Source organism: Streptomyces sp. NPDC057697 (genome assembly GCF_042799335.1).
Classification (GTDB): domain Bacteria; phylum Actinomycetota; class Actinomycetes; order Streptomycetales; family Streptomycetaceae; genus Streptomyces.
Genome location: NZ_JBHVJA010000001.1, coordinates 720,470 through 777,904 on the forward strand (window position 1 = coordinate 720,470; position 57,435 = coordinate 777,904).

The window sequence follows — 57,435 nt, forward strand, 5'->3', positions numbered from 1 at the left end:
CTTCTGGCGACCGGTCAGGCGAAGAGCGGCGACACCGCGCTCGTCATCGGCTTCGGGGCGGGTCTCGTCTACGCCGCGACGGTCGTTACCCTCCCCTAGGCACACCGGGCCGTTTCGGCCCGCACGCCCCAACCTGCAGATAAACATCGAAGGAGCGCCAACATGGCCGCCACTCAGGAAGAGATCGTCAAGGGTCTCGCCGAGATCGTCAACGAGATCGCCGGTATCCCGGTCGAGGACGTCCAGCTGGACAAGTCCTTCACCGACGACCTGGACGTCGACTCGCTGTCCATGGTCGAGGTCGTCGTCGCCGCCGAGGAGCGCTTCGACGTGAAGATCCCCGACGAGGACGTCAAGAACCTCAAGACGGTCGGCGACGCTGCCGACTACATCCTCAAGCACCAGGCCTGATCAAGGCCGGCTCTGTGTCGCCACCCGGCGGTGGCGCCGCTGATTCACGACCCTCTACACGTGGAGAAGATTTTCCAGTGAACTCGACCAATCGCACCGTGGTCGTCACCGGTATCGGCGCAACCACTCCGCTGGGTGGCGACTCGGCGTCGACCTGGGAAGGTCTGATGGCCGGTCGTTCCGGCGTCAAGCCGCTCCAGGGCGAACGTTTCGCCGAACTGCCCGTCCGGATCGCCGCCCTCGCGGCTGTCGACCCGGGCGACGTCCTGCCCCGCCCGCTCGCCCGCAAGCTGGACCGCTCGGCGCAGTTCGCGCTGATCGCGGCCCGCGAGGCCTGGGCCGACGCCGGTTTCACCGGCAAGGCCGGCGAGGACGGCACGATCCAGCCCGACCGGCTGGGCACGGTCATCGCCTCCGGCATCGGCGGCGTGACCACCCTGCTCGACCAGTACGACGTGCTCAAGGAGAAGGGCGTACGCCGCGTCTCCCCGCACACCGTGCCCATGCTCATGCCGAACGGCCCGGCGGCCAACGTCGGCCTGGAGGTCAACGCCCAGGCCGGTGTGCACACGCCGGTCTCCGCCTGCGCCTCGGGCGCCGAGGCGATCGGGTACGCCGTCGAGATGATCCGCACCGGCCGTGCCGACGTGGTCCTCGCCGGTGGCACCGAGGCGGCGATCCACCCGCTGCCCATCGCCGCGTTCGCCAACATGATGGCGATGTCCAAGAACAACGAGGAGCCCGAGAAGGCCTCCCGTCCGTACGACACGGGCCGCGACGGCTTCGTCCTCGGCGAGGGCGCCGGCGTCGTCGTCCTGGAGTCCGCGGAGCACGCCGCCGCGCGCGGCGCCCGGGTCTACTGCGAGGTGCTGGGCCAGGGCCTGTCCGCCGACTCCCACCACATCGCGCAGCCCGAGCCGACCGGCCGGGGCATCGCCGCCGCGATGGAGAACCTGCTGGACCAGACGGACCTCAAGCCGTCCGAGGTCGTGCACCTCAACGCGCACGCCACGTCGACGCCGCAGGGCGACGTCGCGGAGCTGAAGGCGCTGCGCAAGGTCCTGGGCGACGATCTCGACCATGTCGCGATCTCCGCCACCAAGTCGATGACCGGTCACCTCCTCGGTGGCGCGGGCGGCATCGAGACCGTCGCGACGGTCCTGGCGCTGCACCACCGGATGGCTCCGCCGACGATCAACGTGGACCACCTCGACGAGGCGGTCGAGGCGGACATCGTGCGCGACGCGCCCCGGCCGCTGCCGGAGGGCCCGATCGCCGCGATCAACAACTCGTTCGGATTCGGCGGCCACAACGTGGTGCTGGCGTTCCGCAGCGTCTGATCCCGCTCCCGTACGACGAAGGCCCGCCTCCCCTCCGGGGAAGGCGGGCCTCGTCCGTTTCCGGGGGAGGTGGCTCAGACGACCTGGTGCAGCCAGCGGACCGGCGCGCCCTCGCCCGCGTGCCGGAAGGACTCCAGCTCGTCGTCCCACGGCTTGCCGAGCAGTTTGGCGATCTCGGCCGCCAGGTCGCTCTCGCCGCCCACCGACCGGGCCAGCGCGGCCCGCAGCCGGTCCTCGGGCACCAGGATGTCGCCGTGCATGCCGGTGACGGCGTGGAAGATGCCGAGGCCGGGCGTCGAGCTGTAGCGCTCGCCCTCGGAGGTGGGGCTCGGCTCGGCCGTCACCTCGAAACGCAGCAGGTCCCAGCCCCGCAGCGCGGAGGCGAGCTTGGACGCCGTGCCGGGGCGGGCCTGCCAGGAGAATTCGGACCGCCAGGTACCGGGCGCGGCGGGCTGTCTGATCCAGTCCAGTTGGACCCGCACACCGAGGACACCGCCCACCGCCCATTCGACATGGGGGCAGAGCGCGCGCGGTGCGGAGTGAACGTACAGAACTCCACGTGTCGTCACCGGGACCTCCAGTGTGGGACGAAGTTCGCCTTCCCCAGCGGCCTCGCGCCCGTACCGTCTCTTCTCGGCCGGATCCCGAGGTTGTCATCAGTAAACAGCATCGGGGTGAAACTCCTGAAAAGGGACAGTATGTGACGTGATGTGATTTCCGGAAAGCCACCCGAGTGGAGCCGAGTGGGGGACAGCGCCGCTGGTTCGACGAGGAAAAGCTACCGCGCGGCGAGCGTCCAGGTGTGACGTACGGTCGGTCCTGGGCCCCTCATTCGCTCAGCTTTCACCCGCCGGGGCGCCCGGACCTTCCGACCGGTGCCAGCAGGGGTTGCCGGGGGCATGACCGAGGGGACCAGAGGATGCAGGATCGTTCCGCCCGCCACCGTTCGCGTGCCTCGGCCGCCGTCCTGGCGGCGCTCGCACTGCTCGGCACGGCAGCCCTGACCGGTTGCGACTCCGGTCCCGAGGGGACGACGAAGGGGGCGGCCGCGCAGCCTTCGGCCAGGCCAGGGCCGGTCTGGGACCGTGAACCCGGCTCGGTGGCCGCGGTCGGCGACTCCATCACCCGCGGCTTCGACGCCTGTTCCGTGCTGGCGGACTGCCCGGAGGTGTCCTGGGCGACCGGCACGGACAGCCAGGTGCGCAGCCTGGCCGTGCGGCTGCTCGGCGCCTCGGGTGCCGCCTCGCGCAGCTGGAACCACGCCGAGACGGGGGCCAGGATCGCGCAGCTGCCCGAACAGATGGCGCGGGCGGCGAAGGAGAGACCCGATCTGGTGACGGTGATGATCGGTGCCAATGACGCCTGCCGGGACTCGGCGCGCTACATGACGCCGGTGGCCGATTTCCGTGCGTCGTTCGAGGCGTCGATGCGTCAGCTGCGCTCCGGCGCGCCCAAGGCACAGGTGTACGTGTCGAGCGTGCCGGACCTCAAGCGGCTCTGGTCGACGGGGCGCGGCAACGCGCTGGGCAAGCAGATCTGGAAGCTGGGGATCTGCCGGTCGATGCTGGGTGACGCGGACGACATGAGTGCGCGGGCGGCGGCCCGGCGGGCCTCGGTGCAGGAGCGGGTGGTGGCGTACAACGAGGTGCTTCGGGAGGTCTGCGCGAAGGACCCGCGCTGCCGCTACGACGGTGGTGCGGTCTTCGACTACCCGTTCACCGGCAAGCAGCTCAGCCAGTGGGACTGGTTCCATCCGGGGCGCGACGGGCAGGCGCGGCTGGCGGAGATCGCCTACCGCAACGTCACCGCCGCCCGGCCCCCGGCGTAAGGTCCGTGATCATGATCACTGGTTCGGGCACGGCGATACGCACGGAAGACTTCGGCACCCTCGCGGACGGCACCCCCGTGCACCGCTGGACGCTGGAACGGGACGGCACCCGCGTGCGGGTGCTGACGTACGGCGGCATCGTGCAGTCGGTCGAGGTGCCGGACCGGGACGGGGTGCGGGCGGGGGTCGCGCTCGGGCTGCCGGACCTCGCCGGGTACGAGACGTTCTCGGGTCCGTACTTCGGCGCGCTGGTCGGGCGGTACGCGAACCGGATCGGCGGGGCGCGTTTCGAGCTGGACGGGCGCACGCACCGGCTCACGCCCAACGAGGGGCGCAATCAGGTGCACGGCGGGGCCCGGGGCTTCGACAAGCGCGTGTGGCGGGCGCGGGAGGTGCCGGACGGCGTGGAGCTCTCGCTGGTCTCCGAGGACGGCGAGGAGGGCTTCCCGGGCCGTCTCGCGGTGTCGGCGGCCTACACCCTGGACGAGGGCGGGGCGCTGCGGATCACCTACCGGGCGACCACCGACGCCCCGACGGTGCTGAACCTGACGAACCACACGTACTGGAACCTCGCGGGCGACGGCAGCGGCAGCGCGCTCGGGCAGGTGCTGCGGATCGCGGCCGGGCGGATCACGCCGGTGGACGCCGAGTCGCTGCCCACGGGCGCGTTCCTGCCGGTGGAGGGGACCCGGTTCGACTTCCGTGAGCCGGTGCCGGTCGGCGCGGGCTACGACCACAACTTCGTGCTGGACGGCACCGGCCCGGCGGCCGAGCTCCACGACCCGGCCTCGGGGCGCGTGCTGACGGTGACCACGACGGAGCCGGGGCTCCAGCTGTACACGGCGGACCACTTCGACGGGCGGCCGTTCGGCCCGTGCGCGGGGATCGCGCTGGAGACCCAGCACTTCCCCGACTCACCGAACCGGCCCGCGTTCCCTAGCACGGTGCTGCGGCCGGGCGAGGAGTTCGTATCGACGACCGTGTACGGGTTCACGGTGCGCTGACGGCACGGCAGGGGACGGCACGGCAGGGGACGGGCCGGCCCCGCCCCCTGCCGTGCGGCCGCTACGGCTCGATGTCCACGGTCGCCGTCAGGCGTACGTCGGCGAGCGAGCGGGCCGCCTGCACCTCGTAGGCGCCGGGGACGAGGACCCAGTCGTACACCTGTTCGTCCCAGATCTGGTACGTACGCCGCTCCAGCGGGATCACCGCCTCGGCGCTCTCGCCGGGCGCCGCCTCGACCCGGGCGAAGCCGGCCAGCCAGCGGGCCGGGCGCTCGGCGGTGTCGCCGCGGGGCGCCAGGTAGACCTGGACGGTCTCGGCGCCCGGCCGGGTGCCGGTGTTGCGGACCCGGACGGTGACGGAGTCCGGGTCCGCCGTCAGGCCCTCGTACTCCCAGGTGGTGTAGCCGAGCCCGTGGCCGAAGGGGTACGCGGGCGCGGTGCCGGCCTTCTCCCAGGCGCGGTAGCCGACGAAGACGCCCTCGTCGTAGCGGAGTGCGCCGTCGGTGGGGACGGTGCCGGAGACCGGGACGTCGGCGAGGGCGGCCGGCCAGGTGGTGGGGAGGCGGCCGCCCGGTTCCGCGGCGCCGAACAGGACGTCGGCGAGGGCGTGTCCGGCCTCCTGGCCGGGGAACCAGGCGAGCAGCACGGCGGCGACCTCGTCGCGCCACGGAAGCTCCACCGGGGAGCCGGAGTTGACGATCACCACGGTGTTCGGGTTGGCGGCGGCGACGGCGGCGACCAGCTCGTCCTGATGGCCGGGGAGCCGCAGGTCGGTGCGGTCGAAGCCCTCGGACTCGACGCGTTCGGTGGTGCCGACGACGACGATCGCGGCGTCCGCGGCGCGGGCCGACTCGACGGCCTCCGCGATCAGTTCCGCGGGATCGCGGCGCGGGCCGAGGTGGCAGAGGGAGAACGAGACGCCGAGGACCGGCTGGTCGTCGCCCAGGGTCTCGGGGACCTGCCGCAGCGAGACCTCGACGGGTTCGCCCGCGGTGAGGGTGATCCGGCCGCGCTCCAGCGGGTTGCCGAAGAACGCCTCGCCGGGGTCGGCGGATCCGGTGACCCGGTGGATCCCGTCGTACAGGGTCTCGCCCGCGACGGTGAGGGTGAGCGCGCCGGTGCCCCGGGTGCCGAAGACGTGCTCGCCGCTGTCGCGCGGGACGAAGGTGCCGGTGATCTCGACGGTGTGCAGGGTGGCGCGGGTGACGCCGTCGGGGAGTTCGTCACCGATCCACTGCACGGTGCCGCCCCGCAGCGGTGCGGAGCCGATGACGGCGCCGGACGCGTCGTAGCAGACGGCCCGGACCTCGAAGCCCTTCTCGGCGGGGGTGAGTTCGGTGTTGGGGTCGGCGCCGACGCGGAAGTCGACGGTGCCCTCGGGGAGGGCGGCGACGAGTCCGTCCAGCGGGGTGACGACATGGGGCGGGAAGACCTGGGCGGAGCCGCCGCCGAGGACCCGGGCGTCCCGGGCCAGGGCCCCGCTGACCGCGATCCGGCGGACGGCCGCCGGGTCGAGGGGGAGGGCGGCGCGTTCGTTGCGCACGAGGACGAAGGAGCGGCGGGCCACCTCGCGGGCCAGGGCGTCGCCGTCGAGGGCCTCGGGGCGGTCGGCCTCGGCGACGACGGGCGGGGCGCCGTCCAGGATGCCGACGCGGGCGGCCAGCCGCAGCACATGGCGTACGGCGCCGTCGACGACGGACTCCTCGACCTCCCCGGCCCGCACGGCGTCGGCGAGCGCCTTGCCGTACACCGTCCTCGGGCCGGGCATCGCGACGTCGAGGCCGCCGTCGGCCGCGGCGACGGTGGAGCGGGCGGCCAGCCAGTCGGAGACGACGTAGCCGTCGAAGCCCCATTCGCCGCGCAGCACCGCGTTCTGGAGGTAGTGGTGCTCGGTCATGGTGGTGCCGTTGACCCGGTTGTAGGCGGACATGATGCCCCAGGGGTGGGCGTTCCTGACGATCCGCTCGAACGGGGCGAGGTAGATCTCACGCAGGGTGCGCGGGCCGACGATGTTGTCGACGGTGAAGCGGTCGGTCTCGGCGTCGTTGGCGACGAAGTGCTTGACCGTGGTGCCGACCCCGCCGTCCTGGACGCCGCGCACATAGCCGGTGCCGATCTCGCCGGTGAGGTACGGATCCTCGCTGTACGTCTCGAAGTGGCGCCCGCCGAGCGGGGAGCGGTGGAGGTTGACCGTCGGGGCGAGGAGGACGTGCACGCCCTTGCGGTGGGCCTCCTGGGCCAGCAGGCGGCCGGCCCGGCGGGCCAGGGCCGGGTCCCAGGTGGCGGCCAGCGCGGTCGGCGAGGGCAGCGCGACGGACGGGTCGTCGGCGCTCCAGGCGACGCCCCGGACCCCGATCGGGCCGTCGGACATCACCAGCGAGCGCAGCCCGACGGCGGGGAGCGCGGGCAGCGACCACATGTCCTGGCCGGCCAGCAGCCGCGCCTTGTCGTCGAGCCCCAGCGCGGCGAGCGCCGCGTCGACCACGGCCTCGCGGGCCGCATCGGGGTGGGTGGGTGTGGACGCGTCTGCCACGGCCGTGCCTCCTCGTCGGATTCTGGACTGAATGCCTCCATACTGACCCCGTCACAGGTAGGTCAGTAGGTTTCGTTATCCCTCTGTGATGTACGAGGATGGCGTACGGTCCCGGTGCGGGGTCGACGGAGCGCCGAAAGGGGCCGGGGCGGATGGTGCGGGCCAGGGGTACGGAGCGGCGGGCGGAGATCGTCCGGGCCGCACTCGAAGTGATCGCCGAGCGCGGCTACCGGGGCGCCTCGCTGAGCGCGGTCGCCGAGCGGGTCGGCCTCAGCCAGCAGGGGCTCCTGCACTACTTCCCGACCAAGGAGGCGCTGCTCGTCGCCGTGCTGAAGGAGCGCGACCAGTGGGACACCGGGGGCTCCGCCCGGAGCGACGGCGTCTGGCGGATCGAGCTGCTGGCCTCGCTGGTGGAGTACAACGCGATGCGGCCCGGCATCGTCCAGACGTTCTCGGCGCTGCTCGGCGAGAGCGTGACGGAGGGCCATCCCGCGCGGGAGTTCTTCACCAGCCGCTACACCCAGGTCCGGGCGAGCATGGCGGCGATACTGCGCGCGGAGTACGGCGAACGGCTGCCGGGCGGGCTGACCCCGGAGCGCGCGGCGCCGCTGCTCGTGGCGGTCCTGGACGGCCTCCAGTACCAGTGGCTGCTGGACCCGGACTCGGTGGACATGCCCGCGGCGTTCGGGGACTTCCTGGCGCTGTTGCGGCCGGCCGAGGCGGGGGCCGCGGAGAACCCGCAATCATGACACCGCCTGCGGCGACGCACGGCGGAACCTGATCAACTCGCGCCACCTGCGGGTGATTTCGGGATGGTCTACGCGCGTCCGGGCGCGGGGCACCCCGCGGGGCGCCCCAGTGTTGACCGCATGACCACCCAGCCCACCGGGCCCGCCGCCGGCCACCACGCCCAGCCCTCCGAGCCGTCCACCGGCCTGCCCTCCACCGGCCTGCCCTCCCGCCGCACACTCCTCACCGGCGCCACCGCCGGCGCGGCCTTAGCCGTCGCCGCCGCCACCGGCGGCGCACGCGCCGCCACGCCCGGCGCCACCGGCTCCCCCGCCGCGCCCGCACCCGCCGCCACCGGCACGGACTGGGCCGCCTGTCTGACCGTCGCCCGCGCCATCCTCGTACGCGACGGACAGGACCGGCCGCTGGTCCCCGGCTACCGCGACATCCTGCTCTCCAAGGGCCTGCCGGGCACCCGCAAGGCCCGCAAGAAGGTGCTGATCGTCGGGGCCGGGCCGGCCGGGCTCACCGCGGCCCATCTGCTGCGCGCGGCCGGGCACACCGTCACCGTCATCGAGGCCAACGGCAACCGCGTCGGCGGCCGGATCAAGACCTTCCGCCAGGGCGGCCACGAGAGGGCGAAGGCGCCGTTCGCCGACCCGAAGCTGAGCGCCGAGGCGGGCGCGATGCGCATCCCCGACAGCCATCCGCTGGTCACCGGCCTCATGGACAGCTTCGATCTGAAGCGCCGCCCCTTCCACCTGGTGGACGTCGACGCCGCGGGGAAGCCCGCCAACCGCACCTGGATCCACGTCAACGGCATCCGGATGCGCAAGGCCGACTACGCGGCGAAGCCCCGGGCGATCAACCGCTCGTTCGGGGTGCCCGCGGCATTCGAGGACAAGCCCGCCGCGTCGATCGTGCGGGACGCCTTCGCGCCCGTACGGCAGGAGTTCGAGGGCAAGGAGGGCCGGGCGCTCGTCGAGGGCTGGGCACGGGTCGTCCAGCGGTACGGGCACTGGTCGATGTTCCGCTTCCTGACCGAGGCGGCCAAGCTCGACGAGCGCACCATCGACCTCATCGGCACGGTCGAGAACCTCACCTCCCGGCTCCATCTCGCCTTTGTGCACAGCTTCATCGGCGCCTCCCTGATCAGCCCGGACACCGCGTTCTTCGAGCTGCCGGGCGGCACGGGCGTGCTCGCCGACGCGATGTACGAGCGGGTCAAGGATTTGGTGCGGCTGGACCGCCGGGCCACCCGGATCAGCCACGGCGCCGACGGCGTGGAGGTGGAGACGGTCTCCGAGGGCCGCGACGGCAAGCCGCTGGTGCGCCAGACCTTCCGCGGCGACCGGGCGATCATCACCGTGCCGTTCTCCGGGCTGCGCCACATCCCCGTCACGCCCGCGCTCTCCTACGGCAAGCGGCGCGCGATCACCGAGATGCACTACGACGCGGCGACCAAGGTGCTGCTCGAATTCAGCCGCCGCTGGTGGGAGTTCGAGGAGAAGGACTGGAAGCGGGAGCTGGAGCGGATCAAGCCCGGCCTCTACGACGCCTACCGGCTGGGCAAAGCCCCGGCCGACGGCTCACTGCTGGGCGCCCACTCCTCCGTACCGAAGGGCCATCTGCCGGCCGGCCAGCGCGTGCACTACGCGGCGCACCGGGCCGTCGCCCGCGACCAGCCCGAGGCGGCCCATGTCATCGGCGGCGGCTCCGTCACCGACAACGCCAACCGCTTCATGTACCAGCCCTCGCACCCGGTCGAAGGCAGCGCGGGCGGGGTGCTGCTCGCCTCGTACAGCTGGTCCGACGACGCGCTGAAGTGGGACTCGCTCGACGACGACGAGCGCTATCCGCTCACCCTGGCCGGGGTGCAGGACGTGTACGGGCAGCGCGTCGAGGTGTTCTACACGGGGGTGGGCGCCACCCAGTCGTGGATGCGCGACCCGTACGCGTACGGCGAGGCGTCGGTGCTGCTGCCGGGCCAGCACACCGAACTGCTCGCCGATGTGCGCTCGGTGGAGGGGCCGCTGCACTTCGCGGGCGACCACACCTCGGTCAAGCCGGCCTGGATCGAGGGGGCGCTGGAGTCGGCGGTCCGGTCGGCGCTGGAGGTGCACAACAGCTGAGCCGGGGCGCGGCGGGCGTCGTTCAGCGGGCCGGGCCCGGGGCGACGTCCGCGGCGCCCGGTCCCGCGTCCGCGTCCTCGCCGTCGTCGTCCTCGCTCTCCGGTGCCACCAGGTGGCGCGCCAGCAGGGTCGCCCCGGCGACGGCTCCCGGCATCAGGAACACGGCGACGAACGGGACCAGGAAGGCGAGGCCCAGCGGTACGCCGAAGCCGAGGACCAGCAGGCGGCGGCCGCGCAGCAGGGCGAGCCGCTCCTTCAGGACCATGCCGCGGCGCTGGAGCGCGACGGCGGTGAGCTCCTCGGCGAGGAAGTAGCCGGTGACGCAGAAGCCGAGCGCCGGGACGACGGTCTGGCCGAGGACCGGCACGAAGCCGAGGGCGAAGAGCAGCAGCGAGTAGAGCCCCACCCGCACCAGGACGCGCAGGCTGTCCCGGGCGGAGATCCACAGCTCCCGCCAGAGCGGCAGCCCGGACCCGGGGACGTCGCCGCCCTCGGTCCGGTCGACCTCCTCGGAGAGCGATTCGTAGAAGGGCTGGCCGACCAGCAGCGTGACGGCGGTGAACGTGATCACGGCGAGGAAGAGCCCGAAGCCGAAGACCAGCACGGTCAGGGTGGTGCGGAGCAGGCCGAGCCAGGGCGAGGACCAGTCGTCGGCGAACGGCGTCGCCCAGTCCACCAGGTCGTCGGCGCCGTAGCCGAGAGCGATGAGCGCCGCCGTGTACAGCACGAGGGTGATCAGTCCGGGCAGCAGCCCTATGCCGAACCACCGTCCGTGCCGGCCGACCCAGCGCTGTCCCTGTACCAAGTAGCCGAAGCCCGCCCCTAGATCACGCATGGCGTCAGCGTACTGGCGGGAACGGGCCCGTCCGGACGGTCCGTCGGCGCGGGGACGGCCGGGGGCCGCACCCCTTCGCGGGGTGCGGCCCCCGGTCCGCCGCGAGCGCGGGGGTCAGGCGACCGACAGCCCGACCTTGATGTTGCCCCGCGTGGCGTTCGAGTACGGGCAGACCTGGTGGGCCTTCTCGACGAGCGCCAGCGCGGTGGCGGCGTCGACGTTCGGGATGGTGGCGCTGATCGCCACCTCCAGGCCGAAACCGCCCTCGGCGGTCTTGCCGATGGAGACCTCGGCGGTCACCGTGGAGCCGGAGATGTCGGCCTTCTCCTGGCGGGCCACCACGCCCAGCGCGCCCTGGAAGCAGGCGCTGTAACCGGCCGCGAAGAGCTGCTCGGGGTTGGTGCCCGCACCGCTTCCGCCCATGGCCTTGGGCGGGTTGACGATGACGTCGAGGTTGCCGTCGTCGGACGAGACGCGGCCGTCACGGCCGTTCTCGGCGGTGGCGACGGCGGTGTAGGCAACGGTGATGTCCTGAATGGTCATGCTGAGGATTCCTCCTGCTGTGCGCCGCGACTCGCGCCCACGATCGCGACGGCCTGGGGATGAGCCTAACGGGTGTGCCGGGGCGGCTGTCAGGCGAGGGAGACGATCATCTTCCCGGTGTTCTCGCCGCGCAGCAGGCCGAGGAAGGCGTCGAAGCCGTTCTCGATGCCCTCGACGAAGGTCTCGCGGTACTTCAGCTCTCCCGAGGCCAGCCAGCCGGCGACGTCCTGGACGAACTGCGGCTGGAGCGCGGCGTGATCGCTGACGAGCATGCCCTGGATGCGCAGCCGCTTGCCGATGACGAGGGCGAGGTTGCGCGGGCCGGGGGTCGGCTCGGTCGCGTTGTACTGGGCGATCATTCCGCAGACGGTGACGCGGCCGTGCACGTTGAGCGAGGAGATGGCCGCTTCGAGGTGCTCGCCGCCGACGTTGTCGAAGTAGACGTCGATGCCGTCGGGGGCGGCCGCGTGCAGCTGCTCGGCGACCGGTCCGTCGTGGTAGTTGAAGGCGGCGTCGAAGCCGTACTCCTCGACGAGGAGCCTGACCTTCTCGTCGGATCCGGCCGAGCCGATGACGCGCGAGGCGCCCTTGATCCGGGCCATCTGGCCGACCTGGCTGCCGACCGCGCCGGCCGCGCCGGAGACGAAGACGGCGTCGCCCTCCTTGAAGGAGGCCACCTCGAAGAGGCCCGCGTAGGCGGTGAGCCCGGTCATGCCGAGCACCCCGAGGTAGGCGGAGAGCGGGGCGATCGAGGCGTCGACCTTCACGGCGTGCTCGGCCGGGACCTCGGCGTACTCGCGCCAGCCGAGGCCGTGCAGGACGTGGTCGCCGACCGCGATGCCCTCGGCGTTCGAGGCGATGACCTCGCCGACCGCTCCGCCGTCCATGGGGTGGTCGAGCCGGAAGGGCGGGGTGTACGACTTCACGTCGTTCATCCGGCCTCGCATGTACGGGTCGACCGAGAAGTGCAGGTTGCGGACGAGGACACGGCCCTCGCGGGGTGCGGCGACCGGGGCCTCACGCAGCGCGAAGTCCTCTGCCTTCGGCCAGCCGTGGGGGCGGGCGACGAGGTGCCATTCGCGGCCGGACGTGGGAAGTGCTGCTGACATGGGCTCGGGTTCTCCTCAATGTCCTACGGAGTGGGGGAGGCTCCGGCCGGGGCGGTCGCGGCCGCACCGGGGAACCGAAATGCTTCATGTAGTGAAACAACCATGCTCCTGAATATTTCACCTTGTCAAGCAACCGGCTATCCTGGGTGTCATGGCCACCCCCCGCACAGACCCTCTGACCCTCGAAGTCGTCGAGCTCATCGGTACCGTCGTGGCGCGCTACTACGAGGAGTACGACGAGGCGGCGGCAGCCCACTCGCTCACCGGCGCGCAGGCACGGGTGCTCGGGCTGCTCTCGCTGGAGCCGATGCCCATGCGCAGGATCGCCCAGAAGCTGAAGTGCGAGCCGTCCAACGTCACCGGCATCGTCGACCGGCTGGAGACGCGCGGGCTGGTGGAGCGCAGGCCGGACCCGGCCGACCGGCGGGTGAAGCTGGCCGCGCCGACGGAGCTGGGCGCCCGGACGGCACGGCAGCTGCGCGATTCCCTCACCTTCGCCCGGGAGCCGCTGGCCGAGCTGTCGGAGCAGGACCGGACGATGCTGAGGGACCTGCTGCGCCGGATGCTGGGCGAGCCGGGCCCGTCCGCCGGATAGGCCGCAGCCCCGGGGTGTGGAACCGTTGGCTCCATGACCGCGCCCGCGCCCTTCGGCCCCCGTGAGTTCCAGCTCGTCCTACTGCGCCGGATGGCCGACCACCAGCCCGGACTCGTCGAGGAGGCCCGGCGGGAGCTGGGCGCGTCGGCCGCCGAGATGCGGGAGGCCAACCGCCGCTGGCAGGCCATGGTGCGGGCGCCCGGCGGACGGGGCGCGCTGCGCCGCTACCGCTCGGTGCTCGGCGCGCCCGCTTCCTCCGTACGCCGCTCCGTCGGCGATCTGGAATGCGACGCGCTGCGGTGGCCGGTGCCGCTCTGGCCGGACCTCCGGTTCGAGGTGATGGTCGCGCCGGGCGGCGCGGTGTGGAACGAGTGGCTGGTCCGGGCCCCGGGGGCACCGGGCCCCGAGCTGCGCGCGGTCGAGGATCTGCGCCCCTGGTCGGGCACGGTCGAGGAGGTGGCGCGGGCCTTCCCGCCGGCCCGTCCCGCGGAGGGCGGCGCGCCGACCCGGTGGGCGCTGGCGATCACCGAGCCCGGCACGGGCACGCCGTACGTCGCCGAGTTCACCTGGGGGCTGTTCCAGCGGCTGCTGCCGGGCTGATTCCCGTACCCCGCCTTCTTCTGTCGGCCCGTCAGCTCGATTCCCCCCTACGGCTCATCCCAGCGCGCGCCACGACTCCGAACGGCGCACGATGCGAGAGAACCGGCTGCCGCCGGTGCCACCGTCCGCGCTCCCGGGAGACCCTGCCGTGACCGTCAGTCTTGAGCAGTTGCGCCGTTGCCATGTCGCCGTCGACCTCGGGGCTGCCCGGACCCGGGTCTATGTCAAGGGCCTCGGGCTCGTCGTCGACGAGCCGAGCGTCGCCGCGGTGAACACCCGTACCGGGTCGCTCATCGCCGTCGGCGCACTCGCCGAACAGATGACCGGCCGCACCCCCGGCTACATCCGGGTGGCCCGTCCGGTCACCGGCGGAACCGTCGTCGACATCGAGATGGCCCAGCGCATGCTCCGCCATCTGCTCGGCGAGAAGCTCCGCCGCCAGCTGCGCCGCAAGCCCCGGCTGCGGGCCGCCGCCTGCACCCCGCACGACAGCGATCCGCTCGCCCAGCGGGCCGCCGTCGAGACCATGGTCGGGCTCGGCGCCCGGCGGGTCGAGCTGGTCGACACCCTGATCGCGGCGGCCGTCGGCTGCGGGCTGCCGGTCGAGCAGCCGACCGCCACCATGATCATGGTGTGCGGGGCCGCGACCACCCAGATCGCGGTGCTCTCGCTCGGTTCGATCGTGAGCGCCGTACGCATCCCCGTCGGCGGCGACGCCATCGATCACGCGGTGATCCAGCATCTGCGCCAGCACCACGCGCTGATGCTGCCGAGCCAGTCCGTGCGTCCGCTGCAACTGGCACTGAGCGGCGGCGGCCTGACCACGCGGGGGCCCGCCACGACCGAGATCCACGGCCGTGACGTGGCGACCGGCCTGGCCCGCTCGGTGCAGGTGGACACCGCCGCCATGCGGCAGGCCATCCACGCCCCGCTCACCACGGTCCTGGACGGGCTCGGCACGATCCTGCGCGACTGCCCGCCCGATCTGGTGGCCGACCTCGCGGACTGCGGGATCATGATGGTCGGCGGCAGCGCGCTGCTGCCCGGCCTCGACCAGATGCTGCGGGACGCCACGGGCATGCCGGTGCACATCGCGGAGCGGCCGGACGTCTGCGCGGTGCTGGGGCTCGGTGCCATGCTGGACGGAAAGATCGAGCCGATGGTCCTCGACCCGCTCGCCTGCTGAGCACCATGGGGGTGCGGTGCATGACCGACGACACGGCGGACGCGACGGACGCGGGACCGCCCGGCGAGGCGGCCACCGCGGCCCCCGTGCCGGAGAAGCCCCCGCTGTCGCTGCTCCTGGAGGCGGTGCTCGGCATCGGCTCCGACCTCGAACTGCGGACCATGCTCCAGCAGATCGTGGACACCGCCACGGAGCTGGCCGGGGCCCGGTACGGCGCGCTCGGGGTCCTCGACCCGGAGCGCGGCACCATCGGCGAGCTGTACACCTCGGGGCTCGACGCCACCGAGGAACAGCGGAGCGACCCGCTCCCGTTCCCGCTCCCGTTCCCACTGCCGGACGGGTGCGCGGGGCCGCCCGGCGCACTCGCCGGGGAGCCGGAGCCGCCGACCGGCGAGGGTCCGGCCGACGCGTCGCCGTCCGGCCGCCCGGCGACGCGCCCCTTCCTCGGGGCGCCGATCCGGGTCCACGACCAGGACTTCGGCACGCTCTGCCTCACCGGGAAGCACACCGGCGGCTTCACCGACTCGGACGCGGCGGTGCTGGGGGCACTGGCCTCGCAGGCCGGCATCGCGATCGCCAACGCCCGGCTGTACGAGGCGGCCCGGCAGCGGGAACGCTGGATCGAGGGCGCGGCCGCCGTCACCACCGCGCTGCTGACCGGAGGGAGCGCGGCCGACGCGCTGATGACCGTCGCCGAGGGCGCCAGGGCACTCGCCGACGCCTCCGCCGGGGTCATCCTCCAGCCGAACGAGGCGGGCGGGATGGAGATCGTCACCGCGTCCACGCTCGACGACCCGGCCGGGATCGTCGGTACGGCCATCGAGCCCGGCTCCGCGGTGCTGGTCCAACTGCTCGGCGGGGAGCCGGTGTTCATCGAGGACTCGGCGACCGATCCGCGGATGACGACGCATGTGCGGTCGCGGTTCGGCCCCAGCATGATGCTGCCGTTGCAGAGCGGCGGACGGCTGATCGGCACCCTCGCCCTCCCCCGGCGGCGCGGCGACCGCCCGTACACGGCCGTGGACCGGCTGCTGGCCACGCAGTTCGCCTCCCAGGCCGCGCTCGCGCTGGTGCTGGCGGACGCCGGGCACGACCGGGAACAGCTCGCGGTCTACGAGGACCGGGACCGGATCGCCCGCGATCTGCACGATCTGGTGGTCCAGCGGCTCTTCGCGACCGAGATGATGCTGGAGTCGACCCGCCGCCGGGCCGCCGCCCCCGACACGGACCAGCTGCTGGGCCGGGCCGTGGACGAGCTGGACTCCACCATCCAGGAGGTGCGGACGGCGATCTTCGCCCTCCAGCAGCCGCCCGCCGAGGCCCCCGCCACCTTCCGCGGCCGGGTGCTGCGGGAGACCGGGGGCGCCGCCGCGCTGCTCGGCTTCCCGCCGTCGGTGCACTTCACCGGGGCGGTCGACGCACTGGTCCGGGACCCGGTGGACCGGCAGCTGCTCGCCGCGCTGCGCGGCGCCCTCGCGGCCGCGCACCGGCGGTCCGGGGTGTCGGCGATCGATGTGGAGGTGGACGCGACGGCCGAGCTGCCGGACGGGCGGGCCGCGGTCCGGCTCACGGTCGCCGACGACGGGCACGAGGAGGACGGTTCGCGCCCGTCGCCCGTCATCTGGCGGGCGCCGCTCTGAGCGCGACCCTGGTGTTGGAGTGGGCGACCCCGGCCTCCCGCTTGAGCCTGCGCAGCAGCCCGTCCAGGGCCGCGGTGTCGGCGACGGCGGCCCGTACGAGATAGTCGTGGCCGCCGGTCACATGGACCACTTCGGTGATGCCGGGCAGGGCGAGCACCGCCCGTTCGAACACCTCGTTGGTCGTATCGATCCGCAGCGTCACGTCGATGAAGACGACCAGGCCGGTACGGGTGTCGGCGGCCGGATCGATGATCACGGTGAAGCCGCGGATGACGCCGTCACGGCGCAGCCGACGCACCCGGTCGGCCGCCGCGTTGGCGCTGAGCCCGACCCGTACGCCCAGATCGCGGTACGAGATCCGGGCATCCTCCTGGAGGATGCCGAGGATTTCTCTGTCCAGACGGTCCATACCGCGATTGTCGCAGCTTTGTCCGGTTCGTGACCGGGCACATCGCCTCCGGCGATACCCCGCCCCCGTTCTCCCGCCCCGGCCCGGGGGTGACCCGCTTGGCGCATTCCGGCAGGCCGACGGTCCGCGCCCGCCCTTCACTGAGGAGGTGGATACCGCCGTCAAGCAGCCCCCCGCCACGGTCGACGCGCCGTCCTCGGCCGCCTACCGCAATCTTGTGATGGCCACGATCGGCTTCGGGCTCACCTTCTGGGCCTGGAATCTGATCGCGCCGCTGTCCGGGGACTACAAGGACCGGATGGGGCTGACCTCGTTCGAACAGTCGCTGCTGGTGGCGGTGCCGGTGCTGGTCGGCTCGCTGGGCCGGATCCCGGTGGGCGCGCTCACCGACAAGTACGGCGCGCGGCTGATGTTCCCCCTGGTCTCGGCGCTCACCATCGTGCCCGTGCTGCTGCTGATCCCGGCGCGGGACTCCTACGGAGCGATGATCGCGGTGGGCTTCCTGCTGGGCCTGGGCGGCACCACGTTCGCGATCGGCATCCCGCTGGTCAACTCGTGGTTCCCGCCCGCCAAGCGGGGCCTCGCGCTCGGGGTGTTCGGCATGGGCATGGGCGGGGTCGCCCTGTCCGGGTACTTCACCCCGAGGATCGCCGGACACGGCGACAGCCTGCCCAGCCTGGTGGTCGCGGCGGCGCTCGTGGTGTACGCGGCGCTGGCCGCCGTACTGATCACCGACCATCCGGGCCGACCGGTGCCCACCGATTCACTGGCCCACCGGCTGACCGACGCCGGACGGCTGCGGGTCACCTGGGAGCTGTCCGCGCTGTACGCGATCGGCTTCGGCGGGATCGTGGCGTTCGGCGTCTACCTCCCCACGTATCTGAAGACCTGGTACGGCCTGTCGCCCACCGACGCCGGTACGAAGGCCGCCGGGTTCGCCCTGGTCACGGTCGTCTTCCGGCCGATCGGCGGCTGGCTCTCGGACCGCCTCCACCCGGCCGTGGTCACGGCGGCGGCGCTGGGCCTCGCCGCGCTGACGGCGATCGTCCAGGCCTTCGACCCGCCGCTGGCCCCGGGCGGCACGATCGCGTTGCTCTGCATGGCGGCGGGCCTGGGCACGGCGAGCGGCAGCGTCTTCGCCCTGGTCTCGCAGGTGACGCCCCAGGCGAAGGTGGGCAGCGTGACCGGGATCGTCGGCGCGATGGGCGGGCTGGGCGGCTTCGTGCCCCCGCTGGTGATGGGAGCCATCTACAGCGCGAAGGGGTCGTACTCGATCGGCTTCATGCTGCTGTCGGACCTGGCGCTGGCGGGGTGCGTGTACGCGTACGGCCGTATGCGGGGACTCCGGCGGGACTGAGGGCTGTCCCGTAGGTCCTGGCGGGCGTGTAGGTCCTGGCGGTCCCGTAGTTGCTGGCGGTCCCGTAGTTCCTGGCGGGCGCGTAGTTCCTGGCGGGCGCGTAGGTCCTGGCGGTCCCGTAATTGCTGGCGGTCCCGTAATTGCTGGCGGGCGCGTAGTTCCTGGCGGGCGCGTAGGTCCTGGCGGTCCCGTAGTTGCTGGCGGGCGCGTAGTTCCTGGCGGGCGCGTAGTTCCTGGCGGGTGCGCGACGACGGCCACGGCACCTCGCCGCGTTGTCGGAGCGCCCGAATACATCCGGTTTTCGGGCGTCCCTCCGCCTCGCGGCGCATCGCGTCCGACGCCGCGCGCCGATCCACCAGGAATCGCGCCGATCCACCAGGAATGACGGGACAGCCCTGGAGGCGCGCATCGGAAGTCCCGTCCGCCCGCCGGTCGTCCGGACCGCGCCGGGCGGACGCCGGGCGTACGCCGGACCGGACGGAGGATTCCGGGGCCCGTCACCTGCGGCAGCCCTTAGGGTGCGGTGGGTGACTCCTCTTCTGTGTGCGCCGGATGACGGTTCGACCCGGGAAGCCACCCGGTTCGGCGACGACACCATGACCTACGAGCGGCTGGCCGCCGCCTCCACCGCGCTCGCCGCGCGCATCACCGGGGCCGGGCGGGTCGCCGTCTGGGCCACTCCCACACCCGCGACGGTGATCGCCGTGGTGGCCGCGCTGCGCGCCGGGGTACCGGCCGTTCCGCTCAACCCGAGAACGGGGACGCGCGAACTCGCCCACATCGTGGCCGACAGCGAGCCGACCGTGGTGCTGGCCGGGGCGGGCGACACGCTCCCGCCGGTGCTGGAGGCGCTGGAGCGCATCGACGCCGGCACCGGGGCGCAGGACCCCGGCGCCCCGCTGCCCGAGCCCTCCCCCGAGTCCCCCGCGCTGATCGTCTACACCTCCGGCACCACCGGCCCGCCCAAGGGCGCGGTCCTGCCGCGCCGGGCCATCGCCGCCTCGCTCGACGCGCTGGAGGACGCCTGGCAGTGGACCGGCGACGACGTGCTCGTCCACGCGCTGCCGCTCTTCCATGTGCACGGTCTGATCCTGGGCGTGCTCGGACCGCTGCGCCGGGGCGGATCGGTGCGGCACCTGGGCAGGTTCTCCACCGAGGGGGTCGCCCGGGAACTGTCGTCCGGCGGCACCATGCTCTTCGGCGTACCGACCATGTACCACCGGCTGGCCGAGGCCCTCGACGGTCCCGGGGCCGAAGAGCTCGCGAAGGCGCTGGCCGGGGCCCGGCTGCTGGTGTCCGGGTCGGCGGCGCTGCCGGTCCACGACCACGAGCGGATCGCGAGGACCACCGGCCGCCGGGTCATCGAGCGGTACGGCATGACGGAGACGCTGATGAACACGGGCGTCCGGGCCGACGGCGAACCCCGCCCCGGAACGGTCGGCGCGCCCCTGCGCGACGTGGCGCTCCGCCTGGTCGAGGAGGACGGCACCGTCCTCGCGGACGGCGACCCCGACGCCATCGGCGAGATCCAGGTGCGCGGCCCGAACCTCTTCACCGGCTATCTGAACCGCCCCGACGCCACGGCCGCCGCGTTCACCGGGGACGGCTGGTTCCGCACCGGCGACATGGCCACCCGGGACGCCGACGGCTATGTACGGATCGTCGGACGCAAGGCCACCGACCTGATCAAGAGCGGCGGTTACAAGATCGGCGCCGGGGAGATCGAGAACGCGCTGCTGGACCACCCCGGCGTCCGCGAGGCCGCCGTCACCGGGGAGCCGGACGCCGATCTGGGCGAGCGGATCGTCGCCTGGGTGGTGCCCGCCGACCCGGCCTCGCCGCCGTCCGGGGACGAGCTCGCGGACCATGTGGCCGCCCAGCTGTCCCCGCACAAGCGCCCGCGCACGGTCCGCTACCTGGAAGCGCTGCCCCGCAACGACCTGGGCAAGATCATGAAGCGGTCGCTCCATGTCTGACCGGCTGAGCGCGAGAGCGGCGATCGCGGCGGTCACCGCCGAGTTCGAGGAGCTGCCCGCGCCCGGCGCGGCGGACCGGGCCGCGGACGGGGACGGCCCGCTGTCCTGGGCCGGGTACGCGGACTCCCGGGCCCGCGCCACCGCCCGTACCGGCGAGGAGGAGTCCGTCGTGCACGGGATCGCCTCCGTCGGCGGCCGGCGCTGCGTGCTGGTCTCGTTCGAGTTCGGCTTCCTGGGCGGCTCGCTGGGGCGGCGCACCGGGGACCGGCTGGAGGCCGCGTACGACGCCGCCCGGACCCGGGCGCTGCCGCTGGTCTCGCTGATCGCGACGGGCGGCAGCCGGATGCAGGAGGGCATGGTCGCCCTGACCCAGCTCCAGCGGGTGGCCCGCGCCTCGGCGCGGCTGCGGGCGGCGGGCCCCGCGCAGCTCGCGGTCCTGCGCGACCCGACGACGGGCGGCGGCTGGGCCACGCTGGGGGCGGGCGCCGATGTGATCCTGGCGCTGCCGGGCGCCCAGGTCGGCTTCGCCGGTTCCCGGGTACGGCCCCCGGACGCGGACCCCGCGGCGTACACCGCCGAGGGCCAGCTGGCCGCGGGGCAGATCGACGCGGTCGTCCCGCCCGGGGAGCTCCCGAGGACGCTGGCGCACTGGCTGCGGGCGCTCCATGCCGACGGCTCCCCGGCGCTCCCCGCGCCCGTGCCGGACGCCCTGGCCGCCACCGGTCTCCCGGCGACCGGCTGGGACGCGGTCCGGCAGGCGCGCTCACCCGCCCGGCCGCGCGCACAGGCGTACCTGGACGCCTACTTCGACCACCGGCTCCCGCTCGGCGGCGACCGCTGCGGGGGGACGGACCCCGGGCTGCTCTGCGGCTTCGGCCGACGCGGCGACCGGTCGATCGCGTACGTGGCGCAGTGCGGCACCGCGACCCGCCCTGCGGGTTACCGCGCGGCGGCGCGGGTGATCCGGCTGGCCGACCGGCTCGGCGTCCCGGTGCTCACCCTGATCGACACCCCGGGCGCGGCGAACGACGCGGAGGCGGAACGGGCGGGCGCGGGCGCCGCCATCGCCGACGCCTTCGCGGCGGTGGCCGGGGCCCGGGTCCCCGTCACCACCCTGGTGGTGGGCGAGGGCGGTTCGGGCGGCGCGCTGGCCCTCGCGGCGCCGGGCAACACCCATGTCACCCGGGACAGCTACTTCTCGGTGATCGCCCCCGAAGCGGCGGCGGCGATCCTGAAGCGCGCCCCGGACGAGGCACCCGCCACGGCCGACCAGCTACGGCTGCGCCCGCAGGACCTGGTGGAGCTGGGCTTCGCCCGCTCGGTGGTGGGGCCGCCGGGGGCGTGAGGCGGGGCCGGGGCGATGCCGCGGGGGTGAGGCGGGCCGGTCATGGCCGGGGGTCCCGCAGGGATGAGGCGCGGGCGGACCGATCACGGCCCGGAGTCCCGCAGGGATGAGGCGCGGGCGGACCGATCACGGCCCGGAGTCCCGCAGGGATGAGGCGCGGGCGAGCCGATCACGGCCGGGGATCCCGCGCGTCGTACCGGGCGAAGCCGGGCCAGCGCAGCGCCAGCAGGCCCACGGCGACGACGCAGGCGATCCCGCCGCCGGTCACCGCCAGACCGGGCGAGGTCAGGTCGGCGACCGATCCGGCCACGAAGTCGCCGAGCCTCGGCCCACCCGCCACGACGACGATGAACACGCCCTGGAGCCGCCCCCGCATCTCGTCCGGCACGGCGGCCTGGAGCATGGTGTTGCGGAAGACCATCGAGGTGGTGTCCGCGCATCCGGCGAGCGCCAGGAAAAGCAGCCCCGGCCAGAGCTGCCGGGTCAGGCCGAAGAGCGCGATGGCGGTGCCCCAGCAGGCGACAGCGAGCAGCACGGCGAGCCCGTGCCGCCGCACCCGCCCCAGCCAGCCGGAGAACACCCCGCCGAGCAGCGCCCCGAACGCCGGAGCGGCGACCAGTAGTCCGGTGGTCTTCGCGTCCCCGCCGTACCAGAGGACGGCGACGACGGGGAACAGCGCCCGGGGGTGGGCGAGCAGCATGGCGCACAGGTCGGTGAAGAAGGTCATCCGGAGATTGGGCCTGGTGCCCAGGAAGCGCAGCCCGTCCGCGACGGAGGCCCGCTTGTCCCCCGCGCCCTCCTCGCGCTGCGGCAGCATGGACGGCAGCCGCCACATCGCGTAGAGCGCGGCGGTGAAGGTGAGGGCGTCGACGGTGTACGCGGCCCGGTAGCCCCACCAGCCGACGACGAGCCCGCCGAGCATCGGCCCGACCAGCGTTCCGGTGGTGCTGGTCATGGAGTTGAGCGCGTTGGCGGCGGGCAGCTGCTCAGGCGGCAGCAGGCGGGCGATCATCGAGCTGCGGGCCGGTGCGTTGACCGCGAAGCAGGCCGCCTGGAGGGCGACGATCGCGTAGAGCAGCCCCACCCACTGCACTCCGGCGACGGTGACGGCGACCAGCGCGACGGAGAGCGTGAACGACCCCGCGGAGCTGGCCAGGCCCAGTTTGCGCCGGTCGATGGTGTCGGCGACGGCCCCGCCGAACAGCCCGAAAACCACCATCGGCAGGAACGAGCAGAAGCCGATGAGCCCGACCGACAGGGCGGACCCGGTGATGTCGTAGACCTGGAGCGACACGGCGAGCGAGGTCATCCCCTGCCCGATCCAGGAGACCGTGTTCCCGAACCAGAGCCGCCGGTAGTCGGGGGAGCTCCGCAGGGGCGTCAAGTCGGCGAATATGCGGGTGCGAGGGGCGGGTTCTTCCGCTGTTTCGGTCACAGCGGATGGTAACGACCGGGTCGGAACCCGCCCCTCGCGCACCGTGCCGTCGGCCGGTCACCTCCAGTGGCTTCCCGGCGGCCGGGTGGCCTTGTACACGGTCCCGTTGTGCGGTGGGGGGCCGCCGCGTTCGAAGAGCGTGGCGTACAGGCCGCTCCTGCCGAGGAGTTGGGTGTGCGTGCCGGACTCCACCAGCCGCCCCTCGTCCAGGACGAGGATGCGGTCGGCGTCCGCGGCCAGGGCCAGGTCGTGGCTGATCACGATGGTGGTGCGGCCCTCGGCCAGCCGTCGCAGGGGTTCGAGGATGCGCTCCGCGGCGAGCCGGTCCAGTCCGGTGGTGGGCTCGTCGAGGATGAGGACCGGGGCGTCGCGCAGCATGGCGCGGGCGATGGCGATCCGCTGCAACTGCCCGCCGGAGAGCCGGGAAGTGCCGGTGGCAATGACTGTGTCATATCCCTCCGGAAGGGCGTCGATGAACGCCTCGGCGTCGGCGGCCCGCGCGGCCCGTACGATCTCGTCGTGGCTCGCGCCGGGGCGTCCGCAGCCGATGTTCTTCTCGATGGTGTCGTGCAGGACCAGCGTGTCCTGGGGCAGCAGCGTGACGTTCTGGCGGAGGTAGGTCAGCGGCAGCCGGTCCACGGCCTCGCCGTCCAGCCGTACGCTGCCGGTGTCCGGGTCGTAGAACCGCAGCAGCAGCGACGCCAGGGTCGACTTGCCCGCGCCGCTGGGCCCGGTGATGACCAGCAGTTCCCCGGGACTCGCGGTGAACGAGAGGTCCCTGAGCACCATCTCGCTGTTGCCAGGGTAGTGGAAGAACACCTTGTGCGCCTCCACCTCTCCGAGCGCCCGGCTCCGTGCCGGAACCGGCACGGAGTCGCCCGGGTCGGTGACGGCGGGCTCGGTGTCGAGGATCTCCAGCAGTCGTTCGGCGCCCGCGGTCGCGGCGGTGGCCGTCAGTCCGAGCTGGCCGAGCGAGCGGATCGGCGGGTAGAGGTAGCCGATGAAGGCGGCGAAGGCCAGGAGCTGCCCCAGGGTCATCCGGCCGGCCGAGATCTCCCAGGCGCCCAGGCCGATGATGGTCAGCACGCACACCGTTTCGAGGACCTCGATGAACTGCTCGTAGAACTCGGTGAGGCGGACGGCCCGCACCGCGGTCCGCAACCGGACCCGCGCCTTCCCCAGGAGCCGGTCCTCCTCGTCCTGCCGCCTGTTGTACGCCTGTGTCAGGACGACGTTGACCAGCGTCTCCTCGACCACGGCCGTGATGGCACCGTCCGCGGCGCGGCCGCGCCGGGACACGGCGCGCAGCGGCCCGGCGAACCCGCGGGTCGCGATCACGAGGATCGGCACCATGACGAAGGTGGCGAGGGCCAGGTCCCAGCGCAGCCAGATGGCGGCCGCTGCGTAGAAGAGGGTGCCGAACAGCGCGGACGCCGCCCCGACGATGCCGGAGACCACGAGTGCCTCGATGGCCTCCACGTCTCCGGTGAGCCGCTCCACCAGGTCACCGCGGCGATTGCGCTGGTAGAAGTGCGGCGGGAGCACCTGGAGGTGGCCGAAGACCCTCGCCCGCAGTCGCAGCACGAAGCGTTCGGCGGTCCAGGCGGCGAGCGAGCTGCCCAGATACCCCAGCACGGCACCGATGACCGCCACGGTGAGCCACTGGAAGGCGGGCTTCCAGAAGGCGCTGACATCGCCGCTCTGGAGCGCCTTGTCGGTGAGCTCGGCGAAGAGCAGGACCGTGATGGTCTCGGCGAGGGCGGCGAGGACCGCACAGGCGAAGATGATGACGAGCCATCGCCGGTCGCCTCTGGTCAGGGGCCAGAATCGCCGGAAGGACATCAGGATGCTGATGGGGTCGGTACGGATCGGAACGTCCGACACCGGGTCGTCGGGGGGCTCTTCGATGGGATCGGAACGCTTGAGCAAGCCGTGGAAGCGCATGGGCATCACATCACCGAGGTGCTCGGAACGAGGATCTGGCCATGGAAAGGGGCCCCATAAAAGCGAGGCGGACCCGCGCGTACTGCGCGAGCCTGCCTCGTGTTGGGGTCAGGGGTCGGGGGTGACTGGCGTCAGCAACCCCAGCGACCACGCCGGCCGTAGCCGTAGCCGTCGAAGTAGTCGCGGAATCCGCGTCCACGGCCGCCGAACCCACGGTCACCGTATCCACGGCCACCGAATCCACGTCCGCCGTATCCGCCACGGCCACCGCGTCCGCCGCGACCGCCCCTGTAGTCGAAGATGCTACGAACCTTCATCTTCGCCTCCTCTGAAGGAGTTCACTGTGCCGCTCCTTGCTCTTGCTGCGGCACTTTCGACACTACGTCCGGCCGCTGGGACCAACAAGTCGTAGAAGCCGTAATCAAGCATAAAAGTGGCGAAATACCATATTCCTTCGGAGCGTTGCCATAAGTGACTCTCCGGACATCCGCCGGGACGGCCGACGAGAGAGCTCTGGACGACCCACGCCCCACGCCTCCGCCAGGCCCACCCCCGACGCGCCACGACCTCCACGGCAGCCGCCCGGCAATCGGAGCCACGCGTACGGCCACTGACGCCCCGACGAGGAACGCCCCCGAACCCGGGGCGCGGCCACTCGATCTTGCCAAGGAGCGGCACGGCGAGGGCCGCACGGAATCCGCGAGGACCCTCGCACCTACGCACACGCGAGTCACTGCTACATACACGCAAGTCACTACGTTTCCGCCGGAACATCGACGGGGGGCGGGCGCCACTCGAACCAACTCCGACGACGCCCCCACCTGCGCTTCCACCGAACACCCGAACACCCGATTCATGCCCCCCACATCGGCACCCACGCCGGGACGACCAGCCCCTCCGACCAGCTCCCGCCAACGCGAGACACACAAGCCGTCACCGTCAGTAACGACGACTCCTCATCCCTGCACAGACACACGGCGCGCGGGACCACCCCCGCGAGCGCGGGGCCGACGTCACCACCGAGGCGGACAAATGGCAGGGCGACGGACCATCCCCGCGCTCGCGGGGCCGACGCCCGGTGCGTCGGGGTGACCCTAGTGAATTCCGGACCATCCCCGCGCTCGCGGGGCCGACCAGATGAAGGTGAGCCACTGGAACAGATCGCCCGGACCATCCCCGCACTCGCGGGGCCGACACGTGAACGGGTCCGAGTCCATCAAGCTCGCGCGGACCATCCCCGCGCTCGCGGGGCCGACGCCCGCGTGTAATCGACATCGAGCTTCATCCCCGGACCATCCCCGCGCTCGCGGGGCCGACACTTGTTGAGCTGGGGTTTTATCGGGCGGGGCGGCTGTTTTCGTTTAGTTGGTTCTTGGGGCGGGCCGAGAGAATCAGCCCGTCGAAGTCGACAGGCTGCCAGCGATCGCGGCCTGCTGTGCGGGTGGCCCACCCCTGTTCGTTGGCGGCGGGTTCGATGAGGATGGCCTGGCCGTCGCCGATGCGGGTAGCCAGGAGTTCCCAGAGGCGATCGCGGATGCGGCGGCTGGGGTTGCCGACGAATACACCGGCGCTGGCTTCGACCATCCAACGGGTGAGGTGTCCACGAAGACCCTCCGGGGCGGCGACGAGAATGATGACAGTCATGATGCCGCTTCGGGGTCGTCGATCTCGGGTCCGATGACAGCAATGTGATTGTCGGTCATGCCGTGTGCCGACATGTCACCGCGTCCTGCGTAGTTGGTACCGCCCGGCACGGACCCCAGGTGCTCGTCCCACAGTTGGTTGGCCTCGGGGTCGTCGAAGTCCGCCCCTTCGGGGGTGAGCAGATTCTTGACATCGGTGACGATACGGCCGAGGAGTTTGTCGCGAGCGATGAGGTCGCGAAGCCCGAGCCGCGCATCGCGCTCCTCTGTAAGGCCCTGTGCGGCCAGGTCGAAGGCAAGCGGGATGGTGTATTCGGCTTTGTAGAGGTCGGCGATGTCCAGGACGAAGGACGTGGCTTTGCCCGTGTGGACGAAGCCGAGCCCCGGACTGGCACCGAGTCCAATGATGACGGCATGACAGATGCCGTAGAGGGCGGCGTTGGCGGCGGAAAGCAGACGGTTGAGGTCGTCGCCTGCCGCGAATGCGTCTCCGGCTTTGTAGACCCGGCCGTTCCAGGCAACTCCTGTGCGGTCGGCCTGGGCTCGGTAGAACTTGCGGATACGTGTGCCTTCTCGGCCTCGGAGTTGCTGCATGGTGTGGGCGGATACGTCCTCACCGGGGAAGCGCATGCTGTACATGGCACGGGCGACGGCAAGGCGTTCCTTGGGTCGGGTGACGAGCCAGGCCTGGCGGTGCAGGAGGCCGGCGCCCCGGCTGGGGCCGAGGCCGGCCGCGTACATGCGGACACCTTGTTCACCGACCCAGCACACGGCGGTGCCGGAATCGGCGAGCAGACGGATGGCACCGTGCGTAACGCGTGTGCCGGGACCGAGGAGCATGACAGCGACCATGGCCGCGGGCACGCGGACGGTCTGCCGCTTGTTGATGACGACGACGGCGTTCTCGTCACGGTCCAGATGACTGCGCTCGACGTAGACGCTGGAGACGCGGTCGACGAGACGGTGCAGGTCCTGAGGCTCGGCCTTCCACCAGATGTCGGGCATGGCGGTTCACTCCCTCTCGGAGAGCGGAGCGAGGGTGAGCAGCCCGCACCCATATGCCTTGGACGGTCCGATGCCTCCGAGAAGCCGCTCGGCGAGGAGGGCCGGGTCGGTGATGCGCAGGTTTCCCTCGAAGGTCACGGAGTTCATCACGACATGGGCTTCCTTCGCCGTGACGGCTCGCTTCCTGAAGGAGCGGCGTTGGCGAGCGATGATGCGGATGTCCCGGGGCGGTTCCTTGCCCGAGTCGTACGTTCCGTCCAGGTGGGGGGCGGTGGGGATGTCGAAGCCCCAGCGCTCGGTCCGGCTGAGGAACCACTTGAGTTGCGCTTCGGCAGTGCGGTGGCCAAGACGGAAGCTGCGCCGGTCGCCCGCTTCGATACGTTCTTGCTGGCGGGTGGTGGGCTTGTCGGGGCGGTTGGTGTTCTGCACAGGGTTGGCAGTGAGGCGGAAGGCGAAACTGCGGCCGGGTGCGAGTTGGAGCAGAAGCGGGGCGTAGTCGCGTACGGCGTAGTGCTCACCGTCGGCGTCGGGCCATCCTGCCTGTTCGACCAGGTGGGACCAGTCCGGTTTTTCCGTAGTGAGGACGAACAGCTGTGGACGGTAGGGGTCGTCGGGGTCGAGCCGCCACAGCGTGCGCGACTGGTCGGGCGGGCCGGGGATGCCTCCCTGCACTGCGCCGTGCATGGCCCGTGGGCTGGCGAGGAGTCTGCGGCTCTCGGCGCGCAGGGGGTTGATACGGATGCGGGAGAGAAAGGGCATGTCGGTCACCAGCCGAGAAGAGCGAAGGGGTCGTGGCCACCTGTGGCCGGCGGTTGCGCAGGGTCGGGCGTGAGTCCGGTGGGGGCCGCGAGGTAGGTGTGCCGGATGCGACGAGTGGTGAAAGTCCGCTTCGTCGGCGCGAAAGACACTGGGACGTCGTCGCGGACTTCGTCTCCTGCCGGGTCGTCGAGGGTGGCAGGAAGGTCCACGTGCGCAGCGTTGCCGTTCCTGCGCCCCCACCGCTCGCGCACTGCCTTGCCCACCTGCCAGGGTTCTGCACGCAGTACGTCCTCCAGCGAGCCGGTGCGCCGACCCAGGACCAGCGGCTGGGCAGGCACACAGGATCGGCGGCCGAGCGCGAGCGGGAAAGCCGGTTGGCGTACAGCGCTTTCAAGGGTGGTGATGAGCCCCCGGGGGCCCTCCACCGCTGCGAGGAAAACGGCGTCCTGGAGATAGAAGCGCTGGGTGACGTGTGTCTGTTTGGCGGGGGAGGTGGGCTTCTGCACGCCCTTGGCCGTCACGGCGGCGGAGAGAAGCGGTCTCCCCCGGTAGTCGCTGACGATGTGGTAGTCACGCAGGAGACTGCCGGGCTGGTCGATCCGAATGCCAAGGCCGAGACCGGCGAGGTCGTCCAGGGCCGCGTGGCGAGAACGTCCGGCCGCTGCGGCGAGGAGCCCCACGATTCCTGACTTCGTGGGTTCGGGCCGGGTCTTCCGGCGGTTCAACATGCTGCGATCGCCCCACGATTGGAGTGGAGCGGCAAGTCGCAGCAGGAGGACGGAGGACTGCTCGGGCGGTGTCACTCCCCTTCTCCCAGGGTCGTGGCGATGCGAGTGCGCAGAGTGGCGCGCAGGTCGGCGAAGGAAACAGGCTCACCGAATGCCTGAGTGAGAGCCTCGGTCGTGTCCTTGGTGCCGGGTTCGCGGGCGGCGAAGGTGTGTGTGGCCGCTCCGTAGAGGGGCGTGTCGCCCCACATCTGCATGGCGGTGATGTGCTCCTCAGCGAGACGGCGGGCGGATCTCGCCTGAATACCGGCTTCCGCAGCAACGGGTTCCTCGAAGGCGGAGACCAGATTGACCGGCTGGTCGGTGCGTACGACGACGGCGACGAGACTCGGCCGGGTCCGGTGGGCGAAGGAGTTCTGGTAGCCGGTGGGGGCGGACAGCGTGAAGCTGTCGACGAACCGGTCGAGCGCATCGAGCGCGGCTTCGGTGTCACCGCCGAGGTTGTCGGCGAGCTGGGCGAACCCGACGGTGGCGTAGCGGTAGAGGGTAGCGGAATTGAAGCCGATGGTGCCGATCATCCCGGCACCGGTCTCATCCCGTTCGTTCTGGTCGTCGACGGCGGTGAAGTAGTCGAATTCGAGTTGCGTCTCATGAGTGGAGATCGCGTGGGCCACCTGTACGGCGGCGTCCACGTTGAGCTTGGGGATGTCGGCGACCATACGGCCGAACAAGGCGACACCCACGGGGTGCCCGGTCCTGAAGTGCTCCGCGACAGGAAGTTCCTTGACTGCCTCGGTCAGAGCCTTCTCTTCCAGTGCCGCGAGGTCGGCGGCACGGTCCGTCAGGAGGTCGGCAACGGCTTCGAGCTGTGCGTTTCCGTAGAAGAGAAGGTATGCGGTGTCACCGGCCTTCTTGCCCTGGCTGAGCCCGAGTCGGGCCAGCAGGGCCGCAGAGAGGCGGGCGGATTCGTCCTGTCCCAGGCCGGTCTTCCGAGCGATCCGGTTGGTCAGTTCCTGAGCGATGCGCTTGGTACGGGTGGCGCGATCGGGTTCAGGGGCCTGCGCGTCGAAGTGCTGGCGGGAGGCCCGCTTCCATGCCTGGGAGGACACCCGGGAGCGGCGCACGCCTCCGTAGATGGCTTCCTTGGGGTTGCCCTGGTCGTCTCGGTTGAGGTTCGCGGGCGGCACGGTCTGGACGACGTGCACATCGATGTAGAGGCGCTGAGTCATCGGTTACTCCAAGTTGATCGGGCGAGCGGTGGTCTGACGGCTCGTGGCCGGCACGTGTCCGGGTGCGGGTTGGCAGGAGTCGCGTCTCATGGGGTGGCCATCAGGTGGGTGGGGTCAGCTACCGGCGCGCCGATCCGCCGCTGCCCGGGTCCATCCGTAGTAGTCGAGGCCCCAGCGACGACGCACGCGGGAGCGCGATTCGGGTCTGTTCCAACCGTGGATGTCGGAGATCAGCCGGTTGTAGTCGAGAGGCTGCTTGATGTCCTTGAGCTGAGTGATCAGGCCACGAAGTCGCAGCTGGAGCATTGCCGTCGACGTCGCGGAGAACGCCTGCTGGAAGCGGGAGTCGACCGCTTCGTCACTCGTGCTTCCGTGGCCCCGGAGTTCGAGCATCGCGCGGCCGAGACCGGCTCCGTCGCGGTGCATCGGCCGGTCCTGGCTCTGCTGGTGCAAGCCGTAGAGGGCAAGCGCGATGTGCTCGGCTTCCTGCTCGGCCGAAACCTGTCCGCGGCGGGCAGCGAAATCGTCGACCGGGCAGGTGTAGAACGGAAACATCTCCAGAACGGTTCCGGCGGGGCGGCCCAGCCCTCGGCGTAGGACCGCGAGGTCTTCTCCGGGCGGCCGTCTCTCCGCCACCGTGCCGCTCCTGCGGCGCCAAGTGCCGTCCGCCGCGATGTAGCGATGCCAGATTCTCTGCTTGGCAAGAACTTCTTCGGTCATGGCCGTTTCCAGACGTGATGAGGGACTCTGCGCCGAAAGGCGTACTTGGATACCTGGGAGGGTGCGACAGGAAAGCACCGACCAGGACGTGCCGGATGCGGTGCGCCCCGAAGGGCATCCACTGTCTACTGGCCGTGAAGACGGGGGGCGTTCTGCCGCGCGGTATCCGCACGGTGGAGGATCTCCGCACGGCGCTTGAGGAAGGATGCCTCGGCCAGCGAGACGCGATACGTGTGCTCGGGCTTTCCCTCCCCCCGGGAAACGCTTCTCCCCACGAACGCTCCGACGGGCACCGCCTGCAGGAGACGGTCGGCGACCTCCCAGCTCCGACGCCAGGCGAGCTGCTCCCAGGCAAGCTGTCCCGCCTCGATCCGTTCCGGGTCTTCCACTCCCCTCATACCGGTCAGCAACCGCCGCACCAGAGGGTCCAGAGCGTGCAGAACGAGTTCACCCGGGCGCTGCCCCCTGTCCCACGGGATCGGATCGGTGCCGAGCGCGCGTCGCAGGTCCGCCGAGAGGTGGTTGACGGCCGTGGCCAACTGCTCTGCCTGCTCGGCCACTTCGAGGAGTGCCGCACGTACGTCGCTGTCCTCTTCAAGCGCGGCCAGCGGAAGGGGCAACGCGTCGAACATCACGTCGTCAATGACGGCCGACTGATTGCCGTACGCGATGCCGGACAGCTCCACCCGCAGCGGATAGGACTCGTCGAGATCGAGCGCCAGGGCACCGGCCTGGTCCAGGAGCTTGCTCGTGGCGAACCCGCTCGTCTTCTCCCCGGCCTCCCGGGACTGCCGCTCAGGCGCCAGGAGCGCGTCGAGCCCACGCCACGCGGCTTTCCCGGGCTGAAGGCGAAGAGGACGGCGCGGCGCCGGGGCACCGCCCTTGCCCCTCCCCGTACTCCGGCCGCCGGTCCGCTCGACGCGCCACATGGTGTGCGGCTCGGTCTCGGGCGTCTGCGGCATGCGGTCCCCCGCTGCAACCAGGACACGCGTCACTCGCGAGCCCTCATCGGTCATCTCCGGAAAGAGCCGAATGCGGCGGGACTGCCAGGTCCACAGGTCCAGGAGTCCTTCGGGTGCCCGTTCCTGCCACTGCGGGGTACCGGCCGGATGCCTGTCCGAGGGATCGCGTCTCCTCCACTGCGGCAGGTCGGTCGACGTCGGCGGTGCTCCCACCGGGAGATTCAGCAACAGGGTCTCGAACAACGTCGTGCCGACCAGTAGGGTGACGCCCATCTGTCCGAGCGGCCCGGTCGGATTCCCGACCGTCTTCCCTGCTTTCACCTTCGAGTCGCCCACGGCACCCGTCTTGATCGCTGCGGTGTCCCAGCAGTGCGTGTGCAGCAGCCAGTGCGCCGCCTGCGCCGGGGTCAGCGCGAAGGTGTCTCCCTCCGTGCGCGAGACGAACAGCGGAACGTTGTTGCCGTTGGCGGCGGTCGCGACGATCAGTCCGGCATGCTTTGTCTCGCCCTTCGCGGTGTGCAGCCCGGCTACTTGTCCGAAGGGCTGCTCCGGATCGAAGAGGTCGAACAAGGCGCTGTGGGCGTCCAAGTACTCCTCAAGTCTTGAACGTTGCTCCCGCGACCATCGCCCCGCAGAGAACCACCCCATCCATTCACGCTCGTCGGCCGGACGTCCCAGGGCTTCGAGAATCACGGGCAGCAGAACTTGGCGGAATACTGCCGGCCTCTGGGTCGGGATCTCCACCGCCAAGTCACCGAACTCGTGCGCGTCCAACAGCGCGGTGCGCAGCGAGCGTTCGTATGCCGGTCCCCCCGTTGCGGGCGGCAGGAGCAGCCAGGGGTCGTCCGTAAGGGAAAAGCCATGAGTCATCAGTCCCCCTCAATGAAGCTTCTATGTTTCAAGCTAACAGCGCCGCCGAGAGCGCACATAACTTCTCCACAAACAGGTGCAAGAATCCGGCCGTTGACCCCACGGATGCCGGCCGCCATGGTCGAGCCGAGGGGATGTTCCCCTTCTTTGTTTGCACAGCGGATCGGGAATCGCATCGACCCCGCGCGACGCGGGGCACAGAGCCGCCGGGCCGGTGCCCGGCGGCTCGCCCAACACCCGGCGTGCGCGACTGCGGTCAAGCACGCCAGGCACGGACCCCCTACACCTGCCGGAGCCCGAACTCGTCGTCGTACGACACCGTGAAGTCGCCCAGCCGAGCCGTATGCGAAGCGTCCAGGACCAGAGCACGACTCCGGCACAGCCACGGGTGCCCGTGCCAGCCCGGCAACGGGCCCAGTTCTGAAGCCGCCGGCGTGAACTTCGCCGGCAGTCGCACCGTCGAGCCCAGCACCTCGTCCAGCACATCCGGAGCGACATCTCCGTTGACGCTCAAGGCCCGCCCCGCCAGTGTCCGGAAGACCGCCTCGCTCTCTTCCCGGACCACCAGGACGACCTCGACGGATTCATCGCCGTCGCGAACCGCCGCCTGCAACGAGCTCTCGTCACTGCCCGCCGTGGATCCGCCGTAGTGCAGCCCTGCCAGGGTCCGCCTCTCGTGCTCGCCATACGGAGTCAGCAGAAACCGCCGGGCCGTCTCGGCACGGACCCGTTCCTGCTCCTCCTGCTCCTCATGGGCCGCCTCACCGGCGTCCTGCCACGTCACGGGCAGCAGCGACGGGTCCGCCTCGTACACCCGCTCCACCAGCTCGGGCACCTGCCCCGGAACCGACCATCCTTCACCTGCCCCGGGCAGTACAGCAGCGGTTCGCAGCAGGAGGTGTCGGCCGTAGATCCTCTCGCCGGCATACGCGAACACCGGTTCACGGCAGTCGCGCGGCTCGAAGCCGGTGACGAACACCCTCGGTACTCTCAACCTGTCCGGACGCCACGTGCCCTCGTGGCGATGCAGCCGTCCCACTCGCTGGAGCAGCAGGTCGATGGGGGCCAGATCCGTGACCAGCATGTCGGCATCGACATCGAAGGACTGCTCGGCGAGCTGCGTTGCCACCAGGATCAAGCGACCGTCCCGGGGCCGGGGCGTCCGCGGGCCCAGCAGGCTCAGGCATTCTTCCGTCAGATCGGCACGCCTGGCGACGGTGAAACGGGCGTGCAGAAGGCGCACTTCGTCATGGTCGAACCGCTCGCGCAGTTCCTCGTAGAGACTCTGAGCCCGCGCGACGGAATTGCGGATGACGAGCGCAGTCCCCCCATGGGTGAGCTCGCTTGCCAGCAGTTCCCCCAGACTCGCATCCGCCTCGTGCTGCAACCGCTCCCGCTCCGCACGGGAGGATCTGGCGCCGGGAACCGCCTCTGGCACCACCCGAACCTCCACATGCAGGTCATCGCGCCAGCTGCCAGTGGATTCCACGTGGAACCGCGGCTCCCCCGAGGGAGGCATCCAGGCCGCTGTGACGCTCGGGTATCCCGGCGGTTTCGGAACCTCGCCCCGCAACTCCTCCTGGGATGCCGCACCGGCCGAATATGCCTCGAACAGTCCTTGGCGTTGCGCGGGGGCGAGCGTCGCCGACAGGACGATCACCGGCACACGGGCCTGTCCCAGCCAGCGCAGCGCCTCGTGCAGGAACTGGCTCATGTAGACGTCGCAAGCGTGCACTTCGTCCAGAATCACGATCTTGCCGACCAGGCCGGCCATCCGCAGCATCACATGTCGTGTGCGGGTGGCGGCATACAGAAGCTGATCAACCGTACCGACCACGAACGGGGCGAGCAGGCCACGCTTGGCCCCCAGGAACCACTCGGCAGGTGCCTGCCGCTCCGGCGCATTCCGCGCGTCCGGCTCGATGCCGTACGGGTCGTCGTCCAGCCCGAACTCGTCCACACCGCAGAACGCCTCGTCCGCATATGTGCCGGCGTCCTCCAGCAGAGCCTTCCACTCCCGGTTGAACGCTCGCTTGCCGTGCAGCAGCACCACTTGGGCAGCGAGTTGCTCGTCGATCGCCTCCACCCATCGCCGCGTGCGGGTGAACATGGGATCGCTGGTCGCCTGGGTGGGCATTCCCACGAACACTCCGTCCGCGCCGAACCTGGCTGCCAGAGCTTCCGCCACGGCCTGGGCCGCCTCCGTCTTGCCCTCGCCCATCGGCGCTTCGACCACCACGAGCCCGGGGCCGCCCATACGACGAGCCGCTTCGATCACCATCAGCTGCGAGGGCCGGGGCGCGTACCCGAACCTGTCCCGGAACGCCTCGGGGCCCGGTGCTTCCAGAGCACCCCAACCGCCATGCAGCCCGAGAGCCTTCCACGCCGATGCCGCCCGCTCCCGGGAAGCGGCCAGACCCACGTGGCTCAGGTCGTCCATCCCCACGAAGAAGCGCTCGTCGCTCGCGATCCAGTCCGCCATCACCACCAGTCCGCTGAGCTGCAACTGAAGCGCCCTTGACGGAACCACCACCGGCTCCACTTCACGGAGCCCTCCGAACCCGACCTCCTGAGTGAACGTTTCCAGCAATGCCTGCTGGACCAGGCGCCACGTTCCCTTCCCCCGCAACTGCCCCTTCGCGTGACGCGGCTCCTGTACGTCCTTGAGCGAGGGAAACGCACCGTGGTGACCGGCCACCAAGGGCCAGACCCAGTCCACGTGCTCGGCAGCCCAACCGACGCCGGTCAGCAGTTCGCGCGCCATCAGTCCGCCGGCCCAGTCGTGACGCCACCGCCGCTGCTGCTTCGCCCCCGCCGCAGCACTCTTCTCAACCCACGTCAGCCCCGCCCGCCCCACGGCTTCAGCGCCCTCCGGCCACAGCCGCTGATGCGTCGGCGTTGCCTTCCCGCAATCGTGAACCCCGCACAACCAGACGAATAACCGCCGCCCGCTCCCCGGCCCACCCGCGATCCCCTCCAGCGCCGACCGTGTCGAAGGCGCGAGAAAGCCATCCCACAGCAGCTCCGCAACCGCCGCTGTATCCAGCAGATGCGCCATCAGAAGGCTCGTGGTCCCCCCGGCTCGCTCCCGCGACTTCCCCCACAACGTCTCCAACGCCCGTACCACAACCGGTTCGTAGAGCCGGTTCAGCCGCTGTAAGTCCACTGCGCCTCCACGTACTCACCAGGACCGAGCACCAGAGAGTAGAGGCAACCACTGACATCACAACACAGTTACGGGAATAGCCAGATCTCCGATCATAAAGATGTACAATCCCGCGCTACCGCTCCCCAAGGCGGCACAGCAGACAGCCGCACCGGCAACGCGACACCCAGCACACCACCACAGAAACAGCTCCTCCCCCACCGCCGAACCATCCCAGCGGGCGCGCGGACGACGCCGCGGCCGACACCAGCACGCCGACCGAACACGAAGCACTCGCGCGGGCACGGGGACGACGGCCAGCCGCGCCACGGTCGCCCTTTGTCCCGGGGACCACCCCCGCAGGCGCGGGGACAACGGGCATCGCATCGGGATCGGTCCGCATCTCCACGGACCACCCCCGCAGGCGCGGGGACGACCAGGCCAGCGGGAAGTACGGCCAGGCCCCGCCCGGACCACCCCCGCAGGCGCGGGGACGACTTCTTCCTCAGCCGGTCCGAGCTCAGGCCGAGCGGACCACCCCCGCAGGCGCGGGGACGACGACGCCGACCGTCGCGTACGCGGTGGAGCTGGGGGACCACCCCCGCAGGCGCGGGGACGACTGCCCGCCGGGGTGAGGAGCGTGGCGTCGCGCCGGACCACCCCCGCAGGCGCGGGGACGACTCACGTGCGGGCCTCCAGTTCGGCGATGCGAGCGGACCACCCCCGCAGGCGCGGGGACGACGGTGCGGAGCCACGGGCAAGCGGCAGGAGTCACGGACCACCCCCGCAGGCGCGGGGACGACGCCGGGAGCCGTCGACGGTGCGGCCATTGACCCGGACCACCCCCGCAGGCGCGGGGACGACCCGGTGATGGTGTACCCGCACACGTACATGCCCGGACCACCCCCGCAGGCGCGGGGACGACATCGTTTCGGGGGGTGCGTCGGTCCCCTCCCACGGACCACCCCCGCAGGCGCGGGGACGACCTGGATCGCCTGGTTCGCGGGGAGGACGACGCCGGACCACCCCCGCAGGCGCGGGGACGACTTGTGGGGGTTCTCCCCCTGGTCCCGGGACGCCGGACCACCCCCGCAGGCGCGGGGACGACCTCGTCGCGGTCCCTACGGGGTACTGCTGGCACGGACCACCCCCGCAGGCGCGGGGACGACACTTGTTGAGCTGGGGCTTTACTGAGCGAAGTGGCCGTTCTCATTTAGGTGCTTCTGGCTCACGTCAGCCTCAGCAAGCATCCGCACCAACTTCAACACCGTCCCTCCCCTCCCCTCGGAAGGGGCAGACCATCACACCACACGCGGCCTCAGGCGAACGATGCGTACCGCTGTACACGCCACGCATCCGCATCCACATCCGCACACGCCTCCGCCCGGAGCGACCGGTACAGGCCGCGGGACGAACCGTGAGGATTCGCGCCAGTAAGGGGGCGGACCACAGCATCACCACAAGAATCCGGTCATAGCCGCCCAAGGAGCTACCGCAACGCACCGAGGCCCGCATCCGCAGCACCCAAGATACGTCCGAAAACCGCATTTCCCCAGGTCAGAACGATTCTGCCTGGGGATTGGGTGGGGCGGGTGGGACTCGAACCCACGGCCGACGGATTATGAGTCCGCTGCTCTAACCGGCTGAGCTACCGCCCCTTTTCGGCGTGGCGCGTACAAGTGTGCGCGCCGTCTGCCGCAGCATAGCCGGTCATACGATCTCTCGCTCCGGATGGTCGGCTTCGCATGACCATGAAGACCTCGTCGCTCGCCGTCCGGTTCCGAACGGAGCGAAGTGCACGCGAAAGTGTCACATGCATCGCACACGCATCATGGTGACGACCGACGCCGGGCACACGAAAAAGGACCCCGTGGGGTCCTCTTCCGTTCCGCTCCCCCGACTGGACTCGAACCAGTAACCCTCCGGTTAACAGCCGAATGCTCTGCCAATTGAGCTACAGGGGATCGCGCTCCCCCGACTGGACTCGAACCAGTAACCTGCCGGTTAACAGCCGGCTGCTCTGCCAATTGAGCTACAGGGGATTGCTGCGTGTGCACCGAACCCTACCTGCCTGGCTGCTGCCGGGCGGCGCGCGTTCGCTGCGACACATACATTAGCGCAAGCAGGGGGGTGCTTTGCCAATCGGTATCCCCCGGGGTGATCTCCGGTGCCCGCGGGTAGGCGGGCAGCACACGTCGCACTGAGCGTCGCACTGAGCAAGGAAGGGTGGCAGCCATGCGGTACCGGCTCACGTTCATCGCCGGACTGGCCCTCGGATACGTGATCGGGACACGGGCCGGGCGCGAGCGCTACGAGCAGATGAAGAAGTCCGCGCGCCGGTTCGCCGAGAACCCGGCCGTGCGCAACACCGCCGAGTCCGCCGCCCAGAGCGGCCGCGACCTGGCCGGGAAGGCGTATCACGCGGTGAGCGAGAAGGTCGGCGAGAAGGTCCCCGCCCCGGTGGCCGACCGGGTGCGCTCGCTGCGCGACCGCGGGCGCAACGGCGAGGACGACTGGGGCACCAGCAACACCTGACGGCGTCCCACCGCACGGCTCCAGCCCCGCCGCACGGCTCCACCACTGCCGCACCACCGGTACGGAAACGCTCCGGCGGTGCGGCAGAATCGTGTGCATGGGGATAGTCGCCGGATTGGACAGCTCTTCCGCCTTCACGCACATCGTCGTCTGCGATGCGGACACCGGCGCCGTGCTGCGCCGCGGGTTCGCCGCGCACCCCGTCGAGGCGAAGGCCACCGAGGTCGACCCGCAGGCATGGCTGCTCTCGCTCGGCGAGGCCGCCACCGGCGGGCTGCTCGAAGGGGTGCAGGCCATCGGCGTCTCCGCCCAGCAGCACGGCCTGGTGCCGCTGGACCACCAGGGCAACCCGGTCCGTCCCGCGCTGCTCGGCAACGACAGGCGGGCACAGGCCGCCGCGGCCGATCTGATCGACGGGCTCGGTGGGCGGCAGCCCTGGGCCGAGGCGGTCGGCTCGGTGCCGCAGGCCGCGCAGCCGGTGGCGAAGCTGCGCTGGCTGGCGCGGACCGAGCCGGAGTCGGCCCAGCGGGTGGCCGCGGTGCTCCAGCCGCACGACTGGCTGGTCTGGCAGCTGCTGGGGCGCCCCGCCCGCCGGACCACCGACCGGGGCGCCGCCTCCGGCACCGGCTACTGGTCGGCGGACAGCGGTTCCTACCGGCCCGATCTGGTGGAGCTCGCCCTCGGCCACCAGGCCGCTCTGCCCGAGGTGCTCGGCCCCGCCGACGCGGCCGGGACGACGCCCGAGGGGCTGCTGATCTCCGCGGGGACCGGCGAGACGATGGCGGCGGCGTTCGGGCTCGGGGTCGGGATCGGCGACGCGGTGGTGTCGCTGGGGGCGTCGGGCTCGGTCATGGCGGTGCACCACGAGGCACTGGCCGATCCGTCCGGGATGATCACGTCGTTCGCGGACGCCACCGGGAAGCATCTGCCGGTGGTGCACACGTCCAACGCGGTACGGGCGCTGCGCGGGACCGCCGAGATGCTCGGGGTCGAGGGCCTCGACGAGCTCTCCGCGCTGGCGCTGAAGTCCACCCCGGGCTCGTCCGGTCTGGTGCTGCTGCCGTATCTGGAGGGCGAGCGGACGCCGCGTCTGCCGCACGCCGCGGGAACGCTCTGCGGTCTGCGGCGGGAGTCGATGAAGCCGGAGCATCTGGCACGGGCGGCGTTCGAGGGGATGCTGTGCTCGCTGGCCGACGCGCTCGACGTACTGCGCGGCCGGGGCGTCGAGGTGCGCCGGGTGTTCCTGCTCGGGGCGGCGGCCGAACTGCCCGCCGTACGGGGGCTCGCGCCGGCGCTCCTCGGTACGCAGGTGGTCGTGCCGCAGCCCGCCGAGTACGCGGCGCTGGGCGCGGCCCGGCAGGCGGCCTGGGCGCTGGGGGTCTCGCAGGGGACGGCCGATCCGCTCACTCCCCCGGCCTGGCAGGGCGCCGCGGCGCAGGTGCTGGAGCCGGGCGAGGAGCTGGCGGTCGGGCAGGCCGTGCGCCAGCAGTACACGGCGACGCGGGACCAGATCCACCCGGGAGCGTTCGACCCCGCGGGCTGAGCCGTCCAGCCGTACGACAGGGCCGGGTACGCCGGTGGAGGTCACTCCCTCCACTTGTGTACTCGGTCTGTTTTTTGACCTGGTCTTGAGTAAAATCGCTCGCAGTCGCACCCTCCGGTGCCGGAAAATGGGTCGACTCCCGACCTCTGCCGACTCCGAGAGACACGCGTGCTCATAAAACTCCTGCGGGCCTATCTCGGTCCGTACAGAAAACCCATCCTGCTGCTGGTCCTCCTCCAACTGCTGCAGACCTCCGCCAGCCTCTACCTGCCCACCCTGAACGCCGACATCATCGACAACGGTGTCGTGAAGGGGGACACGGGCTACATCCTGGAATTCGGCGGCATCATGATCGCCGTCAGCATCTGCCAGGTGGTCTGCAACATGGGGGCCGTCTACTACGGTGCCCGTACCGCCTCCGCGCTCGGGCGTGACGTCCGGGCGGCGGTCTTCGACCGGGTGCAGTCGTTCTCGGCACGCGAGCTCGGACGCTTCGGGGCGCCCTCGCTGATCACCCGTACGACCAATGACGTCCAGCAGGTCCAGATGCTGGTGCTGATGACGTTCACGCTGATGGTGTCGGCCCCGATCATGTGCGTCGGCGGCATCGTCATGGCGCTCGGCCAGGACGTGCCGCTCTCGGCGGTGCTGCTCGCGGTGGTGCCGGTGCTCGGCATCGCGGTGAGCCTGATCGTCAAGCGGATGCGTCCGCTGTTCCGCACGATGCAGGAGCGACTCGACACGGTCAACCGGGTGCTGCGCGAGCAGATCACCGGCAACCGGGTCATCCGCGCGTTCGTCCGCGACGGTTACGAGGAGAAGCGGTTCCGCGGCTCCAACACCGAGCTGACGGACGTGGCGCTGTCCACCGGCCGGCTGATGGCCCTGATGTTCCCCACCGTGATGACGGTCGTGAACGTCTCGTCGATCGCCGTGCTCTGGTTCGGTGCCCACCGCATCGACAGCGGCGGCATGGAGATCGGCGCGCTGACCGCCTTCCTCGCCTATCTGATGCAGATCGTCATGTCGGTGATGATGGCGACCTTCATGTTCATGATGGTGCCGCGCGCCGAGGTCTGCGCCGAGCGCATCCAGGAGGTCCTGGAGACCGAGTCCAGCGTGGTCCCGCCCGTCAAGCCGGTCCGCAAGCTGCTCGCCCGCGGTCATCTGGAGGTGCGCGGGGCGGACTTCCGCTACCCGGGCGCCGAGGAACCGGTGCTGCGGGCGGTGGATCTGGTGGCCCGCCCCGGCGAGACCACCGCGATCATCGGGTCGACGGGCAGCGGGAAGTCGACGCTGCTGGGCCTCGTACCGCGGCTGTTCGACGTGACGGACGGCCAGGTGCTGGTCGACGGCACGGACGTGCGGACGCTGGAACCGACGCTGCTGGCGAAGACCGTGAGCCTGGTGCCGCAGAAGCCGTATCTGTTCTCCGGGACGGTCGCGACCAACCTGCGGTACGGGAACCCGGACGCGACGGACGAGGAGCTGTGGCACGCGCTGGAGGTCGCGCAGGCCAAGGAGTTCGTCACCGCGCTGGAACACGGCCTGGACGCGCCGATCTCGCAGGGCGGCACCAATGTCTCGGGCGGGCAGCGGCAACGCCTGGCCATCGCCAGGACGCTGGTGCAGCGGCCGGAGATCTATCTCTTCGACGACTCGTTCTCCGCGCTCGACTACGCCACCGACGCCGCGCTGCGCGGGGCGCTCTCGCACGAGACGGCCGAGGCCACCGTGGTGATCGTGGCGCAGCGGGTGTCGACCATCCGCGACGCGGACCGGATCCTGGTGCTGGACGAGGGCCGGGTCGTCGGCGTCGGCACCCATCACGAGCTGATGGGCGGCAATGAAACGTACCGGGAGATCGTGCTCTCCCAGCTGACGGAAGCGGAGGCCGCGTAATGGCCGGGCCTGGCGGACGCATGATGGCGGGCGGGGCGCCGACCGACCGGTCCATGGACTTCAAGGGGTCCTCGAAGCGGCTGCTGAAGCGCTTCGCGGCGGAGAAGACCGCCCTGTACGTGACGCTGGTGGCCTCCGTGCTGAGCGTCGCCCTGTCGGTGGTCGGGCCGAAGATCCTCGGCCGGGCGACCGACCTGATCTTCGCCGGGGTCGTCGGCCGGAAGATGCCGCAGGGGACGACCAAGGAACAGGCCGTCGAGGGCCTGCGCAAGAGCAACAGCGGCCTCGCCGACATGCTCTCCGGGGTGGACTTCGTCCCCGGCCACGGCATCGACTTCGGTGCGGTGGGCGACGTACTGCTGGTGGCGCTGGCGGTCTATGTCGGCGCCGGTCTGCTGATGCTGGTGGCCACCCGGCTGTCGATCCGGATCATCAACCGGATCATCTTCCAGCTGCGCGAGGACATCCAGACGAAGCTGTCGCGGCTGCCGCTGTCGTACTTCGACCGCGCCAAGCGCGGCGAGGTGCTCAGCCGGGCGACGAACGACATCGACAACATCTCCCAGACGATGCAGCAGACGATGGGCCAGCTCATCAACTCCCTGCTCACCATCGTCGGTGTGCTGGTCATGATGTTCTGGGTCTCGCCGCTGCTGGCGCTGGTCGCGCTGGTGACGGTGCCGCTCTCGGTGGTCGTGGCCACCAAGGTCGGCAAGCGCTCCCAGCCGCAGTTCGTGCAGCAGTGGAAGGTGACGGGCAAGCTCAACGCCCACATCGAGGAGATGTACACCGGGCACACCCTGGTGAAGGTCTTCGGCCGGCAGGAGGAGTCCGCGAAGGACTTCGCCGAGCAGAACGAGGCGCTGTACGAGGCCGGTTTCAAGGCGCAGTTCAACAGCGGGATCATGCAGCCGCTGATGATGTTCGTCTCCAACCTGAACTATGTGCTGATCGCCGTCGTGGGTGGGCTGCGGGTGGCCTCGGGGTCGCTGTCGATCGGTGACGTGCAGGCGTTCATCCAGTACTCCCGGCAGTTCTCGATGCCGCTGACCCAGGTCGCCTCGATGGCGAACCTGGTGCAGTCGGGCGTCGCCTCGGCCGAGCGGATCTTCGAGCTGCTCGACGCCGAGGAGCAGGGCGCCGACCCGGCGCCCGCCGAGCGCGAGCGCCCCGAGGAGCTGCGGGGCAGCGTCTCGCTGGAGAAGGTGTCGTTCCGCTACGACCCGGAGAAGCCGCTCATCGAGGAGCTCTCGCTGAACGTCGAGCCCGGTCACACGGTCGCGATCGTCGGACCGACGGGCGCGGGCAAGACCACGCTCGTCAATCTGCTGATGCGGTTCTACGAGGTGACGGGCGGCCGGATCACGCTGGACGGGGTCGACGTGACGAAGATGTCGCGCGACGAGCTGCGCCAGGGCATCGGCATGGTCCTCCAGGACACCTGGCTCTTCGGCGGTTCGATCGCGGACAACATCGCGTACGGGGCGTCCCGCGAGGTCACCCGGGAGGAGATCGAGGAAGCGGCCAGGGCGGCGCACGCCGACCGCTTCATCCGGACCCTGCCGGACGGTTACGACACGGTGATCGACGACGAGGGCTCCGGCGTCAGCGCGGGCGAGAAGCAGCTGATCACCATCGCTCGGGCGTTCCTGTCCGACCCGGTGATCCTGGTGCTCGACGAGGCGACGAGCTCCGTCGACACCCGTACGGAGGTGCTGATCCAGAAGGCGATGGCCCGGCTGGCCCACGGCCGTACGAGCTTTGTGATCGCGCACCGGCTCTCCACCATCCGGGACGCCGACGTCATCCTGGTGATGGAGAACGGCTCGATCGTCGAACAGGGCACGCACGAGGAGCTGTTGGCCGCCGAGGGCGCCTATGCCCGGCTGTACTCGGCGCAGTTCGCGCAGGCGGTCGCCGAAGTCGACTAGGGCCTCTCGTTTGGATCATGCCGGGCGCCGCCGGGCAGACGGGACTTCCGACGCACGCCCCGGGAGCACGTCCGTTCCGGATCCGAGGGCCCGTGCCGCCGTCCGGCGGTGCGGGCCCTCGCGCCGTCAGTCGAGATAACCGCGGAGCTGGTCGGCGAAGGCGTGGTCGCGCAGCTTGCCGAGGGTCTTGGACTCGATCTGGCGGATGCGTTCGCGGGTGACGCCGAAGATCCTGCCGATCTCCTCCAGGGTGCGGGGCCGCCCGTCGTCCAGCCCGTAGCGCAGCTGGACCACCTTCCGCTCGCGCTCGCCCAGGGTGGAGAGCACCGCTTCCAGGTGCTCGCGCAGCAGCAGGAACGCGGCGGACTCGACCGGGGACGCGGCGTCGCCGTCCTCGATCAGGTCGCCGAGGGCGACATCCTCCTCCTCGCCGACCGGGGCGTGCAGCGAGACCGGTTCCTGGGCGAGGCGCAGGATCTCGCCGACCCGCTCCGGGGTGAGGTCGAGCTGTCCGGCGACCTCCTCGGCGGTCGGCTCGTAGCCGCGCTCCTGGAGCATCCGGCGCTGGACGCGTACGACACGGTTGATCAGCTCGACGACATGGACCGGGACCCTGATGGTCCGCGCCTGGTCGGCGAGGGCGCGGGACATGGCCTGGCGGATCCACCAGGTCGCATACGTCGAGAACTTGTAGCCCCGGGCGTAGTCGAATTTCTCGACGGCCCTGATCAGCCCGAGGTTTCCCTCCTGGACCAGGTCGAGCATGGTCAGCCCGCGTCCCACATAGCGTTTGGCGACGGAGACGACGAGGCGGAGGTTGGCCTCGATGAGGCGGCGTTTGGCCATCCTTCCCATGACCACCAGCCGGTCGAGGTCGACGGCCAGCCGGGTGTCCGGGTCCGGGGTGCCCGCCAGCCGTTCCTCGGCGAAGAGCCCGGCCTCGACCCGGCGGGCGAGCTCCACCTCCTCGGCGGCGCTGAGCAGGGGGATCCGGCCGATCTCCCGCAGATACTGGCGGAAGAGGTCGGAGGACGGACCGGCGGTCTCCGGCCGTCTGTGCGGCTCGGGCGCCGGAGGCGACTCCTCCATGAGCGCTTCGGGCGGCTCGGGCGGTGTCGGCGGCTCCACCGCGGCCTCCGGATGGTGCACGGCCCGGTTCTGCGCGGGGACGGCCGAGACGTGCTCGGGTTCGGTCAGGGTCCGGGTCTGCACGGGGGCGACCTCCAGGTGATCGCTGCCGGACCACGGGGAGGACCACCGCTCGGTGGACCGGCCGCGCTCCGATGTCTCAGGCACCGCCCCCAGTGTGGGGGAAGACACATCGCCGCCACGAGGGGCGTGCGGTGACTTTCTGAGGCCGGTCCGTGACCGGTCGGTTACGCGGACGGCCGGGGCCGGTCAGAGCGCGTCGGCCCCGTTGTTGCGCAGGGACTGGGCGTACTGCTGGAGGACCCAGACCTCGTTCTGCGCGGCGGCCAGGTGGTCCGGGGCGACATTGGTGCCGAGCCGGGCGAGGCTGCCCTGCACATCGTTGATCCGGCGGTCGACGGCGCGCAGCCGGACCTGGACGAGCTGTTCGCCCGCGTACGCCTCGTCGATGGACTTGCCGTGGATGACCTCGACGGCCAGCTCGGTGACCAGCTTGCGCACCGCGTCGTTGGGGGTCGCGTCGAGCACCTGGACGAGGTATTCGCGGGTGTCGGCGACGCCCGGCTCGGCGCCGCCCGCCTCGGCGATGCACTGGCGGACCGCCGCGTACGGCGGGGCGGTGAACTCGTCGACCCCGTAGGCGTCGAAGGCCGGGGAGACCAGGGCGGGCTTCTGCAGGGCGAGCTTGAGCAGCTCGCGTTCGGTGCGGTGGGCGGGGCTGCGGAGGTTGAGCGCGGGGCCCGCGGGGGCGGCGGGGGCCTGGACCTGCTGGTGCTGCGCGGCGGCGCGGGAGGAGGGCCGGGCGGCCCCGCGCTGGTCGCCGCCCCGGCCCCGGGCCCACTGGGCGAGCTGGTTGACCCGGTGGACGACGTACTCCTGGTCCAGGATGCCGACGAAGCCGGCGAGCTGGACGGCGACCTCCCGCTGGACGCTGCCCGTCTTGATCTTGGCGACGACGGGGGCGGCCTCGTCGAGCGCGGCGGCGCGGCCCGCCGGGGTCTCCAGGTCGTAGCGGGCGACGATCTGGCGGAGCGCGAACTCGAAGAGCGGGGTGCGGGGTTCGACCAGGTCGCGGACGGCCTCGTCGCCCTTGGCGAGCCGCAGGTCGCAGGGGTCCATGTTGTCCGGGGCGATCGCGATGTACGTCTCGGCGGCGAACTTCTGGTCGTCCTCGAAGGCGCGCAGGGCGGCCTTCTGACCGGCCGCGTCGCCGTCGAAGGTGAAGATCACCCGGGCGCTGCCGTTGTCCATCAGGAGCCGTCGGAGGATCTTGATGTGGTCGCCGCCGAAGGCCGTGCCGCAGGTGGCGATGGCGGTGGTGACCCCGGCGAGATGGCAGGCCATGACGTCGGTGTAGCCCTCGACGACCACGGCACGGCTGACCTTCGCGATGTCCTTCTTCGCCAGGTCGATGCCGTACAGCACCTGGGACTTCTTGTAGATCGCGGTCTCGGGGGTGTTGAGGTACTTCGGGCCGTTGTCGTCGTCACGGAGCTTGCGGGCGCCGAAGCCGACGATGTCGCCGGAGGTGTCGCTGATCGGCCACATCAGCCGGCCGCGGAAGCGGTCGATGGGGCCGCGCCTGCCGTCCTGGGAGAGGCCGGAGGCGATCAGCTCCTTGTCGCTGAAGCCCTTGCCGCGCAGATAGCGGGTGAGGTGGTCCCAGCCCGCCGGGCTGTAGCCGATGCCGAAGTGGGCGGCGGCGGCCTGGTCGAAACCGCGCTCGGCGAGGAACTTCCGGCCGATCTCCGCCTCCGGGCCGTCCAGCTGCTCGGCGTAGAACCCGGCGGCCACCTTGTGCGCCTCGACCAGCCTGATGCGCTCGCCGCGCTGATGGGAGGGGTTGTACCCGCCCTCCTCGTAGCGCAGGGTGATGCCCGCCTTGGCGGCGAGCCGTTCGACCGTCTCGGAGAACGAGAGATGGTCGATCTTCATCACGAAGGCGATCGTGTCGCCGCCCTCCTGGCAGCCGAAGCAGTGGAAGAGACCCTTGCTCGGGCTGACCTGGAAGGAGGGGGACTTCTCGTCGTGGAACGGGCAGAGGCCCTTGAGGTTGCCACCGCCCGCGTTGCGCAGCTGGAGGTACTCGGACACGACGGCGTCGATCGGGACCGCGTCCCGTACCGCCTTCACGTCGTCGTCATTGATCCTGCCTGCCACGGGTGAAGTCTACGGGTGGGGTGCGACAGCCGTGCCACCTGCCGAGGTGATCCGCGGAACCCGGCGGGCTCAGCCCAGGGAGTCCAGGGGCACGGACGGGTCCGCCAGCGCGTCCGGGTCGATCGGGCGGCCGGACCTGATCAGCCCCTGCACGGGCTCGGTGACGTCCCACACGTTGACGTTCATCCCGGCCAGCACCCGGTGGTCCTTCAGCCAGAAGGCGATGAACTCCCGCTTGCCCGCGTCGCCCCGGATGACCACCTGGTCGTAGCTGCCCGGCGGCGCCCAGCCCGAGTATTCGAGACCGAGGTCGTACTGGTCGGAGAAGAAGTAGGGCACGCGGTCGTAGCCGACCTCCTGGCCGAGCATGGCGCGGGCCGCGGCCGGGCCGCTGTTCAGCGCGTTGGCCCAGTGCTCCACGCGCAGCCGGGTGCCGAGCAGCGGATGGGCCACGTTGGCGACGTCACCGGCCGCGTAGATGTGCGGGTCGCTGGTGCGCAGGGAGGCGTCGACCGCGATGCCGCCGCCGTCCGCGCGCGGGGCCATCGCGAGCCCGGCGGTCTCGGCGAGGGCGGTGCGGGGCGCGGCGCCGATCGCGGCGAGCACGTCGTGGGCGGGGTGCTCCTCGCCGTCGTCGGTACGGACGGCGAGGACCAGGCCGTCCTGGCCGATGATCTCGGTGAGCCGGACGCCGAAGTGGAAGCGGACCCCGTGGTCGCTGTGCAGATCGGTGAAGATCTGGCCGAGCTCGGGACCGACGACCTGGTGCAGCGGGGTCGGCTCCGGTTCCACGACGGTGACCTCGGCGCCGTATCCGCGGGCCGCCGCCGCGACCTCCAGGCCGATCCAGCCGGCCCCGGCGATCACCAGATGGCCGTTGTCGCGGCCGAGGGCGGTCAGTACGTTGCGCAGCCGGTCGGCGTGGGCGAGGCGGCGCAGATGGTGGACGCCGGCCAGGTCCGTGCCCGGGACGGGGAGGCGGCGTGGTTCGGCCCCGGTGGCGAGCAGCAGCTTGTCGTAGTGGACGACGGTGCCGTCGCCGAGCTGCACGGCGCGGGCCTCCCGGTCGAGCGAGGTGACCGGCTGCCCCAGGTGCAGTTCGATCTCGGCGCCCGCGTACCAGGCGGGCTCGTGGACGAAGACGCTCTCCCGGGCCTCCTTGCCGGACAGATAGCCCTTGGAGAGCGGGGGCCGTTCGTAGGGGTGGTCCCGCTCGTCGCCGAGCAGGATCACCCGGCCGCTGAAACCCTCCGCGCGGAGCGTCTCGGCCGCCTTCGCTCCCGCCAGTCCTCCGCCGACGATGACGAACGTCCGATGTGCGTCGACCACTTGATGCCTCCCGGTGCTTGCTGCGCGGCGCCGCCGACTGCGAGCGTCCCGCACGCAGCGTGTTGACGAAAGAGGGTGTACCCCGATCAGGTCGGACCCGGGGCCCGACCGGCCCAGTCTGCGCGGCGGGGCCCGCCGGACGGGGGACGGCTCGCAGACAAGGCGGAATCGGGGCGAATCCTCCGGCCGGGGCGGATCCCCCGCCGGACGCGGGGGCCGGTCATCGGCGGGGTGCGGTGAGTGCCCTGTGCAGCGAGCGGGCCGAGGCGTCGGTGAGCGCGGCGATCTGGTCGACCAGGACCCGCTTGCGGGCCCGCTCGTCGCGGGCGGCGTCGAACAGGGCGCGGAACTGCGGTTCCAGCCCTTCCGGGGCGCGCGCGGTCAGTGCGGCGGCCAGCTCGGCGATGACGATCCGCTGGTCGGCGCGGATCGCCTCCTGCTCGGCGCGCCGCATGACGTAGCGGTCGGCGACCGCCTTGAGCACGGCGCACTCGGTGCGGGCCTCGCGGGGGACGACCAGCCGGGCGTCGTAGCGGCCGAGGCGGCCGGGCCCGTACGCCTTGCGGGTGCTGCTCTCGGCGGCCAGGCAGAAGCGGCCGATCAGCTGGCTCGTCGCGTCCTTCAGCCGGGCCTGGGCGGGGGCGGATCCGTCGTAGCCGTGCGGCCACCAGTCCTGGGCGACGAGCCGGTCCAGCGCGTCGGCCAGCTCCTGGGGCTCGGTGTCCGCCGGTACGTAGCGGCCGATGGCGACCGCCCAGATCTCCTGCCGCTCCGGCTCGGCGCAGAGGCGGTCGGGGTCGATGTGCCCGGCGTGCAGGCCGTCCTCGAAGTCGTGCACGGAGTAGGCGACGTCGTCGGACCAGTCCATGACCTGGGCCTCGAAGCAGGTGCGGTCCTTCGGTGCCCCCGTGCGGGCCCAGGCGAAGACCGGCAGGTCGTCCTCGTACACCCCGAACTTCGGCGAGCCGGGGTCGGTGGGGTGGGCGCCGCGCGGCCAGGGGTACTTGGTGGCGGCGTCCAGGGCGGCCCGGGTCAGGTTGAGTCCGACGCTGACCGGTTCGCCGGTGCGGGTGTCGGGGACGAACCGCTTCGGTTCGAGCCGGGTCAGCAGGCGCAGCGACTGGGCGTTGCCCTCGAAGCCTCCGCAGTCGGACGCGAAGTCGTTGAGTGCCTGCTCGCCGTTGTGCCCGAAGGGCGGGTGGCCCAGGTCGTGGGCGAGGCAGGCCGTCTCGACCAGGTCGGGGTCGCAGCCGAGCGCCGCTCCGAGCTCGCGGCCGACCTGGGCGCATTCGAGGGAGTGGGTGAGCCGGGTGCGGGGGCTGGCGTCCCAGGCGTGGCCGCGGGTGCCCGGGGTGACGACCTGGGTCTTCCCGGCGAGCCGCCTGAGCGCGGCGGAGTGCAGCACCCGGGCCCGGTCGCGCTGGAACGCGGTGCGGCCCGGCCGTTTGTCCGGCTCGGTGTCCCAGCGCTCGGCGTCGGCCGCGCCGTAGGGGCTCGTGCCGTGGTCCTGTGTGCCCTGGGTACCGTCCATGCCGTTCATGGTTCCGACAGTAAACGGCCGGGCCGACAAGAAGGCTCGGCCCACCGCCCGGAAATATCCGTTCATCGGGTTTTCTTCCACCCGTCAGCCGTGTCGCCGGGCCGCGCGTTCCGCCGCCGCGTGCCACCAGCCCGGGGGCGAGGGAGCCGTGGGGCGGGAGGTGGGCTGGTCCGGGTGGAGGCCCAGGGGGCGCAGGGCCGAGGCGCGCACGCGGACGGTGATCCAGCCGCGCCAGTGGCCGTCCGGTCCCGGGCCGCAGGCCAGGTCGCAGTGGATTTCTCCGGCGGGTACCGGCATCCAGTCGATGCCCCGGTCGCGCAGTCAGGCGCGCGCGGCGGCGGCCGGGTGCGGGGCGCCCTTCAGGTTCTCGTAGGCGGCGATCGTCACCCAGTCGTCCTCGGCGGTTGCGTTCATGGCACTCATCCTGCCCGTTCGAGAACCCTTTCGGCCCGTGGATCGTCTGATCCTGCGGGACGACGGTGCACGGCACGGAAGCGGAGGGGGTTCCATGCGGGTGAAGTGGCCGGGACGGCTGCCGCTCGGGCGGCTGCGGCCGCGCCTGCCGCGGACGCGGCGGGGTCAGCGGCGGGCCGTGCAGGGGGTGATGGTCGCGTGCGTGCTCGTGCTGGCTCCCTCGGCCTGGACGCACGCCGTCGCCGACGCCCGGATCAGGACGACCGCGGACGCGCCCGCGCAGCAGGTGGCCGTGGTGTTCGGGGCGGGGCTCCGGCAGGGCAGACCGTCGCCGTACCTCGCCAACCGGCTGAAGGCCGCCGCCGAGCTGTACCGGGACGGGAAGGTGAAGGTCGTGCTCGTGACCGGCGACAACAGCCGGAAGGAGTACGACGAGCCGGATGCCATGCGCACCTATCTCCGGGAGCACGGGGTACCGGACGAGCACATCGTGAGCGACTTCGCCGGGTTCGACACCTGGGACTCCTGTGTGCGGGCCAAGAAGATCTTCGGGGTCGACCGCGCGGTGCTGGTGAGCCAGGGGTTCCACATCCGCCGGGCGATCGCGCTGTGCCGGACGGCGGGGATCGACGCGTACGGCGTGGGCGTGGCCGCCGCACACGACGCGACCTGGTACTACGGCGGGGCGCGGGAGGTGTTCGCGGCGGGGAAGGCGGCGCTGGACGCCGTGTTCGAGCCCGATCCGCACTTCCTGGGGCCGCGGGAGTCCGGTATCGGGGAGGCGCTGGCGGCGCGCGGGCGGTAGCCCCGGGGCGGGCCCGGGGCGTGCGCGCCACTTCCGGGTCAGGCGTCGTACGGGCGCGCGGCGTCAGGCGGCGTACGGGCGCGCGGCGTCAGGCGGCGTACGGGCGCGCGGCGTCAGGCGGCGTACGGGCGCGCGGCGTCAGGCGGCGTACGGGCGCGCGGCCCTGGCGTCGCGCAGGGCGTGCCCCCACCAGACCAGCTGGTCGAGCAGCGCCTTGGCCGCCGCGTCGCAGCCCGCCGGGTCCCGGTGCCTGCCCTCGTCGTCGAAGAGGGCGCCCGCGTTGTGGAAGGAGACCGTCTCGCGGATGCCGGCGGTGTGCAGCTCCGCGAAGACCTGCCGCAGGTGCTCGACGGCGCGCAGCCCGCCCGAGACCCCGCCGTACGAGACGAAGGCGACGGGCTTGGCCTGCCACTCGGCGCGGTGCCAGTCGATGAGGTTCTTCAGCGGGGCCGGGTAGGAGTGGTTGTACTCGGGGGTGATGACGACGAAGGCGTCGGCCGCCGCCAACCGGGCGGAAACGGCGGCGAGCCGGGACCGCGCGTCGGCGTCGGGCCGGTAGGAGAGGGCGATCGGGAGGTCGAGTTCCGCGACGTCGATCAGGTCGGTCCCGATGCCGGGGTGGGCGTCGGCGTGCGCGAGGAACCAGCCGCCGACGACGGGGGCGAACCGTCCCTCGCGGTTGCTGGCGAGGATGACCGCGACCTTCAGGGGTGCGGTGGAGGCAGGGGTGGGAGCTGTGGTGAGGTCCATGCGAAGAGGCTCGTACGTCAACCGGACTTGAGGTCAAGTCCTTCCGGTGGCCCCCGCCGACGGGTTCCGCGGCATACGGTGGACGGCATGACGACTCCCCCGACCGCGCCCTTCCCGTACGCCGAGTTCGACGGGCATCCGGCCACCGAGGCGGACCTGCGGATCGCGGCCTTCCTCGGCTACGGCCACTTCACGGCCATGCAGGTCAGAGACGGCGGGGTGCGTGGCCTCGGCCTGCATCTGGCCCGGCTGGACGCCGCCGGCCGGGAGCTGTTCGGGCACGGGCTGGACGGGGACCGGGTCCGCGACCTGGTGCGGCACGCGCTGGACGGGGCCGGGGTGCGGGACGCCTCGGTCCGGGTCCACGGCTTCCTGGCCCCGGGGGACGGGGAGACGACCGTCATGGTCACGGTGCGGGCCCCCGCGCACAAGTCCACCGAGCCGCACGGCCTGATGTCCGTCCCGTACGCCCGCACGGTGCCGCACATCAAGCGGCCCGGCGAGTTCGGCCAGACGTACTACGCGCGGCTGGCCGCCCGCGCCGGGTTCGACGAGGCGCTGCTGACCCTGCCGGGCGGCGTGGTGACGGAGGGCGCGATCACCAACGTCGGCTTCTGGGACGGCACGTCGGTGGTGTGGCCGGACGCCCCCTGTCTGACCGGCATCACGATGGCGCTGCTGGAGCGGGAGCTGTCCGGCGCGGGGTCGGTGCGCCGTCCGGTGACGCTGGACGGGCTGGGCGCGTTCCGGTCGGCCTTCGTCACCAACTCGCAGGGCATCGCGCCGGTCCGGCGGATCGACGACACGGAGTTCGCGGTGGACGAGGCGTTGATGGAGCGGCTCGGGCAGGCGTACGCGCGGGTGCCGTGGGACACGATCTGACGCGGGTCCGTCCCGGCGCGGTCGGGCGACCGTGCCGGGACGGGCCCGCGGGCGGGGGCTACTTCTCCCAGCCGACCGTCTCCGGCAGCGGGCTGTAGAAGATGGTGGCGCCGACGTTGGCCAGCCCCTTCTTCACGCTGTAGGTCGAGGGGCCGCTGAACAACGGCAGGAAGGCGTACTGCTGGAGGGCCTTGCGCTCGACCTCGTTGGCCGCCGCGATCTGCTTGTCGAGGTCGGCGATGTCGGCGGTGGCGCGGATCTCCTTGTCGAGCTCCGGCGTACCGGAGCCGGTGATGTTGGAGTCACGGTCCGAGCAGTAGAAGTCGCACAGGTAGCGGGCACCGAACGGGTCCATGGAGCGGTTCCCGGACAGGAAGAGGTCGAACCTGCGCTCGCTGAGGATCTTGGAGAAGTCGGCGGAGTCGGCCTTCTTGATCACGAGTTCGACGCCCACCGGCTTCAGCATCGCGCTGAAGGCACCGGCGACGGCCTTGTCCAGCGGCTCGTCGCCGAGGATCGTGTAGCCGACTTCGAGCCTCTTGCCGTCCTTGACCCGGATGCCGTCGCCGCCGGGCTTCCAGCCCGCCGCGTCGAGCGTCTTCTTCGCCTCGTCCGGCGCGTACTTCAGGACGGCCGACACATTGTCCTGGTAGCCCTTCTGGAAGCTGTACAGCACCGCCGAACCGGGCAGCGGCTCCTTGTAGTCGAGCCCCTGGAACTGGATCTTCGCGATCTGGGAACGGTCGATGCTCTGCTGGATGGCCTTGCGGACGGCCGTGTCCGCGAGGTTGGCCGACTTCGTGTTGAAGTGGAGCGAGTACTCGAAGGGGCTTCCGCCGCTGCGGATCTCCGTCCCCTTGAGCCCCTTGACCTGCTTGAGGCTCTCCGCGTCGACGGCCGAGGTGTAGTCGAGCTGGCCGTTCTTGAAGGCGTTGACCGCGGCGGTCGACTCCAGGTTGACGTAGACGCGCTTGTCGAGCTTGCCCTTCTTGCCCCACCACTTGGGGTTGCGGACGAAGGTGATGCCGCCCGAGTGGGTGTCCCACTCGCCGACCGTGTACGGGCCCGCGCCCCACTCCGGGTGGGCCTTCTTGACGTACGCCTTGTTGAAGTTGGCGACGGTGGCCGCCTCGGGGTGCAGGAAGGTGGTGAACAGGGTCGTCCAGGAGGCGTTGACGCTCTTGAACTCGATGACGGCCTGCTTGGCGTTCGCGCCCTTGTGGACCGAGGAGATCTGGTCGTAGCCGTCGGTGGACGAGGCGTCGAAGCCCTTGTCCGAGCCGTTGTTGGCCTTCCAGGTGGCCTCGATGGCGGTCCAGTCGATCGGGGTGCCGTCGTTGAAGACGGCCTTCTCGTTGAGGGTCAGCGTGACCGTCTGCCTGCCGCCCTCGACCGCGACCTTCACATCGCTGTAGTAGTCCGGGTTGTACTGCACCTCGCCGGTGGGCGAGTAGGTGATCGCGTCGGCGTTGTACCAGGACCAGACCCGGGACGCGGTCAGGGTGGCGTTGACGTTGAACGGGTTGCCCTGGTCGTCGAAGGTCCCGGCGGTGGTGTAGGTGCCGCCGTCCTTGATCCGGTCGTACGGCACCGGGTTGTAGTCGGCCGCGGCCGACGCGGCCTCGGGGGCGTCCTTGCCCGCCGCGCCGGCCCCGCCCTTCCCGGAGGAGGCGTCGCACGCGGTGGCTGCGACGGAGACGGCGGCGACGAGGGCGAGGGGCAGGGCCAGTCTTGCGCGCATGGCGAAAGGGCTCCTTCTGGTTCGGTGGAGACGGGGGTGAGCTGTGAGTACGGGGGCGGCAGCCGGCCCCGCAACGGCGTGGGCGGGCTCAGACGGCGTGACAGGCGTACTGGTGGCCGGGGCGCCCGGCCACCGCGGTCGGCGCGGGGCGCTCGGTGCGGCAGCGCCCGCGCACGTCCTCGTCGGCGAGGCGGTACAGGGGGCAGCGGTCGACGAAGACGCAGCCCGTCGGGGGCCGGGTGGCGCTCGGCTGCTCGCCCCGGAGCACCACGCGTTCGCGGGCCCGCTCGCGCCGCGGGTCGGGCACCGGGATCGCCGACAGCAGCGCCCGGGTGTACGGGTGCCGGGGGTCGGAGAAGATCGACTCCGTGTCCCCGGTCTCGACGATGTGCCCGAGGTACATCACCGCGATGCGGTCGGAGATGTACCGGACCACGGCCAGGTCGTGGGCGACCACCAGGTAGGCGAGCCCGAGTTCGCGCTTGAGCCGGGCCAGCAGGTTGATCACCCCGGCCTGCACCGACACGTCCAGGGCCGAGAGCGGTTCGTCCAGGGCGAGGAGCTTCGGCTCGGTGGCCAGGGCCCTGGCGATGCCGACCCGCTGGCGCTGACCGCCGGAGAGCGCGGCCGGGAAGCGACCGCTCACCGAGGCGTCCAGGCCGACCAGCGCCAGGAGTTCATGGACCCGGGAGCGGATCGACTCGCGGTCCCGGCCGATGGCCCGGAGCGGTTCGGCGAGCAGCTGGAAGACGGGCAGCCGGGGGTTGAGGGCCCCCAGCGGGTCCTGCATGACGATCTGTACGTCCTGCCGCAGCTCCCGCACCCGGGCCGCGGAGTCGACCGTGCCGACGTCGGTGCCGGCCACCTCGATGCGCCCGCCCTCGGGGCGCTTCAGTCGCAGGACCTCCAGCAGCGTCGTGGTCTTGCCGCTGCCCGACTCTCCCACCAGCCCCAGGGTCTCCCCGGCCCGCAGCTCGAAGCCGACCCGGTTGACGGCGTGCAGCGTGCCGACCCGGCGCTTGAGGAGGGCGCCCTTGGTGACGGGGAAGGTCTTGACGAGGTCCTCGACCCGGAGCACCACCTCGCCGGTGGCCCCGGGTCCGGGCCCGTCCGTCCCTGCGTCCGGCCCGGTGTCCCCGTCCGGGTCCAGGGTGCCGTCGGCGATCTCGTCCGCGCGCAGGCAGGCCACGTGCCCGTGCCCGGTGATCTCGCGCAGCTCGGGTTCGCCGGTCCGGCACGCGTCCTGGGCGAGCGTGCAGCGGCTCGCGAAGGGGCAGCCGCCCGGGAGGTCCACCAGCGCGGGCGGCTCCCCGGCGATCGGGACCAACGGCCGGTGGACCCCGCTGTCCACGGTGGGCACGGCGGCGAGCAGCCGCGCGGTGTAGGGCATGGTCGGCCGGCGGAACAGCTCCTCGACGCCCGCCCGTTCCACGATCCGGCCCGCGTACATCACGGCGATGTCGTCGGCGTGGCCCGCCACGACCCCGAGGTCGTGCGTGATGAGGACGAGTCCGGCCCCGGTCTCCCGCTGCGCCAGCCGCAGGACGTCCAGGATCTGGGCCTGCACGGTGACGTCGAGGGCAGTGGTGGGTTCGTCCGCGACGAGCACGGACGGCTTGTTGGCGATCGCCATGGCGATGACGACGCGTTGGCGCATCCCGCCGGAGAACTCGTGCGGGAACGACTTGGCCCGGCCCCTCGGGTCGGGGATGCCGACGAGGTCGAGCAGTTCGACGGCCTGTTCCCAGGCCGCCCGCTTCGTCAGGTCCTGGTGGACGCGCAGGGCGTCGGAGAGCAGTCTGCCCACGGAGAAGATCGGGGTGAGCGCGGAGAGCGGGTCCTGGAAGACCATGCCGATGGAGCTGCCCCGCAGCGCGGAGAGCTCCTTGTCGCCGAGGCCGACCAGATCGCGTCCGCCGAGCAGTACCCGGCCCCGCAGTTCGGCGGAGGGCGGCAGCAGTCCCATCACGGCCATCGCGGTGGCGGACTTGCCCGAGCCGGACTCGCCGACGATGCCGAGGGTCCGGCCCGGCAGGAGGTCGAAGCCGACGCCGCGGACCGCCTCGACGGGTCCGGCCTCCGAGGGGAAGGTGATCCGCAGGTCCCGTACCGAGAGCACGGGGGTGGCGTCGGTGCGGGCCGGGGCCGCGGCCGGGGTGGTGAGCGTCATCGTCGGCCTCCTGCCGCACCGGTCACGGACGTGGGGTCGAGGGCGTCGCGCAGCCCGTCGCCGACGAAGGTCATCGACACGGTGAGCAGGACGACCAGGCCCGCGGGGAAGGCGAAGAGCCACGGGGCGCTGGTGATGGTGCCCGCGCCGTCCGCGAGCATCGTGCCGAGCGAGACGTCCGGGGTCTGGACGCCGAATCCGAGGAAGGACAGCGCGGTCTCGCTGAGCACGGTCGCGACGACGCCGAGCGTCAGGTTGACGATCAGCAGCGAGCCGAGGTTGGGGATGATGTGGCGCAGGATGATGCGTGGCGCGCCGACGCCCATGAACTCGGCGGCCGTCACGTAGTCCCGTTCCCGCAGCGAGGTCGAGACGGACCAGATGACCCGCGCGGTGGACATCCAGCCGAAGACCGTGAGCACGACGATCAGGACCCGCCAGTCCCCGGCCAGGCGGTGGGAGACCAGCGCGAGGATCAGGAACGAGGGCACGACCAGCAGGAAGTGGATGACGGCGAGCGTCGCCTTCTCCACCCGGCCGCCGAAGTACGCGGCGCTGGAGCCGATGACCGCGGC

At 71.5% G+C, this 57,435-nt stretch carries 45 protein-coding genes, 3 tRNA genes and 2 CRISPR repeat arrays (2 of these 50 only partly in view); of the genes, 20 read left to right on the forward strand and 28 right to left on the reverse strand.

Annotation, left to right across the window (positions count from 1 at the left end; translation table 11 throughout):
- From ACFVFH_RS03255 to fabF, 3 genes are all read left to right on the forward strand, one after another.
- Window positions 1–99 carry the 3' portion of a ketoacyl-ACP synthase III gene (locus ACFVFH_RS03255; RefSeq protein ID WP_383762638.1) on the forward strand. It extends 903 nt beyond the left edge of the window, so only the last 99 of its 1,002 coding nucleotides appear in the window; the start codon falls outside the window, past its left edge; the stop codon is at window positions 97–99.
- Window positions 100–162: 63 nt separating this feature from the next.
- A complete protein-coding gene (locus ACFVFH_RS03260; protein WP_093542924.1) occupies window positions 163–411 on the forward strand; it encodes an acyl carrier protein in 249 nt (82 codons plus the stop codon).
- 77 nt (window positions 412–488) lie between these two features.
- On the forward strand, window positions 489–1,751 hold the full coding sequence (fabF, locus tag ACFVFH_RS03265; RefSeq protein WP_383762641.1) for a beta-ketoacyl-ACP synthase II: 1,263 nt from the start codon (window positions 489–491) through the stop codon (window positions 1,749–1,751).
- A 74-nt stretch (window positions 1,752–1,825) separates the two neighbouring features.
- On the opposite strand, the gene ACFVFH_RS03270 is transcribed toward fabF, so the two are convergent.
- Window positions 1,826–2,320: a DUF3145 domain-containing protein gene (locus ACFVFH_RS03270; RefSeq protein WP_383762644.1), complete on the reverse strand. Its 495-nt coding sequence runs from the start codon at window positions 2,318–2,320 to the stop codon at window positions 1,826–1,828.
- A 350-nt stretch (window positions 2,321–2,670) separates the two neighbouring features.
- Between ACFVFH_RS03270 and ACFVFH_RS03275 the strand changes: the two genes are divergently transcribed.
- Window positions 2,671–3,579 (forward strand): SGNH/GDSL hydrolase family protein, encoded by a 909-nt coding sequence (locus ACFVFH_RS03275; protein WP_383762647.1) that lies wholly within the window; start codon window positions 2,671–2,673, stop codon window positions 3,577–3,579.
- A gap of 11 nt (window positions 3,580–3,590) precedes the next feature.
- Window positions 3,591–4,583 carry an aldose epimerase family protein gene (locus ACFVFH_RS03280; RefSeq protein WP_383762650.1) on the forward strand — a complete coding sequence of 331 codons (993 nt, stop codon included), beginning with the start codon at window positions 3,591–3,593 and terminating at the stop codon, window positions 4,581–4,583.
- Window positions 4,584–4,644: 61 nt separating this feature from the next.
- Here the strand turns inward: ACFVFH_RS03280 and ACFVFH_RS03285 are convergent, their stop codons facing one another.
- On the reverse strand, window positions 4,645–7,116 hold the full coding sequence (locus ACFVFH_RS03285) for a glycoside hydrolase family 3 protein (protein ID WP_383762652.1): 2,472 nt from the start codon (window positions 7,114–7,116) through the stop codon (window positions 4,645–4,647).
- Between the two features lie 152 nt (window positions 7,117–7,268).
- Between ACFVFH_RS03285 and ACFVFH_RS03290 the strand changes: the two genes are divergently transcribed.
- Window positions 7,269–7,865, forward strand: coding sequence for a TetR/AcrR family transcriptional regulator (locus ACFVFH_RS03290; protein WP_383762654.1), 597 nt, complete (start codon window positions 7,269–7,271; stop codon window positions 7,863–7,865).
- Between the two features lie 120 nt (window positions 7,866–7,985).
- Window positions 7,986–9,977 carry a flavin monoamine oxidase family protein gene (locus ACFVFH_RS03295; RefSeq protein ID WP_383762657.1) on the forward strand — a complete coding sequence of 664 codons (1,992 nt, stop codon included), beginning with the start codon at window positions 7,986–7,988 and terminating at the stop codon, window positions 9,975–9,977.
- A gap of 22 nt (window positions 9,978–9,999) precedes the next feature.
- Here the strand turns inward: ACFVFH_RS03295 and ACFVFH_RS03300 are convergent, their stop codons facing one another.
- The 3 genes from ACFVFH_RS03300 to ACFVFH_RS03310 all read right to left on the reverse strand — a co-directional run bounded on the left by ACFVFH_RS03300 (window position 10,000) and on the right by ACFVFH_RS03310 (window position 12,464).
- A complete protein-coding gene (locus tag ACFVFH_RS03300) occupies window positions 10,000–10,812 on the reverse strand; it encodes an EI24 domain-containing protein (protein WP_383762660.1) in 813 nt (270 codons plus the stop codon).
- Window positions 10,813–10,926: 114 nt separating this feature from the next.
- The gene (locus ACFVFH_RS03305) at window positions 10,927–11,355 is read right to left on the reverse strand and encodes an organic hydroperoxide resistance protein (RefSeq protein WP_383762662.1); all 429 of its coding nucleotides are present in this window, start codon (window positions 11,353–11,355) and stop codon (window positions 10,927–10,929) included.
- 89 nt (window positions 11,356–11,444) lie between these two features.
- Window positions 11,445–12,464, reverse strand: coding sequence for an NADP-dependent oxidoreductase (locus ACFVFH_RS03310; RefSeq protein ID WP_383762665.1), 1,020 nt, complete (start codon window positions 12,462–12,464; stop codon window positions 11,445–11,447).
- Window positions 12,465–12,615: 151 nt separating this feature from the next.
- Here ACFVFH_RS03310 and ACFVFH_RS03315 point away from each other — a divergent pair, with 151 nt between their 5' ends.
- The 4 genes from ACFVFH_RS03315 to ACFVFH_RS03330 all read left to right on the forward strand — a co-directional run bounded on the left by ACFVFH_RS03315 (window position 12,616) and on the right by ACFVFH_RS03330 (window position 16,485).
- Window positions 12,616–13,059: a MarR family winged helix-turn-helix transcriptional regulator gene (locus tag ACFVFH_RS03315; RefSeq protein ID WP_383762667.1), complete on the forward strand. Its 444-nt coding sequence runs from the start codon at window positions 12,616–12,618 to the stop codon at window positions 13,057–13,059.
- Between the two features lie 33 nt (window positions 13,060–13,092).
- Window positions 13,093–13,659: a hypothetical protein gene (locus ACFVFH_RS03320; RefSeq protein ID WP_383762669.1), complete on the forward strand. Its 567-nt coding sequence runs from the start codon at window positions 13,093–13,095 to the stop codon at window positions 13,657–13,659.
- A gap of 148 nt (window positions 13,660–13,807) precedes the next feature.
- Window positions 13,808–14,845 carry a rod shape-determining protein gene (locus ACFVFH_RS03325; protein WP_383762672.1) on the forward strand — a complete coding sequence of 346 codons (1,038 nt, stop codon included), beginning with the start codon at window positions 13,808–13,810 and terminating at the stop codon, window positions 14,843–14,845.
- 20 nt (window positions 14,846–14,865) lie between these two features.
- On the forward strand, window positions 14,866–16,485 hold the full coding sequence (locus tag ACFVFH_RS03330) for a GAF domain-containing protein (protein WP_383762675.1): 1,620 nt from the start codon (window positions 14,866–14,868) through the stop codon (window positions 16,483–16,485).
- On the opposite strand, the gene ACFVFH_RS03335 is transcribed toward ACFVFH_RS03330, so the two are convergent.
- Window positions 16,463–16,894, reverse strand: a complete 432-nt coding sequence (locus tag ACFVFH_RS03335) for an Lrp/AsnC family transcriptional regulator (RefSeq protein ID WP_383762678.1) — start codon at window positions 16,892–16,894, stop codon at window positions 16,463–16,465. The genes ACFVFH_RS03330 and ACFVFH_RS03335 overlap by 23 nt on opposite strands.
- A gap of 148 nt (window positions 16,895–17,042) precedes the next feature.
- Here ACFVFH_RS03335 and ACFVFH_RS03340 point away from each other — a divergent pair, with 148 nt between their 5' ends.
- From ACFVFH_RS03340 to ACFVFH_RS03350, 3 genes are all read left to right on the forward strand, one after another.
- Window positions 17,043–18,251, forward strand: coding sequence for an MFS transporter (locus tag ACFVFH_RS03340; RefSeq protein WP_383762681.1), 1,209 nt, complete (start codon window positions 17,043–17,045; stop codon window positions 18,249–18,251).
- Between the two features lie 527 nt (window positions 18,252–18,778).
- Window positions 18,779–20,227: an acyl-CoA synthetase gene (locus ACFVFH_RS03345; protein ID WP_383762684.1), complete on the forward strand. Its 1,449-nt coding sequence runs from the start codon at window positions 18,779–18,781 to the stop codon at window positions 20,225–20,227.
- Window positions 20,220–21,572, forward strand: coding sequence for a carboxyl transferase domain-containing protein (locus ACFVFH_RS03350; RefSeq protein ID WP_383762687.1), 1,353 nt, complete (start codon window positions 20,220–20,222; stop codon window positions 21,570–21,572). The genes ACFVFH_RS03345 and ACFVFH_RS03350 overlap by 8 nt, the downstream gene beginning before the upstream one ends.
- 169 nt (window positions 21,573–21,741) lie before the next feature.
- Here ACFVFH_RS03350 and ACFVFH_RS03355 read toward each other — a convergent pair whose 3' ends face one another.
- The 13 genes from ACFVFH_RS03355 to ACFVFH_RS03415 all read right to left on the reverse strand — a co-directional run bounded on the left by ACFVFH_RS03355 (window position 21,742) and on the right by ACFVFH_RS03415 (window position 38,051).
- Window positions 21,742–23,007 (reverse strand): MFS transporter, encoded by a 1,266-nt coding sequence (locus ACFVFH_RS03355; RefSeq protein ID WP_383762690.1) that lies wholly within the window; start codon window positions 23,005–23,007, stop codon window positions 21,742–21,744.
- Between the two features lie 57 nt (window positions 23,008–23,064).
- Window positions 23,065–24,951 carry an ABC transporter ATP-binding protein gene (locus tag ACFVFH_RS03360; RefSeq protein WP_383762693.1) on the reverse strand — a complete coding sequence of 629 codons (1,887 nt, stop codon included), beginning with the start codon at window positions 24,949–24,951 and terminating at the stop codon, window positions 23,065–23,067.
- A 983-nt stretch (window positions 24,952–25,934) separates the two neighbouring features.
- A CRISPR array of direct repeats spans window positions 25,935–26,268; the repeat unit is 29 nt; unit sequence CGGACCATCCCCGCGCTCGCGGGGCCGAC.
- An 18-nt stretch (window positions 26,269–26,286) separates the two neighbouring features.
- Window positions 26,287–26,595, reverse strand: coding sequence for a type I-E CRISPR-associated endoribonuclease Cas2e (cas2e, locus tag ACFVFH_RS03365; RefSeq protein WP_383762696.1), 309 nt, complete (start codon window positions 26,593–26,595; stop codon window positions 26,287–26,289).
- Window positions 26,592–27,599, reverse strand: a complete 1,008-nt coding sequence (gene cas1e / locus ACFVFH_RS03370; RefSeq protein ID WP_383762699.1) for a type I-E CRISPR-associated endonuclease Cas1e — start codon at window positions 27,597–27,599, stop codon at window positions 26,592–26,594. The genes cas2e and cas1e overlap by 4 nt, the downstream gene beginning before the upstream one ends.
- Window positions 27,600–27,605: 6 nt before the next feature.
- On the reverse strand, window positions 27,606–28,358 hold the full coding sequence (gene cas6e / locus ACFVFH_RS03375; RefSeq protein WP_383763547.1) for a type I-E CRISPR-associated protein Cas6/Cse3/CasE: 753 nt from the start codon (window positions 28,356–28,358) through the stop codon (window positions 27,606–27,608).
- Between the two features lie 5 nt (window positions 28,359–28,363).
- Window positions 28,364–29,086, reverse strand: coding sequence for a type I-E CRISPR-associated protein Cas5/CasD (cas5e, locus tag ACFVFH_RS03380; RefSeq protein WP_383763550.1), 723 nt, complete (start codon window positions 29,084–29,086; stop codon window positions 28,364–28,366).
- 71 nt (window positions 29,087–29,157) lie between these two features.
- Entirely contained in the window at window positions 29,158–30,312 is a 1,155-nt protein-coding gene (cas7e, locus tag ACFVFH_RS03385) for a type I-E CRISPR-associated protein Cas7/Cse4/CasC (RefSeq protein ID WP_383762702.1), read from the reverse strand.
- A gap of 114 nt (window positions 30,313–30,426) precedes the next feature.
- Window positions 30,427–31,032, reverse strand: coding sequence for a type I-E CRISPR-associated protein Cse2/CasB (casB, locus tag ACFVFH_RS03390; protein ID WP_383762705.1), 606 nt, complete (start codon window positions 31,030–31,032; stop codon window positions 30,427–30,429).
- A 125-nt stretch (window positions 31,033–31,157) separates the two neighbouring features.
- On the reverse strand, window positions 31,158–32,864 hold the full coding sequence (gene casA, locus ACFVFH_RS03395; RefSeq protein WP_383762708.1) for a type I-E CRISPR-associated protein Cse1/CasA: 1,707 nt from the start codon (window positions 32,862–32,864) through the stop codon (window positions 31,158–31,160).
- Window positions 32,865–33,144: 280 nt separating this feature from the next.
- Window positions 33,145–36,030, reverse strand: a complete 2,886-nt coding sequence (gene cas3 / locus ACFVFH_RS03400; protein ID WP_383762711.1) for a CRISPR-associated helicase Cas3' — start codon at window positions 36,028–36,030, stop codon at window positions 33,145–33,147.
- A 204-nt stretch (window positions 36,031–36,234) separates the two neighbouring features.
- A CRISPR array of direct repeats spans window positions 36,235–37,178; the repeat unit is 29 nt; unit sequence CGGACCACCCCCGCAGGCGCGGGGACGAC.
- Window positions 37,179–37,593: 415 nt separating this feature from the next.
- A tRNA-Ile gene (locus tag ACFVFH_RS03405) sits at window positions 37,594–37,667 on the reverse strand.
- Between the two features lie 233 nt (window positions 37,668–37,900).
- Window positions 37,901–37,973, reverse strand: a tRNA-Asn gene (locus ACFVFH_RS03410).
- Between the two features lie 5 nt (window positions 37,974–37,978).
- Window positions 37,979–38,051, reverse strand: a tRNA-Asn gene (locus ACFVFH_RS03415).
- 193 nt (window positions 38,052–38,244) lie between these two features.
- Between ACFVFH_RS03415 and ACFVFH_RS03420 the strand changes: the two genes are divergently transcribed.
- From ACFVFH_RS03420 to ACFVFH_RS03435, 4 genes are all read left to right on the forward strand, one after another.
- Window positions 38,245–38,544: a YtxH domain-containing protein gene (locus tag ACFVFH_RS03420; RefSeq protein ID WP_383763553.1), complete on the forward strand. Its 300-nt coding sequence runs from the start codon at window positions 38,245–38,247 to the stop codon at window positions 38,542–38,544.
- A 97-nt stretch (window positions 38,545–38,641) separates the two neighbouring features.
- Window positions 38,642–40,087 carry an FGGY family carbohydrate kinase gene (locus ACFVFH_RS03425; protein WP_383762714.1) on the forward strand — a complete coding sequence of 482 codons (1,446 nt, stop codon included), beginning with the start codon at window positions 38,642–38,644 and terminating at the stop codon, window positions 40,085–40,087.
- 168 nt (window positions 40,088–40,255) lie between these two features.
- Window positions 40,256–41,989, forward strand: a complete 1,734-nt coding sequence (locus ACFVFH_RS03430; RefSeq protein ID WP_383762717.1) for an ABC transporter ATP-binding protein — start codon at window positions 40,256–40,258, stop codon at window positions 41,987–41,989.
- A complete protein-coding gene (locus ACFVFH_RS03435) occupies window positions 41,989–43,920 on the forward strand; it encodes an ABC transporter ATP-binding protein (protein ID WP_383762721.1) in 1,932 nt (643 codons plus the stop codon). The genes ACFVFH_RS03430 and ACFVFH_RS03435 overlap by 1 nt, the downstream gene beginning before the upstream one ends.
- Before the next feature lie 126 nt (window positions 43,921–44,046).
- On the opposite strand, the gene ACFVFH_RS03440 is transcribed toward ACFVFH_RS03435, so the two are convergent.
- The 5 genes from ACFVFH_RS03440 to ACFVFH_RS03460 all read right to left on the reverse strand — a co-directional run bounded on the left by ACFVFH_RS03440 (window position 44,047) and on the right by ACFVFH_RS03460 (window position 50,395).
- Entirely contained in the window at window positions 44,047–45,216 is a 1,170-nt protein-coding gene (locus ACFVFH_RS03440) for an RNA polymerase sigma factor (protein ID WP_383762724.1), read from the reverse strand.
- 102 nt (window positions 45,217–45,318) lie between these two features.
- Window positions 45,319–47,229: a DNA primase gene (gene dnaG, locus ACFVFH_RS03445; RefSeq protein ID WP_383762727.1), complete on the reverse strand. Its 1,911-nt coding sequence runs from the start codon at window positions 47,227–47,229 to the stop codon at window positions 45,319–45,321.
- Between the two features lie 69 nt (window positions 47,230–47,298).
- Window positions 47,299–48,558, reverse strand: coding sequence for an NAD(P)/FAD-dependent oxidoreductase (locus tag ACFVFH_RS03450; RefSeq protein ID WP_383762730.1), 1,260 nt, complete (start codon window positions 48,556–48,558; stop codon window positions 47,299–47,301).
- A 220-nt stretch (window positions 48,559–48,778) separates the two neighbouring features.
- Complete coding sequence (locus tag ACFVFH_RS03455; RefSeq protein WP_383763556.1) at window positions 48,779–50,089, reverse strand: deoxyguanosinetriphosphate triphosphohydrolase; 1,311 nt, start codon at window positions 50,087–50,089, stop codon at window positions 48,779–48,781.
- Window positions 50,090–50,182: 93 nt separating this feature from the next.
- Complete coding sequence (locus ACFVFH_RS03460) at window positions 50,183–50,395, reverse strand: hypothetical protein (protein WP_383762732.1); 213 nt, start codon at window positions 50,393–50,395, stop codon at window positions 50,183–50,185.
- A gap of 211 nt (window positions 50,396–50,606) precedes the next feature.
- On the opposite strand from ACFVFH_RS03460, the gene ACFVFH_RS03465 reads away from it, so the two are divergent.
- Entirely contained in the window at window positions 50,607–51,317 is a 711-nt protein-coding gene (locus ACFVFH_RS03465; protein WP_383763560.1) for a vancomycin high temperature exclusion protein, read from the forward strand.
- A gap of 138 nt (window positions 51,318–51,455) precedes the next feature.
- Here the strand turns inward: ACFVFH_RS03465 and ACFVFH_RS03470 are convergent, their stop codons facing one another.
- The gene (locus ACFVFH_RS03470) at window positions 51,456–52,067 is read right to left on the reverse strand and encodes an NADPH-dependent FMN reductase (RefSeq protein WP_383762735.1); all 612 of its coding nucleotides are present in this window, start codon (window positions 52,065–52,067) and stop codon (window positions 51,456–51,458) included.
- A gap of 87 nt (window positions 52,068–52,154) precedes the next feature.
- Here ACFVFH_RS03470 and ACFVFH_RS03475 point away from each other — a divergent pair, with 87 nt between their 5' ends.
- Window positions 52,155–52,949: an aminotransferase class IV family protein gene (locus ACFVFH_RS03475; RefSeq protein WP_383762738.1), complete on the forward strand. Its 795-nt coding sequence runs from the start codon at window positions 52,155–52,157 to the stop codon at window positions 52,947–52,949.
- Window positions 52,950–53,007: 58 nt separating this feature from the next.
- Here the strand turns inward: ACFVFH_RS03475 and ACFVFH_RS03480 are convergent, their stop codons facing one another.
- The 3 genes from ACFVFH_RS03480 to ACFVFH_RS03490 all read right to left on the reverse strand — a co-directional run.
- Entirely contained in the window at window positions 53,008–54,690 is a 1,683-nt protein-coding gene (locus ACFVFH_RS03480; protein WP_383762741.1) for an ABC transporter family substrate-binding protein, read from the reverse strand.
- Between the two features lie 88 nt (window positions 54,691–54,778).
- Complete coding sequence (locus tag ACFVFH_RS03485; protein WP_383762744.1) at window positions 54,779–56,860, reverse strand: dipeptide ABC transporter ATP-binding protein; 2,082 nt, start codon at window positions 56,858–56,860, stop codon at window positions 54,779–54,781.
- Window positions 56,857–57,435: the 3' portion of an ABC transporter permease gene (locus ACFVFH_RS03490; RefSeq protein ID WP_383763563.1), read on the reverse strand. 366 nt of this gene lie beyond the right edge of the window; 579 of the gene's 945 nt are visible here — the last part of the coding sequence; its start codon lies off the right edge, out of view; it ends in the stop codon at window positions 56,857–56,859. Before ACFVFH_RS03490 ends, ACFVFH_RS03485 begins: the two co-directional genes overlap by 4 nt.

Coding starts and splice junctions, on each gene's coding strand:
- ACFVFH_RS03350 (WP_383762687.1), top strand. CDS start 20,220: ATGTCTGACCGGCTGAGCGCGAGAGCGGCGATCGCGGCGGTCACCGCC.
- ACFVFH_RS03360 (WP_383762693.1), bottom strand. CDS start 24,951: ATGCGCTTCCACGGCTTGCTCAAGCGTTCCGATCCCATCGAAGAGCCC.
- ACFVFH_RS03310 (WP_383762665.1), bottom strand. CDS start 12,464: ATGTCAGCAGCACTTCCCACGTCCGGCCGCGAATGGCACCTCGTCGCC.
- ACFVFH_RS03435 (WP_383762721.1), top strand. CDS start 41,989: ATGGCCGGGCCTGGCGGACGCATGATGGCGGGCGGGGCGCCGACCGAC.
- cas2e (WP_383762696.1), bottom strand. CDS start 26,595: ATGACTGTCATCATTCTCGTCGCCGCCCCGGAGGGTCTTCGTGGACAC.
- ACFVFH_RS03290 (WP_383762654.1), top strand. CDS start 7,269: ATGGTGCGGGCCAGGGGTACGGAGCGGCGGGCGGAGATCGTCCGGGCC.
- casA (WP_383762708.1), bottom strand. CDS start 32,864: ATGACTCATGGCTTTTCCCTTACGGACGACCCCTGGCTGCTCCTGCCG.
- cas7e (WP_383762702.1), bottom strand. CDS start 30,312: ATGACTCAGCGCCTCTACATCGATGTGCACGTCGTCCAGACCGTGCCG.
- ACFVFH_RS03280 (WP_383762650.1), top strand. CDS start 3,591: ATGATCACTGGTTCGGGCACGGCGATACGCACGGAAGACTTCGGCACC.
- cas6e (WP_383763547.1), bottom strand. CDS start 28,358: ATGCCCTTTCTCTCCCGCATCCGTATCAACCCCCTGCGCGCCGAGAGC.
- ACFVFH_RS03465 (WP_383763560.1), top strand. CDS start 50,607: ATGCGGGTGAAGTGGCCGGGACGGCTGCCGCTCGGGCGGCTGCGGCCG.
- ACFVFH_RS03330 (WP_383762675.1), top strand. CDS start 14,866: ATGACCGACGACACGGCGGACGCGACGGACGCGGGACCGCCCGGCGAG.
- ACFVFH_RS03260 (WP_093542924.1), top strand. CDS start 163: ATGGCCGCCACTCAGGAAGAGATCGTCAAGGGTCTCGCCGAGATCGTC.
- ACFVFH_RS03480 (WP_383762741.1), bottom strand. CDS start 54,690: ATGCGCGCAAGACTGGCCCTGCCCCTCGCCCTCGTCGCCGCCGTCTCC.
- cas1e (WP_383762699.1), bottom strand. CDS start 27,599: ATGCCCGACATCTGGTGGAAGGCCGAGCCTCAGGACCTGCACCGTCTC.
- ACFVFH_RS03300 (WP_383762660.1), bottom strand. CDS start 10,812: ATGCGTGATCTAGGGGCGGGCTTCGGCTACTTGGTACAGGGACAGCGC.
- ACFVFH_RS03475 (WP_383762738.1), top strand. CDS start 52,155: ATGACGACTCCCCCGACCGCGCCCTTCCCGTACGCCGAGTTCGACGGG.
- ACFVFH_RS03470 (WP_383762735.1), bottom strand. CDS start 52,067: ATGGACCTCACCACAGCTCCCACCCCTGCCTCCACCGCACCCCTGAAG.
- ACFVFH_RS03305 (WP_383762662.1), bottom strand. CDS start 11,355: ATGACCATTCAGGACATCACCGTTGCCTACACCGCCGTCGCCACCGCC.
- ACFVFH_RS03320 (WP_383762669.1), top strand. CDS start 13,093: ATGACCGCGCCCGCGCCCTTCGGCCCCCGTGAGTTCCAGCTCGTCCTA.
- ACFVFH_RS03335 (WP_383762678.1), bottom strand. CDS start 16,894: ATGGACCGTCTGGACAGAGAAATCCTCGGCATCCTCCAGGAGGATGCC.
- casB (WP_383762705.1), bottom strand. CDS start 31,032: ATGACCGAAGAAGTTCTTGCCAAGCAGAGAATCTGGCATCGCTACATC.
- ACFVFH_RS03275 (WP_383762647.1), top strand. CDS start 2,671: ATGCAGGATCGTTCCGCCCGCCACCGTTCGCGTGCCTCGGCCGCCGTC.
- ACFVFH_RS03420 (WP_383763553.1), top strand. CDS start 38,245: ATGCGGTACCGGCTCACGTTCATCGCCGGACTGGCCCTCGGATACGTG.
- ACFVFH_RS03295 (WP_383762657.1), top strand. CDS start 7,986: ATGACCACCCAGCCCACCGGGCCCGCCGCCGGCCACCACGCCCAGCCC.
- ACFVFH_RS03315 (WP_383762667.1), top strand. CDS start 12,616: ATGGCCACCCCCCGCACAGACCCTCTGACCCTCGAAGTCGTCGAGCTC.
- ACFVFH_RS03455 (WP_383763556.1), bottom strand. CDS start 50,089: ATGGACGGTACCCAGGGCACACAGGACCACGGCACGAGCCCCTACGGC.
- ACFVFH_RS03485 (WP_383762744.1), bottom strand. CDS start 56,860: ATGACGCTCACCACCCCGGCCGCGGCCCCGGCCCGCACCGACGCCACC.
- cas5e (WP_383763550.1), bottom strand. CDS start 29,086: ATGTTGAACCGCCGGAAGACCCGGCCCGAACCCACGAAGTCAGGAATC.
- ACFVFH_RS03460 (WP_383762732.1), bottom strand. CDS start 50,395: ATGCCGGTACCCGCCGGAGAAATCCACTGCGACCTGGCCTGCGGCCCG.
- ACFVFH_RS03425 (WP_383762714.1), top strand. CDS start 38,642: ATGGGGATAGTCGCCGGATTGGACAGCTCTTCCGCCTTCACGCACATC.